Source organism: Candidatus Villigracilis sp. (genome assembly GCF_057083605.1).
Genome location: NZ_JBXMTI010000114.1, coordinates 57672 through 103899, shown reverse-complemented (window position 1 = coordinate 103899; position 46228 = coordinate 57672). Strand labels below are relative to the sequence as shown.

44 protein-coding genes (1 of these 44 running past the window's edge) are annotated in these 46228 nt (G+C 49.0%); 19 read left to right on the top strand and 25 right to left on the bottom strand.

What is annotated here, in order from left to right; genetic code table 11:
• The first annotated feature begins 180 nt into the window (after positions 1-180).
• The 7 genes from AC14M5_RS17085 (at position 181) to AC14M5_RS17055 (ending at position 8783) form a co-directional block, all read left to right on the top strand.
• Complete coding sequence (locus AC14M5_RS17085; RefSeq protein WP_484030904.1) at positions 181-816, top strand: hypothetical protein; 636 nt, start codon at positions 181-183, stop codon at positions 814-816.
• Positions 817-955: 139 nt separating this feature from the next.
• Positions 956-2059, top strand: a complete 1104-nt coding sequence (locus tag AC14M5_RS17080) for a hypothetical protein (protein ID WP_484030903.1) — start codon at positions 956-958, stop codon at positions 2057-2059.
• A gap of 15 nt (positions 2060-2074) precedes the next feature.
• Positions 2075-3910: an APC family permease gene (locus AC14M5_RS17075; protein ID WP_484030902.1), complete on the top strand. Its 1836-nt coding sequence runs from the start codon at positions 2075-2077 to the stop codon at positions 3908-3910.
• A gap of 150 nt (positions 3911-4060) precedes the next feature.
• Positions 4061-6886 carry a cation-translocating P-type ATPase gene (locus tag AC14M5_RS17070; protein ID WP_484030901.1) on the top strand — a complete coding sequence of 942 codons (2826 nt, stop codon included), beginning with the start codon at positions 4061-4063 and terminating at the stop codon, positions 6884-6886.
• Positions 6883-7539 (top strand): potassium channel family protein, encoded by a 657-nt coding sequence (locus AC14M5_RS17065; RefSeq protein WP_484030900.1) that lies wholly within the window; start codon positions 6883-6885, stop codon positions 7537-7539. The genes AC14M5_RS17070 and AC14M5_RS17065 overlap by 4 nt, the downstream gene beginning before the upstream one ends.
• A 2-nt stretch (positions 7540-7541) precedes the next feature.
• Entirely contained in the window at positions 7542-8213 is a 672-nt protein-coding gene (locus AC14M5_RS17060; protein ID WP_484030899.1) for a potassium channel family protein, read from the top strand.
• Positions 8214-8345: 132 nt separating this feature from the next.
• A complete protein-coding gene (locus AC14M5_RS17055) occupies positions 8346-8783 on the top strand; it encodes a CBS domain-containing protein (protein ID WP_484030898.1) in 438 nt (145 codons plus the stop codon).
• A 217-nt stretch (positions 8784-9000) separates the two neighbouring features.
• On the opposite strand, the gene AC14M5_RS17050 is transcribed toward AC14M5_RS17055, so the two are convergent.
• From AC14M5_RS17050 to AC14M5_RS17030, 5 genes are all read right to left on the bottom strand, one after another.
• Complete coding sequence (locus tag AC14M5_RS17050; RefSeq protein WP_484030897.1) at positions 9001-9948, bottom strand: pyridoxal-phosphate dependent enzyme; 948 nt, start codon at positions 9946-9948, stop codon at positions 9001-9003.
• A gap of 10 nt (positions 9949-9958) precedes the next feature.
• Positions 9959-11254, bottom strand: coding sequence for an MFS transporter (locus AC14M5_RS17045; protein ID WP_484030896.1), 1296 nt, complete (start codon positions 11252-11254; stop codon positions 9959-9961).
• Positions 11255-11379: 125 nt separating this feature from the next.
• Positions 11380-12306, bottom strand: coding sequence for a D-2-hydroxyacid dehydrogenase (locus AC14M5_RS17040; protein WP_484030895.1), 927 nt, complete (start codon positions 12304-12306; stop codon positions 11380-11382).
• Positions 12307-12390: 84 nt separating this feature from the next.
• Positions 12391-13833, bottom strand: coding sequence for an aspartate aminotransferase family protein (locus AC14M5_RS17035; protein ID WP_484030894.1), 1443 nt, complete (start codon positions 13831-13833; stop codon positions 12391-12393).
• A gap of 90 nt (positions 13834-13923) precedes the next feature.
• On the bottom strand, positions 13924-14592 hold the full coding sequence (locus AC14M5_RS17030) for a class II aldolase/adducin family protein (RefSeq protein ID WP_484030893.1): 669 nt from the start codon (positions 14590-14592) through the stop codon (positions 13924-13926).
• Between the two features lie 246 nt (positions 14593-14838).
• Between AC14M5_RS17030 and AC14M5_RS17025 the strand changes: the two genes are divergently transcribed.
• From AC14M5_RS17025 to AC14M5_RS17005, 5 genes are all read left to right on the top strand, one after another.
• Positions 14839-15444, top strand: a complete 606-nt coding sequence (locus AC14M5_RS17025) for a TetR/AcrR family transcriptional regulator (RefSeq protein WP_484030892.1) — start codon at positions 14839-14841, stop codon at positions 15442-15444.
• Positions 15445-15685: 241 nt separating this feature from the next.
• Positions 15686-16531, top strand: a complete 846-nt coding sequence (locus AC14M5_RS17020) for a hypothetical protein (RefSeq protein WP_484030891.1) — start codon at positions 15686-15688, stop codon at positions 16529-16531.
• 161 nt (positions 16532-16692) lie between these two features.
• Complete coding sequence (gene fahA, locus AC14M5_RS17015) at positions 16693-17937, top strand: fumarylacetoacetase (protein WP_484030890.1); 1245 nt, start codon at positions 16693-16695, stop codon at positions 17935-17937.
• A 137-nt stretch (positions 17938-18074) separates the two neighbouring features.
• A complete protein-coding gene (locus AC14M5_RS17010; protein WP_484030889.1) occupies positions 18075-18758 on the top strand; it encodes a response regulator transcription factor in 684 nt (227 codons plus the stop codon).
• Positions 18755-19894: a sensor histidine kinase gene (locus tag AC14M5_RS17005; protein ID WP_484030888.1), complete on the top strand. Its 1140-nt coding sequence runs from the start codon at positions 18755-18757 to the stop codon at positions 19892-19894. The genes AC14M5_RS17010 and AC14M5_RS17005 overlap by 4 nt, the downstream gene beginning before the upstream one ends.
• 197 nt (positions 19895-20091) lie before the next feature.
• Here AC14M5_RS17005 and AC14M5_RS17000 read toward each other — a convergent pair whose 3' ends face one another.
• From AC14M5_RS17000 to AC14M5_RS16980, 5 genes are all read right to left on the bottom strand, one after another.
• A complete protein-coding gene (locus tag AC14M5_RS17000) occupies positions 20092-20358 on the bottom strand; it encodes a GlsB/YeaQ/YmgE family stress response membrane protein (RefSeq protein ID WP_484030887.1) in 267 nt (88 codons plus the stop codon).
• A gap of 155 nt (positions 20359-20513) precedes the next feature.
• Positions 20514-20813 (bottom strand): BrnT family toxin, encoded by a 300-nt coding sequence (locus AC14M5_RS16995; protein ID WP_484030886.1) that lies wholly within the window; start codon positions 20811-20813, stop codon positions 20514-20516.
• A 14-nt stretch (positions 20814-20827) separates the two neighbouring features.
• A complete protein-coding gene (locus AC14M5_RS16990) occupies positions 20828-21181 on the bottom strand; it encodes a DUF5615 family PIN-like protein (RefSeq protein WP_484030885.1) in 354 nt (117 codons plus the stop codon).
• 3 nt (positions 21182-21184) lie between these two features.
• On the bottom strand, positions 21185-21517 hold the full coding sequence (locus tag AC14M5_RS16985) for a DUF433 domain-containing protein (RefSeq protein WP_484030884.1): 333 nt from the start codon (positions 21515-21517) through the stop codon (positions 21185-21187).
• Positions 21518-21540: 23 nt separating this feature from the next.
• Positions 21541-22806, bottom strand: a complete 1266-nt coding sequence (locus tag AC14M5_RS16980; RefSeq protein ID WP_484030883.1) for an adenylosuccinate synthase — start codon at positions 22804-22806, stop codon at positions 21541-21543.
• A gap of 178 nt (positions 22807-22984) precedes the next feature.
• On the opposite strand from AC14M5_RS16980, the gene guaB reads away from it, so the two are divergent.
• The 4 genes from guaB to AC14M5_RS16960 all read left to right on the top strand — a co-directional run bounded on the left by guaB (position 22985) and on the right by AC14M5_RS16960 (position 28345).
• Complete coding sequence (gene guaB / locus AC14M5_RS16975) at positions 22985-24424, top strand: IMP dehydrogenase (protein WP_484030882.1); 1440 nt, start codon at positions 22985-22987, stop codon at positions 24422-24424.
• 67 nt (positions 24425-24491) lie between these two features.
• On the top strand, positions 24492-25823 hold the full coding sequence (locus AC14M5_RS16970; protein WP_484030881.1) for an aminotransferase family protein: 1332 nt from the start codon (positions 24492-24494) through the stop codon (positions 25821-25823).
• 153 nt (positions 25824-25976) lie between these two features.
• Positions 25977-27980, top strand: a complete 2004-nt coding sequence (locus tag AC14M5_RS16965; protein ID WP_484030880.1) for a molybdopterin biosynthesis protein — start codon at positions 25977-25979, stop codon at positions 27978-27980.
• Entirely contained in the window at positions 27977-28345 is a 369-nt protein-coding gene (locus tag AC14M5_RS16960; protein WP_484030879.1) for a response regulator, read from the top strand. The genes AC14M5_RS16965 and AC14M5_RS16960 overlap by 4 nt, the downstream gene beginning before the upstream one ends.
• Positions 28346-28549: 204 nt before the next feature.
• Here AC14M5_RS16960 and AC14M5_RS16955 read toward each other — a convergent pair whose 3' ends face one another.
• Complete coding sequence (locus AC14M5_RS16955; RefSeq protein ID WP_484030878.1) at positions 28550-29302, bottom strand: hypothetical protein; 753 nt, start codon at positions 29300-29302, stop codon at positions 28550-28552.
• A complete protein-coding gene (locus tag AC14M5_RS16950; RefSeq protein ID WP_484030877.1) occupies positions 29299-30336 on the bottom strand; it encodes a histone deacetylase family protein in 1038 nt (345 codons plus the stop codon). The genes AC14M5_RS16955 and AC14M5_RS16950 overlap by 4 nt, the downstream gene beginning before the upstream one ends.
• A gap of 46 nt (positions 30337-30382) precedes the next feature.
• Between AC14M5_RS16950 and AC14M5_RS16945 the strand changes: the two genes are divergently transcribed.
• Complete coding sequence (locus AC14M5_RS16945; RefSeq protein ID WP_484030876.1) at positions 30383-30940, top strand: nitroreductase family protein; 558 nt, start codon at positions 30383-30385, stop codon at positions 30938-30940.
• A 61-nt stretch (positions 30941-31001) separates the two neighbouring features.
• Here AC14M5_RS16945 and AC14M5_RS16940 read toward each other — a convergent pair whose 3' ends face one another.
• Positions 31002-31817: a DUF1684 domain-containing protein gene (locus AC14M5_RS16940; protein WP_484030875.1), complete on the bottom strand. Its 816-nt coding sequence runs from the start codon at positions 31815-31817 to the stop codon at positions 31002-31004.
• Between the two features lie 4 nt (positions 31818-31821).
• Positions 31822-32700, bottom strand: a complete 879-nt coding sequence (locus tag AC14M5_RS16935) for a glycerophosphodiester phosphodiesterase family protein (RefSeq protein WP_484030874.1) — start codon at positions 32698-32700, stop codon at positions 31822-31824.
• Positions 32701-32986: 286 nt separating this feature from the next.
• Between AC14M5_RS16935 and AC14M5_RS16930 the strand changes: the two genes are divergently transcribed.
• Positions 32987-33391 (top strand): c-type cytochrome, encoded by a 405-nt coding sequence (locus AC14M5_RS16930; RefSeq protein WP_484030873.1) that lies wholly within the window; start codon positions 32987-32989, stop codon positions 33389-33391.
• A 102-nt stretch (positions 33392-33493) separates the two neighbouring features.
• Here AC14M5_RS16930 and AC14M5_RS16925 read toward each other — a convergent pair whose 3' ends face one another.
• From AC14M5_RS16925 to AC14M5_RS16890, 8 genes are all read right to left on the bottom strand, one after another.
• A complete protein-coding gene (locus AC14M5_RS16925) occupies positions 33494-33856 on the bottom strand; it encodes a response regulator (protein ID WP_484030872.1) in 363 nt (120 codons plus the stop codon).
• A gap of 110 nt (positions 33857-33966) precedes the next feature.
• Positions 33967-34332, bottom strand: coding sequence for a response regulator (locus tag AC14M5_RS16920; protein WP_484030871.1), 366 nt, complete (start codon positions 34330-34332; stop codon positions 33967-33969).
• 72 nt (positions 34333-34404) lie between these two features.
• Positions 34405-34770 carry a response regulator gene (locus AC14M5_RS16915; RefSeq protein ID WP_484030870.1) on the bottom strand — a complete coding sequence of 122 codons (366 nt, stop codon included), beginning with the start codon at positions 34768-34770 and terminating at the stop codon, positions 34405-34407.
• Between the two features lie 126 nt (positions 34771-34896).
• The gene (locus AC14M5_RS16910) at positions 34897-35973 is read right to left on the bottom strand and encodes a DUF2652 domain-containing protein (protein ID WP_484030869.1); all 1077 of its coding nucleotides are present in this window, start codon (positions 35971-35973) and stop codon (positions 34897-34899) included.
• 131 nt (positions 35974-36104) lie between these two features.
• Positions 36105-37481, bottom strand: coding sequence for a vWA domain-containing protein (locus tag AC14M5_RS16905; protein ID WP_484030868.1), 1377 nt, complete (start codon positions 37479-37481; stop codon positions 36105-36107).
• Between the two features lie 63 nt (positions 37482-37544).
• Entirely contained in the window at positions 37545-38441 is an 897-nt protein-coding gene (locus AC14M5_RS16900) for a sulfotransferase domain-containing protein (RefSeq protein WP_484030867.1), read from the bottom strand.
• 40 nt (positions 38442-38481) lie between these two features.
• Positions 38482-39447, bottom strand: coding sequence for an AAA family ATPase (locus tag AC14M5_RS16895; protein ID WP_484030866.1), 966 nt, complete (start codon positions 39445-39447; stop codon positions 38482-38484).
• 43 nt (positions 39448-39490) lie between these two features.
• Positions 39491-40693 carry a glycosyltransferase family 4 protein gene (locus AC14M5_RS16890; RefSeq protein WP_484030865.1) on the bottom strand — a complete coding sequence of 401 codons (1203 nt, stop codon included), beginning with the start codon at positions 40691-40693 and terminating at the stop codon, positions 39491-39493.
• A gap of 11 nt (positions 40694-40704) precedes the next feature.
• Between AC14M5_RS16890 and AC14M5_RS16885 the strand changes: the two genes are divergently transcribed.
• The gene (locus AC14M5_RS16885) at positions 40705-40995 is read left to right on the top strand and encodes a hypothetical protein (protein ID WP_484030864.1); all 291 of its coding nucleotides are present in this window, start codon (positions 40705-40707) and stop codon (positions 40993-40995) included.
• A 106-nt stretch (positions 40996-41101) separates the two neighbouring features.
• Here AC14M5_RS16885 and AC14M5_RS16880 read toward each other — a convergent pair whose 3' ends face one another.
• The 3 genes from AC14M5_RS16880 to AC14M5_RS16870 all read right to left on the bottom strand — a co-directional run.
• Entirely contained in the window at positions 41102-42166 is a 1065-nt protein-coding gene (locus AC14M5_RS16880; RefSeq protein ID WP_484030863.1) for a radical SAM/SPASM domain-containing protein, read from the bottom strand.
• 110 nt (positions 42167-42276) lie between these two features.
• Positions 42277-43086, bottom strand: coding sequence for an SMODS-associated NUDIX domain-containing protein (locus tag AC14M5_RS16875; protein ID WP_484030862.1), 810 nt, complete (start codon positions 43084-43086; stop codon positions 42277-42279).
• A protein-coding gene (locus AC14M5_RS16870) for an ATP-binding protein (protein WP_484030861.1) crosses the window boundary here: on the bottom strand, positions 43076-46228 show its 3' portion. The gene runs 288 nt beyond the window's last position; the window shows 3153 of its 3441 coding nt (coding positions 289-3441); its start codon lies beyond the right edge, outside the window; its stop codon occupies positions 43076-43078. The genes AC14M5_RS16875 and AC14M5_RS16870 overlap by 11 nt, the downstream gene beginning before the upstream one ends.

The following is a 46228-nucleotide window of genomic DNA, read 5'->3' as shown; positions in this document are numbered from 1 at the left end:
GCTCTTCCGATCTAAGTCTGGAGACTTTGGACTCCATAATATAAGTCACTGAATCATCAGTGACATTTTTCTTAATCGCCTCAACATGAGGCGATTTTTATTTGTCCTTTATACGATTGCCAAATTTTTTTGTCGCCGTTTTATGCGGAGTGATTAGGATTTCTCTATCTGTGAGGTGACATGAACAAACTTGACTCAAAACCCCCTTCTATGACTTTCTCCATCGCTTCTCATTTGGACCCTGAACCTGCCCGCCGTTTAATTGTCCTTGTGCCCGAATCCGAGGCGGATACTGCGGAAGCCGCGCGAAAAATCTGGGAGTTGGCGAATGCTCTCGTAAGCCGTGTCCAGTTCCTCGGTCTATGTAAAGATGCGGCGCGCGAACCCAGCCTGCGCAGACAGATCGTCACCCTATCCGCATTGGTGCGAGATGACAAAGTTTCCGTTGAATCCAAAATCGAATTTGGGAGCAATTGGTTGAAGGTTGTTAAGTCCAACTGGCGCGAAGGAGATGTGATCGTATGTTTTGAGGAACAACAAACAGGCTTTGCGCGCAGGCCGTTGAACCAGATTCTGGAATCAAATTTGAACGCCACAGTTTATATGCTTTCGGGAGTTCAGCAGCCAAAACGTTCACATTCAAACTGGCCGCTCAATGCGATGGCATGGGCAGGCTCCATCGGGATTATCGCAGGCTTTTTCCTGGCACAGGTGAAACTCGTTCAATTGCCCCAGGATTGGGCACACACTTCATTGCTGTATCTTTCCCTCATTGCTGAAGCTGGATTGATATGGACGTGGAATTCCTTGTTTTAGTAAATGACCTTACGTAGTGTCATTCTGAGCGGAGCGAAGAATCTCGGAAATTATCGTAGAGACCCTTCGCTGACGCTCAGGGAATCACAATTGAGTGCGTAAGGCGAGTCAATAATCATTATCTTCAAAAAGGTTAAGAATGTCAGAAACAAACCCAAAATTTTTATCGGAACGACAGGCAGAGGAATATGAACGCCAGCAGGCTTTATTTTCCGCACAGCCTGCCATTGTCCAGCGCTTTCTCGAAACACAGGGAAAGCAGATCGCACAAGCCATCGTTGACGGCGATTCACAGGTCAACTTTACCCTCCCGGATCGCGTAGCTTACACATTGGAAAATGGGGATCAGCCTGCGCTGGTGACCATTCCGCAAAATCAACGCGCCCGTTCTGCTGGAAGTTTCATGAACCGCTTCCGCAAAGTGGAACTGTATAAGGAAATGCGGCATGTGTTCACCGAACTGGAGCAATCTCCTGATCGGGCTGTGTCTGTTGCTGGGGGATTGTTGCGACATGCCACTGTGATGCACATGATCTATCAAATGCTCCCTGCGGGGCGGAGTGTCACTTACAAACCCGCAGAAGCAGATGAAACCATTCCCTCCGTCCCTGAAACCGATGGGATGGAACCCGAGTCCGCGATCACTGCATCAACCGATGCGATTGCGGAAGAAGGCAAAACTGAAGAAGGACGCGGCGAATTGCTCGTGCCTTTCGTGCCCTATGCACGCAAGTTTTTCCTGCCGCAGTGGGTGGCCTTTGACGAAGACGGGGAAATGCTGGTCAAGTCTGTGGATGAGGCGGACGCTCATGTCAAATCGATGCAGAGGTTCATGGAAGTTTTGTTCCTGGCAGTTGCGCTGGCTCCGTATATTTCCGCAGATAAAGAATATGCCCAAAAAAGATATGGCATGTTGGGGCAGCTTGTCAATCAGGGACGCGCACTGGCAATCTATCAGGCGAAGGAAATCATCGCCCGCATCAAGCAGCGCGCTGAAGCGGGGAGCTTGAACCGAGGGCTTCGTCTCAGCCTGCCTTATTTCGACGATCAGGAATTGAAGATCGATGTCTCCAATTTTGAGATCATTCCGTCAGGACGAATCATGTTCGTGCCTGCCTTTGTTGTGCGCGCTGTGCGTCAGGAGGAAGTGAAAGTCAGCCAGGATACGCGCCTCAGCCCATCCACCCGCAAACATTTGCTTCATTTGCTTGAGTTACTCGAACAAGCATTTGAGACTGCATAACACAAGGCTGCCACTATGTTTTTCTCTATTGCACTATTAATTGTTGTTGTAGTTATTTCCCTGCGCGCCGCGCCGAAAGAGAGCCAGGAAGATGCTCACATTCACGGCGCTGGGCAAATCGGCGTACTCGCGGCGATTGCCTTGTTTGGTGTGGACTATTTCACATCATACTACTATGCCACTGGTGAAATGATGAGCGCTCTGCATCCATATGGTTTGCAGGGAAAGTTCGCTTACTTTGCAGTTGCGATCATTGCATTTGCCAATTTTACTTTTGGCCTGCTTTATATGTACTCGCTTGGCCCTTTCAACGAAGGCGGCGGGTCGTACACTGCCTCGATGCGTTATCTCAAACCCACCTTGAGTCTGATCGTGGCTGTTACGTTGATCCAGGATTATGTACTAACGATTGTTGTTTCAGCACTATCTGGTGGAGATCAACTCCTTTCCATTATCAATGCCTATGATGCAAATTGGATCTGGCATTTTGCGCTGGGAGCGGTGCTCGCGGCAGTAACCTGGTATCTCACCATCCGCGGACGCGGCGAGTCGGCGCGCGTGGTGTTCACGATGATCAGCGTGTTTGTGTTTTTGACGATCACCATGGGCATCGGCCTGCTGATCGCGCATTTGAAAGGCATTGCCCCCGAACCTTCTGAGGTGACCACCGCATCTGTCTCGCTCGGGCAGGCTTTGCTCCATCTACTGACAGCATCCATGAAAGGCATGGTCGCGCTGACGGGGTTGGAAGCTGTATCCAATGGCGTTCAATTTTTCATCGATGAAGATACTAAATTTGTCAAATGGGGCAAGCAACATATGCCGCGCCTTCAAGGCCTATGGAATTTCTATAGTGGAAAATCAGGAGTTGGCCGCTTTGTGCAAACTTCCTTCCTGTTCTACGGCGGTCTAACCACCCTTTTCCTGACCTTCTTTTCTTTGCGATTCAATGTCTTTGACGGGACCTTTGGCCGCACACTGATCGGTAACCTGGCTTTCATTGGCTTTTCCGAAATTCCTGGCGGCGTTATTCTATTCTGGGCATACCAAATATTGGCCGTCCTCATGCTGGCTGCCGCTTCCATGACTGCTTTCCAGGATGCGCAGGCTACCGAATGGCGCGATGTAGCGATTGGTGAAATTCCAGAAGCCATTGTGTATCGCGATCCGCGTGGGACGTTTACACGCTCCGTTACTATTACCTTTGGGCTTTCGGTGATCATCATGTTCCTGGTACGCGGGCAGACCACCGTTGCGATCCCATTTTATGGTGTGGGTGTATTCATGCCCATCATGGTCATGGGCCTTGCTGTTCGCAAACATATTCTTGAGCATTCTACGGGCCGCGCGCGCAAGTGGGGGGCTACTGCCGCAGCATTTGCATCTATTCTTGCGTTTGCAGTATTCCTCGGTCAGTTGATTGGGAAGTGGCACGAGGGAGGCTGGGTTGCCTTAGTTTCATTCACGATTTTAGGCATTGCCGCTCATCTCATGTTGATTTCTCCGCTTGGCTATCGCGAACCAACACAGATCCATCGAATTGTGCGTGAGAAAGCACGCGTTCAAGGTGCAATGGCATCCATCGTTGAGTGGCAGTCACTTAGGATGCAGGAGTACCGCCATTCATTGCGCGGACAGATTTTGATCGGAATAACTCGCTTCTTTGAGTTGTTCGGAGTCCGCCGTCCAATCCGCTACGAACCGATCCCTGCCCCAGCTGGCGATTATGATCATGCACTGCATGTAGATCATCCTGAAGCACCATCTTTGTTGGAACAATATCTTAAGAAGTCCGAACCGAAACTTGGCGGCGCGCCGAAAGAAACTAAGCACGACGAAAAAGATTCGTAACGTCAAAATATGTCGTTGCGAGGGCGTTAGCTCGAAGCAACCCCGTTAACTGGAGATTGCTTCGCCGCCGAAATACAAGAGCGGCGGCTCGCAACGACATGAAATCTTTTATTCATCATTCATCCTTCCAAATTCATCCTTTGTATTCCCATGTCCACCCCAATTTACAGCCTGCGTGTTCCAGAAGTATGTGATTCGCTTGAGACCTCCGTCAACGGACTCTCGAATGCGGAGGCTGAATCACGCTTGTCGCTTTACGGGCACAACATCCTCTCGAAGCAAAAGAAGGAACCTGTTTGGGAAAAACTGCTTCAGGAGTTTGTGCATCCGCCTGCCTTGGTTTTGCTGATCGTTGGGCTGGCCGCATTGTTTCAACGCGATGTTGTGCTGGCCTTAATCATTTGGAGCATCGTCGTTGTAAATACGGCCTTTTCCTTTTGGCGTGAATATCGCGCTGAGCAAGCCACCGAGAAACTGCGCGAGATTTTGCCATCCTTTGCGCACATCATTCGCGATGGCGTTGAAAGTTACATTCCGTCCAGCGAGGTTGTCCCTGGCGATATTCTTGTGTTGGCGGAGGGGGATAACATTCCAGCCGACGCGCGCGTCATTGAAGAATATGGATTGCGCACAAACAATGCGACATTAACTGGCGAAGCGATTCCTGCACGTAAAACAGCCGACCCTTCGCATCAGACTGGAATCAGCGAACTTGATCAGCCCAACTTAATTTTCGCAGGGACGTCCATCGCTTCAGGTACTGGACGGGCAGTTGTTTCTGCTACTGGAATGTCCACTCAGTTTGGGCGGATCGCTCACCTGACCCAATCCATTACCGAAGAGCCGACTCCGTTTCAAAAGGAATTAAATTACTTAAGCAAGATCACCGCATGGATTGCTTTGGGTATTGGTGGGATTGTGATCGCGATTGGTTATTTCGATCTCAGGTTCCCTGTTAATGAAGTGACTCTGCTGGCGCTTGGCATCGTGGTCGCGGTGATCCCTGAAGGACTCGTAGCCACGTTAACACTCTCTTTAGCAGTAGCAGTTCAACGGCTGGCGCAAAGAGGCGTGCTGGCGAAGAAACTATCCACAGTGGAAAAACTCGGTCAGGTGTCTATTATCTGCACCGACAAGAGTGGCACGTTGACTCAAAATCAAATGACGGTGCGTGACATCTGGGTCGCGCATCGACGTATTAAAGTTTCAGGTGTTGGGTATGAGCCAGAGGGAAAGTTTTCACCAAACCCAAATGGACAAATTTGGGAGAAAGACTTGTTGAGTTTGCTGGAGGTTGCCTCATGTTGCAACAATGCGCGCATCAACGCGCCATCGATGGAACATCCAGGATGGACAAGCTTGGGCGACCAAACTGAAGCGGCATTGAAAGTGGCGGCCATGAAAGCGGGAATTTTGGAAGAGGCAGTCAATCGAATCCTGCCGCGTGTGCACGAAATTCCATTCGACGCACGCCGTAAGCGGATGACGACCATTCATCGCGAAGTGAACCGCGAGATCGCTTTCGCCAAAGGCGCGCCGCGTGAGGTGTTGCAGCTTTGCACAAAAATATTGGTCAACGATGAGATCGTCCCTCTTACAAATCAACTGCGCGCTGAAATTTTGAGCGTCAACGATGATTATGCGCGCGGCGCATTGCGTGTGTTGGCTTTGGCGCGGCGTGACTTGCCTTTGCGCACAGGTGCTTATACAGCCGAAAACGTCGAACAGGATTTAACTTTCCTGGGCTTGATGGCTATGATGGACCCGCCCAGACCACAGGTTGAAAAGGCAGTTCAAACTTGCCGTGAAGCCAAAATTCGTATCGTGATGATCACCGGGGATTATGGTCTCACCGCTGAATCGCTGGCGCGGCGTGTGGGCATGTTGACCACAAAGAACTCGATCATTTTGACAGGGGCAGAGTTGGATGAGTTATCGGACGTTGCATTACAGGAATTGCTCAACAAAGAAGTGCTCTTTGCCCGCATGGCCCCCGAGCATAAAATGAGACTCGTATCTGCCTTTCAGCAGCGCGGCGAAGTAGTAGCCGTCACTGGTGATGGTGTGAACGACGCGCCTGCTCTCCGCAAGGCGGATGTTGGCATTTCGATGGGAATTGTCGGCACGGATGTGGCGAAAGAAGCCGCCGACATCATTTTGACTCAGGATGACTTCGGCGCGATTACCGCAGCCATTGAAGAAGGGCGCGGCGTGTACGATAATATCCGCAAGTTCATCACTTATATTTTTTCTAGCAACATCCCTGAGTTAATGCCATTCATCGTCAAAGCGAATTTCCCGTTGATACCGCTGGCTTTGAGTGTGCGCCAAATCCTTGCCATTGATCTCGGCACAGATATGTTCCCTGCGCTCGCGCTTGGCATGGAGAAACCCGAACCCGATGTGATGAAACGCCCGCCGCGCCCGCGTAACCAGCCATTGCTTGATCGCGGTCTGTTATCCCGCGCGCTGTGGCTGGGCATGATTGAATCAACTTTATGCTTTGCAGGATTCCTGTCTATCTTTGTTTTCTCAGGTCATACGGCTGAAATCGGGTTGCCCTTTCTCGCACCCCTGGCAGGACTTGTAGATTTCAGGTTGTCTTTATCGTTTGAGCAGGCAATGATCCTGGCTGCTACGGTTTATCATGCAGGCGTGGTCACGTCACAAGTCGGCAACGCCCTGGCTTGCAGGTCAGACCGTATGCGCAGCACATCACTGGGGTGGCTCAGTAATAAATATTTATGGATTGGTATTCTGATCGAGTTATTGGGAATTATAGGTATCGTATATATCCCGTCCCTTGCTAATATCTTCAACCACACTCCCTTGCCTGCCTGGATGTGGATCGGGTTGGGGCTGAATGCGGTTGTGTTATATTCGATTGAGTGGATCCGCAAAGCCATCATGCGCGGTATAAAAAAGATGCGCAATGGAAAGGCTTCTACTCTCTCCCTTCAGGAGGTTAGCCGATGAAAATCATCATTATGGGTTGTGGGCGGGTTGGCTCACAGGTCAGCTTGTTGCTGGTCCGTCATGGACATGAAGTGATTGTGATTGACCATGACGACAATGCCCTTGCTCGTCTTGGCTCGGAATTCAAAGGCAAGATCGTACGCGGACTTGGCTTTGACCGAAACGTTTTGATCGAAGCTGGAATTGAAACCGCCGAAGGTTTTGTGGCGGCCAGCTCCTCAGACAACGCCAATATCGTGGCCGCACGGATTGCGCGTAATATCTTCCGTGTGCCGCGAGTGGTGGCGCGCCTCTATGACCCTGTGCGCGCGGAAGTCTATCAGCGGCTGGGGCTGACAACGATATCAAGCACAGCCTGGGGCGCGGAAAGAATCGTGGAAGTTGTCACTCATGCCGACTTGGATGTGCTGCATGTTTTCCGTGACGGTGGAACGACCATGGTGCGTGTCGAAGCTCCTGCACGGTTGAATGGGCATAGCGTCTCTCAAATGAATATTCCAGGTGAAGTATCAGTCACCGCAATTACCCGCAATGATCACACCTTCATTCCTGTTTCAGGCACAGAATTTTTGGAGGGCGATATTATTTATCTGGCAGTGATTCCCTCCGCCATGCTCAGGCTGGAAGAGTTGCTTGGGATCGAGAGGAGATAGCCATGTTTGTAATTGTTGTTGGCGGCGGGAACACAGGCTCGCAATTGGCAAAATTTTTAATTGATGCAGGCCATACCGTCCGTGTGATCGACGAACGCCCTGCTGTGCTTGAAAAATTGGCAAAGGAAATCCCAGCAGACACCATTATCAATGGCGATGGAAGTTCACCTGCTGTTCTTGAAAAGGCTGGGATTCAAAAGGCCCAGGTTTTGGCGGCGGTAACGGGTTCGGATGAAACTAATCTCGTCATCACCTCACTTGGACGTTTTGAATTCAATGTGAAGCGTGTCATTGCCAGGATCAATAATTCAAAAAACGCCTGGCTCTTCACGCCTGAAATGGGCGTGGATGTTTCGCTCAATCAGGCAGAAATTCTTGCGCGGCTGACAGCGGAGGAAATGTCCCTTGGCGATATGATGACGATGTTAAAAATCCGCCGCGGAAAATATTCTCTCGTGGAAGAAAAAATCGATTCCGACGCTCCCGCAATTGGTCTGGCGTTAAAAGATTTGCCGCTCCCGAATAATTGCGTGATTTCAGGCATCATCCGCCATGGTGATATGGTCTTGCCGAGAGGCACAACCATCCTTGAAGAAGGAGATGAGATTCTCGCCCTGGTAGACGACCCTGCCCGCGAACAGCTTGCAAAACTTTTGAGCAAACCCGTAGTTTAGATTTCATAAAAAGTATTAGAGCAATAAAGACTCCCGTAAGGGAGTCTTTTGTCATCGAAGTGGAAATAAATGCGCTTGTCATTATTCCATTTATTGTTATACTTTGAAAAAACCCAAACCAGGAGACAGCCCATGCCCACAGTGCGCGATATGATCCGTAAGAAGGGGAGTGAAATTTTTTCAATCCTGCCTGATGCAACCGTTTTTGAAGCCCTAACCATAATGGATAAACACAATACAGGCGCATTGATGGTCGTGAGAGGCAATAAGGTGGAAGGTATTCTCTCTGAGAGGGATTGCATCCGCAAGCTGGATATTGCAGGCAGGACTGCCAAAAATACAAAAGTCAGCGAGATCATGACCTCAAAAGTGATCTATGTGGAGGCGGGCCAGCAGCTTGAAGAGTGTATGGCCTTGATGATCGACAAGAACATCCGTCACCTGCCGGTATTCGAGGGCAAGGAATTGCTGGGCTTGATATCCGTTCGTGATGTCTTGAAGGAAGTGGTGGATGTGCAGAAATTCATGATCTCCCAACTGGAACATTACATCACAGGCGGCGGACGTTAGCTTGATTCAGTTTCTTGAAAAATCGCCAGCAACCGCTGGCGATTTTTTTATTTGTGTATTTTTAAGGTGAATAATGAATAAAAAAAATAGGCCGTTGTGTCACCCTGAAGGAGCGCTTTCCAGCGACTGAAGGGTCTCGAAAGTAAGTCGCGAGATGCTTCGCGCCTGAAAAGCGGCGCTCAGCATGACACAATCCCTTATCCACTATTGACGTTTTTTATAATTGCCATGGCAGTTTTTCCAAATCTACGTTTCCGCCGCTGATGATAACCCCAACCTTGAGTCCGTTCAAATCAATTTTCTTTTCCCACAACACGCCAATCGCCACAGCAGATGATGGCTCGATGATGATCTTCGCGCGTTCCCAAACAAATTTCATCGAAGCGACGATGCCCGCTTCGTTTACGGTCACAATTTGCTCAACGCGTTGTTGAATGATCGGGAAGGTGAGTGTTCCAAGTGAAGTCAGCAAGCCATCTGCGATTGTTTTTGGATTCACAGAAGGAATGATCTTGCCAGCTTTCATCGAACGAAACGCGTCATCCGCCATTTCAGGCTCGCCCGCGATCACGCGGATTCCCTTTTTGGTTTCCGTTGCCGCAATAGACGTCCCGCTCAACAACCCGCCGCCGCCAACGGGAGCAATGATCACATCCAACTCTGGGATGTGATCCAGCAGTTCCAATGCCGCCGTGCCTTGACCTGCAATCACGCGCTCATCATTATAAGGATGGACAACGTTCGCACCCGTATCGAGCCTGATCCTCTCCAATGTGCTTTCCCTTGCCTCAAGCGTTGGCTCACAAAATGTGATCTGACCACCATACCCCGCAACAGCATTTTTCTTCACCGAAGGTGCATTGTTCGGCATGACTATATAAGCAGGGATACCGCGCATACGCGCCGCAAGCGCCAACGCCTGAGCATGATTGCCAGATGAATGTGTGCAGACTCCGCGGGCGGCTTCTTCATCAGTTAATGAGTAAACCGCGTTGCATGCTCCACGAAACTTGAATGCACCTACTTTTTGCAGGTTCTCGCATTTGAGAAACACCTGCGCGCCCACTTTTTGATTTAGGCTTTCATTTGTCAAAACGGGTGTGCGGTGTGCGAATGGTTTTATTCTCTTCGCAACTTCTCGAATATCATTCAAGGTTACGGACATGTCGTGGCCTTTATTTTCTTCCCGAACTCGTGGATTTTTTTGTACCTTTAATTGTACTTTTCTTTTTCTCTGGTTCCAGCGCTTTGGCGGGAGCCGCTTCTAATTTAAGCTCAATTGGATCTTTCATTTGTGTCAAGAAAAATAAACTGATTACTAAAAGCCCAACCGCGAGCAGGAGCGCAGGGGTGAAAGAACCATCTGCACTTTTCAATGCTTCCATGATGAAGACGAAGACTACCGCGGCCTGACCAAATAGTTGGATCAAACCATTGGATGTGCCTTCAGGTGTGGGGTGTGTCACCTCGGCGGCATATTGCATGGCGACGGGCATGGCACTTGTCAGGAAGAATCCCAAAACGAAAGCAGAAGTAAATAACAGTGTGGGGGTTGAAGCGTATGTCAAGCCGATAAGGCCCGGGATTGCGCCAATAAACGACACATACAGAAACAATTGTCGCTTGCGTTGTTTGTCAGATAAAGCGGGGATAACTACTGCGCCGATCACGCCGCCAACGATCATCAACGCCCCGAGTGTGCCTGCATCTGTAGGCGTGAATCCGCGCGGACGGATGATACTTTCGATCCATGTTGTGATGCCATTGAAGATACCCAGGCCAATGAATGCAACCAGTAAAGTGAACCACATCGCTTTGACAGTAAGCGCGTGTTTGAGCCCATCCAGCATCAAGGCGCGGACTTCCATTCCGGGAGGGCAGGGCGGAGTAGGTGGGTTTTCGCGGGAGAAGATAATAAATAATATAGCTGAAAATGCCGCGATGCCCCCATAGATCAATTGCACAGTTGGAATGGACATGGTCTCGGTCAGAAGGGGAGTGACCACCATGCCGAGTGCTGTGCCAACCAGGCTGCCAAGCGTCACAATGCCAACTGCGGTGGCACGTTCTTCAATCGCAAACCAATTGGCTGGCACTTTCGTCCACGTGTTAAGCAGGAAGGGTTGGGAAGCTGCGATGCCGATGGTGCTCCACAAAACAAGCGAGTAATTGTCGCCGGCCAGTCCTCGCAGGATGCCGAAGACGCCCATCATGATTACACCAATGGTGACGGTGATCTTGAATCCGTAGGTATCAATTGCCCATGAGACGGGGATGGACAGAGGGATAAATGCGATCATGAACGACATGGACAGAAACCCAATCTGCAGATCGGTGACGCCGTAGAAGCGCGCGGCAGGCCCAGTGACGGGAGCGTACGAGATCCACAGGGTTTGAATGGTGATGTTGACCAGCATAAAAACTGCCAGCACCACCCAGCGATATGGATATAGTTTGTATTGTGTTGTCATGATTGCTCCTTTGGTGTTTTCGCGCTGAGCGGAGTGAATGTACTTTGTGAACGTAGTCGAAGCGCCTGCTAATTTGCCCTTCGACTACGCCGCTACGAACACGCGGCTCCGCTCAGGGCGAAGGATTAGTACCCTCTTTCAAAATCCACTTGATACTTCAATGGCTTGCCTTCATTGAATAGCATGTAATTCTCGATAAATAATTTCGCAATATCTTCTGGCAAACTCGGTGCGGATGTGTGGAAGGTCAATAATAGATTCGGTGTTGTCCAAAATGGATGCTCTTTGTGAAGCGGCTCTTGTTCAAAGACATCCAACACCGCACCTGCGATTTTGTTCTGGTTGAGCGCTTCGATCAAAGCGGTTTCATCCACCGCGGAGCCGCGGCCTACGTTGATGAAAATGGCGTGGGGAGGTAGGGCAGCTAGAAGATTTGTATCTACGATTTTGCGAGTCTCTTTTGTGTTGGGGAGGATGGAGACAAGATAATCGAGTCCATTTGTGAAACCCGACAGCAAGCTGTCGGAGTCCAGAGGGTGATAATACTTGTCTACGTGTTTACTTGTCTCACTACTCCACGTGTATCCTCGAACGTTCATCTCGAAAAATTTTGCAGTTCTTGCAATCTCCGCGCCGATAGAGCCGACGCCGAGCAGGCCGATGGACTTTCCATGTAGTGTGCCTGTAAGAGAGTTGTCCCATTGTTTTGCTTGTTGTGCTTGTAAGCGTTGAAATATTTTTCTTTCGTATGCAAGCAGATAACCAAAGACATATTCAGACATGAGTCTGCCAAAGACTCCGCGAGCATTGGTGAGGACATAATCGTGTCGGGTGGCAGGATCAAGCAAAGGCTCAACTCCAGCCCAATTGGCTTGCACCCAAATCAAGGCGGGGAGAGAAGCGAGTGCGTCTCTGATTAAGTTGGGTTCACCGAAAACAACGTCAATGTCTGAGGTTAGAGTCGATTCAATAATGAGATCAGGCAGACGCGCTTTCTCGATCAAAGAACGATATTGGCTTTCGTGTTTGGACAAAATTAAAAGTTTATGCATGGCATTCTTTTACACAGTGTCGCATAATTTACTAAACCAGAGTTGTGATATTTACTCGCAATTTTTACCAAAAAGTTTACTTATTTATGAGACAAGCGATAAAACATTTTCAAAACGATTGAGTGCATCATCAATCACTTCATCAGTGTCGGCCATTGAAGTATACATGCGCGAGCCTGCGAGGGTGATCAATCCATTTGCCATATACGCCGCGCCCATCTCTTCCATCATATGCTTGCGCAGCTTGAGCTCTTTCAACAATCGAATGGGATGCTTAAGATCAAGCAGCATTGTGCCAGCCGTTTCGAGATGAACGATGGAGCCCTGATTGTAAGCGACGAAAGGCAATGAATATTTTTCGATGATGCTTTGCAAACCTTTTGTGAGTCTGTCACCTGCCTTGCCCGCGATCACCGCCGCATTTGTTTTTTCCATTTCGAGCAGTGCATAATAACCCGCCACACACGAAAGCGGATTCGCGGAAAGCGTGCCGCCGATATACGCGCGTTCGCCTATGCCGCCGATGCCCGCAGCAAACGACATGATCACATCGCGCCGCCCGCCAACTCCGCCCGCCATGGGGTACCCGCCTGTGATGCATTTTCCAAACACAGTGAGATCAGGTTTTACATTGAAGTAACCTTGCGCGCCGCCCAGCCCCAAACGAAAACCTGTGACAACTTCATCGAAGATGAGCAGCGTGCCGAACTCATCACATAACTCGCGGACTTTTTGATTGAAATCTTTTGGAAGGGGGCGCGTGCCGCTTTCAGGGCCGACTGGCTCAACAATCACCGCTGCTGTTCCGCCCCGAAATCTGTTTAAAAAGAGCTGACGTCTTAACACCCCTAAAGCATTTGGATAAAACTCGCGCGTCTTGCTTGTTGCGCCGCGCGGAATACCTGTTGACTCCAACCGCCCCGTGCCTGGGATGTGAAGCCCGTAAACCATTTGGTCGCTCCAGCCGTGATATGCTCCACCGACCTTAATAACATATTTCTTTTTAGTATATGCCCTCGCCGCACGGATCGCCGCCATGACTCCTTCTGTTCCCGACCCTAACATGCGGAACATTTCAATGGATGGCATGAACTTTGAAACCAATTGTGCGAGCTTGAGCTCATATTCATGGAAGAGACCCGTGACAGGGCCGCAGGATTGCAACATCTCCATTACTTTTTCGCGTACTGGAGCATAATTGCTTCCCAGAATGGTTGGCCCGCCTGCTTGGAGAAAGTCAATATATTTATTTCCATCCGCATCCCAGAGATAAGCGCCATCCGCTTTTTCAATGGCAATGGGGAAGGGATAGTTGAAAGCAAGGTTATGCTGTACACCACCGGGGATGTATTTCTTGGCTTCGTCGGTCAATTCCTTCGAGCGTTTGCATTTGCATTCAAAGTAATCCAGATATTCCTTCATCTTCTCGCGATTAACGGGGCGAATGGGCTGGCTGATGAGGTTTTCTAGTTTTGCGTAGACTTCGTCCACGTTTGGGTATTCAGAGATGGCGTATTGCTGTGTCATTTTGTTTTCCATATTATTGTAGGGGCACAGCGAGTACATGAAGAAGCTTCGTCATTTTTCGTCTCGCTGTGCTCGCTGTGCCCCTACGTGTTATTTTATTTCCGCAAATTTCTTTTCATCTGCGCGCAACTTGGCGAATGTAATCTCGCGAATAGGCAAGGGAATCTTTGATACTTTCTTCTCAGTCATGATCGCAAGCAGATAGGTTAGCGCGCACTTCTCAAGCAAAGCCATATTATGGATGGCTTGTTCCATCGTCACACCGAAGACGAGTACGCCATGATTTTGTAGAATGAAAGCGTTGTTATTGTTCTTCACTCTGGATTTGACCGCGTTCTTGAGAAAGCCAGTCCCTGATGGGGCATAGGGGATGATATCCACACTGCGGCCCAAAAAGCGGACTTGCTCATCGAACAGGGCGGGGATTGGCATTTTGATCAGCGCCAGTGCGCTGGCGTAGGGCTGGTGCGTATGGATGATGCAATGCACATCCGCGCGATTCTGATAGACCCCCGCATGCATTCCACTTTCAATGGATGGTTTCATTTTCCCCTCAATGGATTTAGTCTCGTAATCGAGAATGCAAATATCGTCTGCCTGCATTTTGGCGTAGTCGTAATTGGATGGGGTGATCGCAAAAGCGTTTCCGCCTTTGATACGTGCTGAGATATTACCCTCGGTAGCTTTGAGGTATCCGCGGTTGAGGAGGGTGTGGCAGGTGTCTACGACTTCCTGTTTGTAGGGCTGGTATTCGGGCATGGGAAAATCCTTTTTTTGAACCGCTAAGACCGCAAAGTTCGCAAAGAAAACCAAAAAGAATCTTCGCGCCCTTGGCGTGCTTCGCGGTTAATTTCTTGACAACTAATTAATTATTATCTATAATCTTTACAGTGTCAAGATTACGATGATGAACTTTGGTGACATCGTACCCGAATGGGTAAGGGTCTCTCGTATAAAGTGAAGGAGACTCTTCGCTGCCGCTTAGAGTGACACGGAAATAAGAAAATGCCTAATAAGAAGAAAACCTACCATCATGGTGACTTGAAGAATGCTCTTATCAAAGCAGGAGTTGAGATTCTTGCGAAAGATGGCGTGAGTGGATTGTCCCTACGCAAGGTCGCGATGAAGGCAGGGGTGAGCCATACTGCACCATATTCGCATTTCGTGGATAAGCAGGCTTTGATCGCAGCGATCTCAACCGAAGGCTTTCGTCAACTGCATGAGCGGGTGAGCGCGGTGGTCGAACAATACAAAGAGCAACCATCCAGGCAATTGGTTGAAGCTGCGTGGGCATATGTCCAATTTGCGATGGATGATCCTGACAGATTCAAGGTCATGTTTTCGGGGGTGTTGGAAAAAGAAAAGGAATATCCTGAGTTCGTGGTGGAGTCACAGAGAAATTTTCAGTTGGTGAAAAAGATCGTTGAAGCGAATCAGGCATCGGGGGTATTGAGAAGCGGACCGTCAGACTTGGCGGCATTGTCAGCCTGGGGAATTGTCCATGGGTTTATCATGTTGCTGCTCGAAGGTCAAATATCCCATACGGTATTGGAGCAAAAGAGTCTGCGCGAGTTGGTGGAATTTCAATTGAAGCAGATCATGTTGGTTTGAGCTCAACAGTCTTATACAAAGTTGGTGGTTGAGTAGCCTTGAGCGACACTGCACCGCACTGCGTTTGTTGCAGTGCAGGTGTAGCGAAAGGCGTACCGAAACCACCAGTTGACCGAAATTTTTCAGACTATAATTATCTTATATGCTGAATAGCCTGAAAATATTTTTATCCCAGATCGTTGATTATGCGGGGCTGTACCCGCCTGCGAGTTTGCCGCTTGAGGAGGCGATTCGCAATTTTGTGAAATATCAGAAAGATGCCGAAGCATGGATGCTCTCGCGTTTTATCATCCCTGCGAAACGGCTGGCTGAATTATCTCAACTTGCGGAACAAGTTTTTCCACGTGAAGGTGTGTTGGCTTTTTCTGCTTTAGGACGCAGCGGGAAGGATGCAGATGAATTTCTTGAAAACCTGAAACTGGATATTGAAGACATTAATGTGTTTCGCGAATTACATGGTGCTCGTGTCTTGGTTGATATGTTTGAAGTTGTAATGCCTTCGTCTGCGCTGGGTCACAATCCCAGTGCTCATAATTTGGTCAATAAGGCGGCAGATGTTCTCAATAAAAACGGCTTGACAGTTTTCTTTGAGGCGCCATGGGGTGAAGGCTGGCAGGAACGTGCTGAAAAACTAATTCGCGCACTCCGAAAGATCAAAGATAAACATGTTGGTTTCAAACTGCGGACAGGCGGCGTGACGACGGATGCCTTTCCGTCTACTGAACAGGTGGCCTGGGCCATTGCTTCCGCAAGAGATGCGGGTGTTCCAATAAAAGCCACAGCGGGGCTTCATCATCCAGTGCGGCATTACAATGAAAGCGTGCAGGCGAAAATGCACGGTTTTCTCAATGTGTTTGGCGCAGGCGTATTGGCCGTGATAAATAATTTATCAGTTGAACAAATTCGATCCATCCTTGAAGATGAAGAGCCGAAGAACTTTGTGTTCGATGAAACAGGTTTTGCGTGGAAGGATTTACACGTAGCTACTTCTGAAATAATGCAAGCACGTCATCAAGTTGTTTCATTTGGTAGTTGCAGCTTTGACGAGCCGCGCGAAGATTTGCGATTGTTGGGGTTGTTGAAGTGAAAGTGTCATGTCGTTGCGAGGGCGTTAGCCCGAAGCAATCTCCTGTTGCGAAGAAAATCTCATCGAGTGGTATCCACTATTTAATCGGAGATTGCTTCGTCGGGAAGAACACCCTCCTCGCAACGACATAGTTCCTTTTAGATATTTGCACAGGAAAACACATGCCTCTCAAATCATTCATCGATGTACATCCAGAATCAGACTTTCCAATTCAGAACCTGCCATATGGTGTGTTCTCAACCGCCTCAAACCCACAGCCGAGGATTGGTACACGGATTGGTGATTGGGTTGTTGACCTTTCCATTCTTGATGAAGAAAAATTATTTGATAAACAATATGGATTCTTTTCTAACATAACCCTCAATCGTTTCATGTCCACAGGGCGTGACACATGGCGGGAAGTGCGTCAGAGTTTGATTCGCTTGTTGAGTGATGACAACTCTCCGTTAGAAAATGAAGCGTTGCAATCGCGTGCTCTCGTTTCAGTTGAAGAAGCCCAAATGCATTTGCCCGTTGCCATTGGCGATTACACGGATTTTTATGCCTCGCGCGAGCATGCCACAAATGTCGGCATTATGTTTCGCGGCAAGGAAAATGCGCTGATGCCTAATTGGCTGCATTTGCCCGTCGGTTATCATGGGCGCGCAAGTTCAGTAGTCGTCTCTGGCACGGACGTGATTCGTCCGCGCGGGCAGGTGGCTCCAAAGGGCGCGCCCCCTGAATTCGTAGCTTCACGTTCGTTGGATTTTGAATTGGAGATGGGGGTTTTTATCGGCACGGGCAATAACCTGGGTGAACCGATTTCAATTAAGAACGCGCACGAACATATATTTGGCATGGTGCTGCTCAACGATTGGAGCGCGCGCGATATTCAGGCGTGGGAGTATCAACCGCTGGGACCATTCCTCGCGAAAAATTTTGCGACCTCGATCTCACCCTGGGTGGTGACCATGGATGCACTCGAACCGTTCCGCGTGGATGGGCCCAAGCAAGAGCCAACGCCTCTTCCGTATCTGCAAACTGATTCAACAAATGGATATGACATCCAACTGGAAGTGACTCTACAAAGCGCAAACATGGATGTGCCGCAAACCATCAGCCGCTCGAATATGAAACACTTGTATTGGAGTATGGATCAAATGCTCGCGCATCACACTGTCACAGGCTGCAACATGCGGATGGGCGACCTATGCGGCACAGGCACGATCAGCGGCCCAACGGAAGATAGCTACGGCTCGATGCTTGAGTTGACCTGGCGCGGCGAAAAACCGATTACGTTACCGAACGGTGAAACGAGAAAGTTCTTACAAGATGGCGATACGGTTGTGATGAAGGGCTATTGTCAGAGCGATGGATATCGGGTTGGCTTTGGCGAAGTGACTGGCAAGATACTCCCAGCGAAATAGAAAAACCAAAGTCCCTGCTATTGGGCAGGGACTTTTTGTTGATGGTGTCCATTTTAAATCTTTATCAAATCTTCATAAATGCTTCATTCTCCGTTCACGGCGTATGACTATCATTCTAAAAAAGGTACAATTTACCCATGACTAAAATCCTCGTGATCGATGACGAACCCTCCATTGTGAATCTAGTGCAGGCTTATCTCAAGCCCGAAGGCTATGAAGTGTTTACAGCCACTGATGGCCCTTCAGGTCTCAAAGCGGCGCACGCTTTCAAGCCAGACCTGATCATCCTGGATGTGATGCTGCCTGGCATGGATGGTTTGGAACTGCTCTCGAAATTACGCCGTGATTCTGATGTTTATGTCATCATGCTCACGGCTCGCACGGAAGAAACAGATAAGATCGTGGGGCTTTCCGTTGGTGCGGATGATTATGTGACCAAACCATTTAGTCCGCGTGAGTTGGTGGCGAGAGTCAAGGCGGCGTTGAGGCGTCTTCAAACAGGAGCAGGAATGGGTGGCGAGGGAGGCGTGTTGGCTTTTCGTCATGTGCGGATCGATATTGGCGCGCGTCAAGTCACAGTGGATGATCAACCCATCGAATTGACAGCCATCGAGTTTGATCTTCTGCGCGCGCTGGCTGAAAATCGCGGACGGGTTTTATCACGTGAGCAGTTGCTTGAAAAAGTTTGGGGCGGAGAGTATTTTGGCGAGATGCGTGTGGTGGATGTTCACCTTGGGCACGTGCGTACAAAATTAGGCAACCCCGATACCATTGCCACCGTGCGCGGTGTTGGCTATCGTTTTGATGATGAGGCGTTATGAAATATATTCAATCACACTTGGGCATGAAACTTTTTGTGTCTTACATTTTGGTCATCATCATTGGAATGGCGGTTATTTGGGTGACCACAATTTTTACGACTCCGCGTGCATATGCACATCATTTACAATTCATGGAGCAAAGCTGGGGTGCTGGAAATGGAATGATGATGGGTCAGGGACCAGGGCAACAGGGCGGAATGATGATGGATTTTTATCAAAACTTTCGCGCATCATTTAATGAGTCTTTGATCTTCGCTGTTATTGCGGCTTCACTGGTGGCGTTGGTTGTAAGTTTTATTTTGAGCAGAAGTGTGATCGCGCCTGTGCATGTGATGACAAATGCCAGCCAGAGAATTTCAGAGGGCCATTATGAAGAACGTGTGCAATTACAAAGCACTGATGAATTAAGTTTGCTTGCAATAAGCTTCAATCAAATGGCCGAAAAACTTGAACAGGTTGAAACCATGCGCCGCCAATTGATCGGCGATGTGGCACATGAACTTCGCACGCCGCTCACCGCCATCAAAGGTTCCGCTGAGGGGTTGATGGATGGCGTGCTTCCCGCCACCGATGAAACATATCAGCAGATCCATGCTGAAGCCGAACGCCTCAATCACCTGGTGAACGACTTGCAGGAACTTAGCCGCGTTGAATCAAAGTCAACTCATTTGGATATTCACTCCGTTGACTCTGCTCGCCTAATCGCAACAGTGACCAAGCGTATGCAATTTCAATTCGATGAAAAGCGCGTCATGCTGACCTCGAGCCTGCCTCTTCACCCAGTCCTTACCCTGGCTGACGAAGATCGTACACTGCAAGTGTTGACCAATCTGCTCGGTAATGCCCTGCATTACACTCCCGCAGACGGAACCGTGAAGATTTCAATCGAGCGAGATAAAAGTATGGCACGCATTGCTATACGTGATTCTGGAATTGGCATTCCTCCCGAGCACCTCGCCCATATCTTCGACCGCTTCTACCGAGTGGATAAATCCCGCTCGCGTGCGCATGGTGGTTCAGGCATCGGCCTGACGATTGCAAAACATCTGGTTGAAGCGCAAGGTGGAAAAATTTGGGCCGAGAGCGAAGGCGAAAATAAAGGAAGTGTCTTTGTGTTTACTTTGCCTTTGGCGTAGAAGAGACTTCGTCATTGCGAGCTGCGTTCGCTGCGGCGACACCGTACCCGAATGGGTAAGCAATCTCTGAAATATTGGGCTATACAAACTATATCGGAGATTGCTTTGTCGGGCTATGGCCCTCCTCGCAATGACGAAAAGAGAGCCGCGCATTTTATGGCGCGGCTCTCTTTTCTTGAATATTCCGAATTACCTTATTATCTCCTACGTCGACCGCGGCCACCGAATAGACCTACAATGAAGAGCAAAACCACGGCGCCACCGATTGCCACAAGCAGGCTGGGGAGGTTGAAGCCAGTGACAGCGGGCCCGCCCAACAGCGGCACGAGGTAGCTGCCAAGGAAGGCACCGATGATTCCGACAATGATGTTAGCGAGCGCTCCCATCTGCTTGTTGGTGCCCATGATGATGCTTGCGATCCAGCCGGCCAGCGCGCCAAAGATGATCCATACCAGAATGTTCATTTCTACCTCCATTCGAGATTCATTGAAAGTTCAGACAATTTAATTATAATTCGCGTGTACTGGGGTCAATATGAAGATGGGATTAGAAAGCTAGGAGAGGAGATGAGTGTTTGCTAAAAAGTTACTGTCCTATCACCCCACGAACGTGGTTTTGTCTAGCCCACGACTTCCGCGTTCTCGTCGTAGTTTTGCCTCTCCCTGTGCGTCGAGGTTCGCGCGCTGATAATGCGGACGGTGCCTTCAGTTCTAACGATGAAACAAGTCAGCAGCCTTTCGCGAGCAGTTGATCTTCCGATCACAAATTCCCGCTTTTCTTTTTGCGAATGTTCAAGGTCATCAAAATAAAGCGCAAGCGGATCATTGAATATGGATGCCGCTTCGTCGAAACTGACATCGTATTTGGCGACATTCTTTTCTGCCTTGGCAGAGTCCCATTCAAATTTTATTTTTGGCATGTGATAAGTGTACCCTACTGCAATGGGATATAGATGATCTGGCCTTCCCATTCACCAAGCTCGCTGCATTCCACCACCAATAGAATATCATTAATGGCCTGCCCAATAGGCAGATCATCATCCACTTCTATTACTCCGTGCATGAGCTTTCCAGCCCGTACACGCTCGTAAGCAAAATTGGTAATGGTAGTGACATCGTGTGTTACCAGTACGCGGCCTTCCTGCGCCGCCCACTCCAAAATAACACGATCATCCTCATTGGACAACCCAATATCTTGAACACGCACAATATCCAGGTCTGGTTTGCGGCGGAGCATCCCGCGTACAATGTCGTTATTGAAATTTTCGTCAGCGATGAGGATGAGCATGGTTTATTTGTTTTTTCGAGCCAACAGCCGTTCGCGTATGCCATGCGGGTCAAGCCGTTTTTCGTTTTCTCTTTTGACGGCTTGAGCCTGTTTTTTTCTTTTATCCAAATACTTATCCACTTCCTTGCGGTTTTGCAGGTAATAACTGATTGTTGAATAAATATCTGAAAGTGATATGGAGGGATATTGCTGGGCAATTTCTTCCGCTGTTGCACCCCTGATGAAGGCTTTTAGCACTGTATCCAGCGTTACACGTGTTCCGCCTACTTTGACAACCCCGTTTTTGTCAACAACGAGCGGCAAAGGAATAGGTTGGATTTGAAGAGTAGTAGCCATGGCTTTATTTTACACCATGACCATTATCTCCGAATCGTCGCTTCCCTCTCAGGGCCAACCCCAATCCACTTGACAGGGGCTCCTGCGGCATCCTCGATCATCTTCACATAGTTTTGCGCATTGATGGGCAGTTCTTCAAACGACCTTGCCTTGCTGATGTCTTCCTTCCAACCTGGCATGGTTTGATAAACGAGCTCCACCTTATCGAGTCCATACGCGTCAACGTCCGCATAGCGGACGGTTTCTCCGTTCAACTTATAGCCCACACAGACTTGAACTTCCTTCAAGTTGCTCAACACATCCAGCTTGGTCAGGCATAACTCAGTCACGCCGCTGAGTTGAACAGCCGTCTTCACGATTTCCAGATCCAACCAGCCGACTCGGCGAATGCGGCCAGTGGTGGCAGCCACTTCGCCAAACTGTTCATACACATCGCTTCTGGTATCTGTGATCTCTGTGGGCAAGGGCCCAGCGCCGACTCTTGTAGTGTAGGCCTTGGTCACGCCGACAACATTCGTAATGTATCTTGGCGGGATTCCAAGTCCTGCAGAAGCAGCAGATGGGATCGTAGTGGATGCGGTCACGAATGGGTAGGTTCCCCAATCTGTATCCAGAAATGTTCCCATGGCTTGCTCAAGCAAAAAATTCTTACCTGCTTTCAAACCATCCTGCACCAGTGAAAATAATTCCTTGATGTACGGTTTCAATTTTAGATAATATCCGCGATACTCATCGCGCACTGCTTCATACTTCAACCCATCACCGCCCAACGCTACGATGATCTTATTCTTCAACTCCAATTGCATCTGCAAGCGCTGTTCGAACATATCACTCGTAAAATCCGTCCAGCGGATGCCGTTGTAGCTGACCTTGTCTGCAAATACGGGCCCGATGCCGCGACGGGTTGTGCCTGTTGCGCCAGCGCCCTTGGCTTCCTCATAAAGCCCATCTAGAATTTTATGATATGGCATGATCAAATGCGAGCGCGGAGAAACCCATAACCGGCCATCAATGTCAACGCCAGCCCTGTTGAGCATTTCGATTTCATCGATCAGCACTTTGGGGTCAATGACTACGCCTCCGCCGATCAGCCCGGTTGTATTCTTTGCAAAAATCCCCGAAGGCACCAGGTGAATTTTGAATGTTCCAAACTCATTGATCACGGTATGCCCCGCATTATTCCCGCCGTTGAAGCGTGCCACATAGTCTGCACGTTCCGCGAGAAAATCCACGACCTTGCCCTTGCCCTCGTCGCCCCATTGTGAACCGATCACTGCTGTAACTGTCATAAGACCTCCGTTATTCGATATTCGTAATTTAGGAATTGGACATCGGGAATTGGGTATCGCGAATCGGAAAACCGAATCCCGATTTCCGAGTATCGAATAACGATTCCCGAATCTGGCAAAAGACTCATCGTCAAGCATTATAATTCGGGCGGTTCGATTTTGGCGAAGAGGAGTTCCGATGAAGATTTTACAGGATACTGCGTTGACTTATGATGATGTGCTGTTGGTGCCTCAATATTCAAATGTGGATTCGAGGCGCATGCTTTCAACAAAGAGCTGGCTGACGAAGAAGATCGCTTTATATGCACCAATCGTCTCTGCCAACATGGATGTGGTGACCGAGAGTGAGATGGCAATCGCGATTGCGCGCGAGGGCGGTATTGGCATGATCCATCGTTTCATGACGATTGCCGAACAGGCGAGTCAGATCAAGCGCGTCAAGAAGGCCGAGTCATTTATTGTAGATAAACCCATCACGATGACGGATACACATACTGTCGGTGATGTGAAGCGTGTAGTGAGCGAAACAGGCACGGGCGGAATTTTGATCGTGGATAAAAATGAAAAACTGATCGGTATTGTGACAACCCGCGATCTGTTATTTGAAGATGATGATGCCAAGTTGTTAACCAGGATTATGACGAAGGAAGTTATTTCCGCTTTGCATGAGACGAGTTTGAAGGATGCTGAAAAACTATTGCATGATCATCGTATTGAAAAACTGCCATTGGTGGATAAGAATGACAAGGTTACGGGTTTGGTGACCTTGAAGGATATTATGAAGATCACTCAATTCCCGAAAGCCACCAAGGATTCAAAGGGACGTTTGGCAGTTGGCGCGGCAGTTGGTGTGCGGGATATGGAAATGCGCCGGGTTGAAGCGGCTTTGGAGGCGGGCGCGGATTGCGTTGTGGTGGATATTGCTCATGGCGATTCACATATGGAAATTGAGATGATAAAAAATATCCGCAAGCATTTTCCAGAGGCGCAGATCATCGGTGGGAATGTTGCTACAAGTGATGGCACAAAACGATTAATTGATGCAGGCGCTGATTCTGTGAAAGTAGGTGTAGGGCCCGGCTCGATCTGTATCACGCGCATCGTGGCTGGTTCAGGAGTGCCTCAGCTTTCTGCGATCATCGAATGTGCAGAAGCGGCACGCCCGTATGGAATCCCGATCATTGCAGATGGCGGGATTCGCCAACCTGGGGATGTAGCAAAGGCCATTGCGGCAGGTGCTCAAAGCGTAATGATCGGAAGTCTGTTTGCAGGTACCGATGAAAGCCCAGGCTTGGTGATGACTCGGCGAGGTCATCGTTATAAAGCCTCGCGCGGGATGGCTTCACGTGAGGCAAATATTGACCGCAATAAGCGCGAAGGCAATGACCTAACTCAAGAAGAGATCGAAGATTACGTTGCTGAAGGCGTGGAAGCAGCTGTACCGTATCGCGGTAAAGCGCGCGAGGTGTTGACTCAACTAGTCGGCGGCCTTCAATCAGGTATGAGTTATAGCGGCGCAAGTTCCATTGAAGAGTTTCAACAAAAAGCGATCTTTGTGCGCATGACGGGGGCGGGGCTGAAGGAGTCAGGGCCGCATGATGTAGAGGTGTTAGGGTGACGTTCAACGTTTGAACGTTCAAACGTTGAACGTAGAAGAATGATACATTGCATATCTGGAGATTACGATGAAACAAAACACCACAGCATGGATCGAAAAAGATAAAAAACAGCTTCACCCAACCTATCATCCCAAATCACACGCCAACCCTTTGGTGATCGAGCGAGGCGAGGGTATCTGGCTTTACACCACAGACGGACAAAAAATTCTGGATGGCATGGCTGGATTATGGAATGTCAACGTGGGTTATGGACGTGAAGAACTCGCCAAAACCGCTTATGACCAGATGAAGGAGCTTGCCTTCACTTCCAATTTTTCAGGCATGACGAATCTTCCTTCCATTCAATTGGCAGATAAGCTCGCTAGTTTTGCCTACGATGGATTGAACACTACTTTCTTTGCCTCGGGCGGCTCGGAGGCCAACGATTCTGCTTTCAAGACCGCGCGCTATTTTTGGAAGCGCAAAGGCAAGCCAGGTAAGTACAAAGTCATTGCCCGTAAAGGTTCGTATCATGGCATAACTCTTGCCACGACATTTGCAACGGGCCTGGAAAAATATCACACCATGTTCGGTCCCGCGATGGATGGGTTTATTCACATCCCTGCGCCGAATCCATATCGTTATGAGGGCCAGTTGAAGGCTGGTGAGACGATCGGTCAGGCTGCGGCCCGTGAACTAGAAGAAGCGATTCTGCGCGAGGGAAAGGATACCGTTGCGGCGTTCATTGCTGAACCTGTGATGGGTGTGGGCGGCGTGATCGTTCCTCCCGCTGACTATTTCCCACTCATTCGCCAGATCTGCGACAAATATGAGATCCTGTTCATTGCTGATGAAGTCATCACTGGCTTTGGCCGCACGGGCGAGTGGTTCGCGCTCAAACATTGGAATGTAAAGCCCGATATTCTCTCCTTCGCGAAAGCCATTACCAGCGGATATGCTCAACTGGGCGGCATGCAAATCTCGGACGAAATTCGTGAGACGATGGAATCCGCTGCGGAGAGCGAAGCTTATATGCATGGCTATACTTATTCGGGTCATGCAATGGCGTGTGCGGTTGGTTTGAAAAACCTTGAGATCATGGAGAAAGAGAATTTTCCCAAACGAGCGCGTGACTTAGGCAAACGCCTTTTGGAAGGCTTGCAAACCCTCAAAGAATTTCCCTTTGTCGGTGATGTGCGTGGACTTGGCTTGGTCTGCGGTGTGGAAATTGTTTCAAATAAGGAAGTCAAAACCGCCGACGTCGCCACAACCATGAAAATTTTCAAAGCTGCGCAGGAGCGCGGACTTCGCACTCGTCCGCTGGGAAATACATTGGCGTTCTCGCCTCCGCTTTCGATCAATGAAGAAGAAGTGGATGAGATCATCAAACGCCTCGGCGCCACAATGGATGGGATTTAGTAAAAACTCTGGTGGTTGAGTAAGGCGAGTGCTTTTCTCGCCTGTATCGAAACCACCAATGTATGGAATTCTTAAAATAGGTGGTTTCGATACGCCCCACAAAGTGCGTGAGGCTACTCAACCACCAATCGTAAATCCAAAGTCGTAAATCAAATGTCTGTCTACCTTCACGATATTCCCCTCTCGCAAGCCCAAGCGCGACTCAGAGAAGCATTGCAGGATGCAAACCTCTGGCGCGTACTTGGTGTTGAAACGATTCCTCTGGATGAAAATGCCCTGGGTCGTGTCACTGCCGAGCCGATTTGGGCAGAGATTTCATCCCCGCATTATCACGCCTCCGCGATGGATGGGTTTGCCATCCGAGCCGAGGATACGAATGGGGCACAGCCGTCGTCACCGATTCAGTTATCAGTAATTAGTAATTCAGCGGTTCAAGCGCAGTATCTCGATACAGGCGATCCTTTACCCGAATGGGCGAATGCTGTTATTCCAATTGAAAATACTGAGTCATTGGATGAAAACGGACAGATCACATCTGCCGTGCGTGGGCCATCTTCGATTCGCATTCGCGCTGCTGTCGCACCATGGAGTCATGTCCGCCCGCTGGGGGAGGATATTGTTGCTACTCAACTTGTTTTGCCGTCTGGTCACATCCTCCGCTCCGTGGATTTGGGAGCCATCGCCGCCTCTGGACATCAAACCATTCGCGTCGCGCGCAAGCCCAAAGTTGCCATCCTACCAACGGGCACGGAACTTGTCCCGATCGGCTCCAAACTAAAAGCAGGCGACATTCTCGAATACAACTCGCTCGTGCTAGCGGCGCAAGTTAAGTCCATGGGCGGTGAACCGACAAGATTTCCCATCATAAAAGATGATTTCGATTTGATTTGCGAACGCGTGGAACAAGCCGCACAAACGCATGACCTGATCCTATTAAATGCAGGCTCCTCCGCAGGTGCAGAAGATTTTTCATCAAAGGTGGTTGAAAAACTGGGGACGCTTTTGGTTCACGGTGTTGCCGTCCGCCCGGGCCATCCCGTAATCTTGGGCTTAATCAATCGTCAATCGTTAATCGAAAATCGTAAATCGTCAATTCCCATTATCGGCGTTCCAGGCTACCCAGTATCAGCCGCATTAACCATTGATATCTTCGTCGAGTCACTGATTGCCAAATGGCTTGGGCGCAGACCGAACGAACTTCCTACTGAAACCGCAACGCTCACGCGCAAAATTGTTTCACCTGCGGGGGATGATGACTTTGTCCGCGTGGCCGTAGGGAAGGTGGGGGGGAAGCTTCTGGCTGCGCCATTATCACGCGGCGCGGGAGTCATCACATCTCTTGTGCAGGCAGATGGACTTGCCTTGATTCCCAGCGGCACGCAAGGCATGGATGCGGGCGAGCAAGTACAGGTGCGTCTTTATCGAAGTAAAGCTGAAATTGAAAAAACAATTTTTTGTATCGGCTCACATGATCTTACATTAGACCTGCTTGCTCAATTCCTCGCTGAACATGATCGCAGGCTCGCTTCGGCTAATGTCGGTTCGCAGGGCGGGCTGGTTGCATTGCGGCGCGGTGAGGCGCATCTTGCAGGTTCGCATTTGCTTGATACGCAAACAGGCGAATATAATATTTCATATATCCGCCAGTACATGCCGAATATTTCTGTAAAGGTGGTTGCGTTGGTGAAGCGCGATCAGGGCTTGATTGTTAAGAAGGGAAACCCAAAGGGAATCAAAAATTTGGGAGACCTCGCAGGCACAGGTCAGGGTGGAGGCGTGCAATTTGTCAATCGTCAACGTGGGGCGGGCACGCGAGTCTTGTTGGATTATCATTTGAATTTGATAACAATTTCCCCAGAGTCCATTGTCGGCTATTCTCAGGAAGAGTATACTCACCTCGGTGTTGCAACCGCAGTTGCATCGGGTCGTGCAGATTGTGGGCTTGGAATTGCCGCCGCCGCACAGGCTTTGGATCTCGATTTCATCCCTCTGTTTCAAGAACGTTACGACCTGGTGATACCAGAACAATTTGCGGATGACAACCTGCTCGCGCCTCTCTTCGACCTGTTAGCTGATTCGCGTTTTCGAGAGGCAGTATCTCAACTGAAAGGTTACGACGTGTCTGTGATGGGCACAGTTATTTTGGAGGATGAATGACCGAAGGATTAATTATTGACGATAACCGTCAGACCGCAGATGCTTTACAACAAATGTTAGGGTTATTGGATTTGCCCGCACGTGTTGCTTATGGCTCAAGCCCAGCCATGGCCGTGTTGGGAAGTTTTATCCCGCGCTTTGTATGCCTTGATATCAACATGCCAGGCGTGGATGGAACCGAAGTGCTGGCCTATATCCGCCGTGAGCCGCGTCTGATGAAAGTGCCCGTTATCGTCATCACATCTGATGACCAGCCTGAAACGCGCCAACATGTTTTACGCGGAGGCGCACAAGCCATGCTGATAAAACCAGCCACAATCGATGCACTGGAAGGCGCTTTGAAAAAAGCGGGAATATTGACATAAGCAAAAAGCGGACGCAAGCAGCGTTCGCTTTTTTATCTAAAGTGTTGAGAGTGCGTTGCCCCCTACACGGTGTCATTCTGAGCGAAGCGAAGAATCTCTGGTTTCAGGAGTAGAGACCCTTCGCTCCGCTCAGGGAATCACGGCTAGATGCGACGCACTCTTATTTCTTCGCGATCTTTGCGATCTTTGCGGTTCATTTCTTAACTATGGCGCAGGCCACGGAATATCCACTGGGTTCGAGTATCCATGTTTTTCAACCGTATATAATTTTCCATAAGATGGCGCGGCACAGCCTGCTTCATCTTTGACAGAGAAAGTAGTTATTGTTTGTTCGGGAAAGTCTTGCGTCCACCACAGATAGTTGCCGTTCTGACAAACAAATGCTTCAATAAAGTAGCCGCGATCATCGTCGTTTGTCATATCCACTTGATCCCAGGTAATGTTGACTTCCTCTTCAAAGCGAGTCGCCTGCACATTGGATGGCGGGCCGTAGCGGTTGCTTCCAATCGATAAAAGATTTGGCTCCACCTTTTTGATATTGCTGATGTCGCCGACCACATCCACAACGGAGGGTGCAACCCAGCAGAAATAATTTAACTTGTCGAATTTTATGTAAAGCCAACTGCTGTAAAGCGCTCTTCCGCGCACACTGCCAGCATCATCTACGAACAAATCAGCGGCGTGAAGGTAGGCGACCCCGGGACCGTACCTGCAATGTGCTTGTTTGTTGACAGTGACTGTTGGAAATGCAAATGTCGGTGTGGCTGTGATCGTGGGGGTGAGCGTGATGGTTGGGGTAAGTGTTATTGTTGGCGTAAACGTTGCAGTTGGGCTAGGCGTGAAGCTGGGCGTTTGTGTCCACGAGGCGGCGGTCAGTGTGGCCTGTTCTTCAGGTGAAGGTCCGCAGGCGGATACTGCAAATAGAAATAGCAGTAAAACAGGGAAAGCTTTTCTCATTTGAAATTCTCCAGTAATTTGACAATATTAGCACCAAGCGCATCGTTGGCGTAACCGCCTTCCATGATGATGGCAGTTGGTAAATTCATTGCGGCAATCCTTTTCCCTATTTCGCCAATGCACTCGTGTGTAATTTTGAATGTACCGAGCGGATCGCCATCAAAAATATCCACGCCTGTAGAGAGAACAAGGTATTTCGGCGCGAAGGTTTTGATCATGTTCAAGGCTTCATCTAATGCAGATAAATAGTCAACGTCACCTGTGTTTCTGGGAAGCGGGAAATTTTTGTGGAAGCCAAGCCCTGCCTCCGAGCCAATTTCATCTGCAAAGCCTATGTAGTGTGGATATTCAAACTCGGGGTCGCCGTGAATGGAGATGGTTAACACATCATTTCGTTCGTAGAAAATATCCTGTGTGCCGTTGCCTGCATGATAATCAATATCAAGGATGGCAACTTTTCCTTTTGAAGAAAGCCAGTTTCCCGCAACGGACGCGTTGTTGATGAAACAATATCCGCTGGCATAATCTCTGCCTGCGTGATGCCCGGGAGGGCGGCACAATGCAAAGACCGATAGCTGTTCACTGATAACTAATTCCGCCGCACTCAGTGCACAGTTAGCCGAAGCCAATGATGCCATGTATGTCCCCTCAACGATGCACGCGGATAAATCCATAATGTAGTAGCCGCCTTTGCCAAGCAATGTGGTCGGTATGCGAGGTTGGCGTCTCAATGCAAATGTGGCTGGCAGGAAGGCATTCTGCTCAGGCGCAGCCGCAACCTCAGGGTCAGAGGCCAGCCACTCGGTCCAGGCGGAGGCGAGGAAGTTGATGTAATTCTTATCATGCACAGATAAGATCGGGTCGAGTCCAAAATCTTTTGGTTCAGCGAAATCAGCCCAATCTGTTTTTTGGAGCGCAGATAGAATCCGATCCATGCGATCTGGACTCTCGTAATATGGAACACGTTTGCCACCATCAAAAACCTCAAAGGGCGGATAATGTTTGCGATGTGCTTTGGAAAAAAATATGTTCATGGTAAGACAATTTTACCCGTAAGCGTCTGTGATGAACGGAGGAACGATGGATGTAATCGAAGCAATACATGGAAGACAAACGATCAAACAGGTAAAGCAGGATGCTGTTCCGCGTGATGTGATCGAAACACTTTTAAGCGCCGCGGTACAAGCTCCCAACCATCATAAAGTGCGGCCCTGGCGTTTTGTTGTTTTGACTGGGGATGGGCGAAAAAAATTGGGTGATGTGATGGCCGCCTCTTTTCTGGACCGTAACCCTGCTACTCCACCCGAAGGTTTGGACAAGACCCGCGCCTTGCCGCTCCGCGCTCCTGTGCTCATTGCCATTGGTGTGGATAAACCAACAGAACCAAAGATCATCGAAATCGAGAATGTCTCTGCCGCATCTGCTGCTGCACAGAATATTTTATTAGCGGCTCATGCTTTGGGACTCGGCACGATCTGGCGCACAGGCGAATGGGCGCGGGATGCAAAGGTAAAGGAATTTTTGGGCTTTGCTGCCGATCAAACTATTGTTGGTTTTATTTATGTGGGGTATCCCGAATTTTGGCCTGAACTGCGTGTGAGACCGAGGTTTGAAGATAGAGCGAAATGGATGGAATAAATTCGTAAAACGTGATGCGTGAAGCGTAACAAGCCGTGAAATTTTCCTCCACGGCTTGTTTTTATTCATGATATTTCAGTTCGCCTGCTTCAATTTTTATGGGCAGACGATTTTCTTTGGGCGGGATGGGGCAGGTTGCGAAGGGTGTATAAGCGCAGGGCCAATTTTCAGTCAGATTGAAATCGAGAATGATTTCATCAACCTCTGGTTTCGGCAGATAGAATTTTCTTCCGCCGCCGTATGTGGTGTCTTTGTTTGTTCCATCGGTGAAATTGAAAAGCAATTTTTCACCGCTTTTTTCGGCTTCAAGAGTGCAATCCACACCGTTGAGCGTGAATTGAGCCTGTCCTAATAACGCGCTGTCGATTTCTGTGCCAATTATTTCAACTACCCTAATTGGTTTGGGTGGGTCATAGCGGATGTATTTTGCGGTGACGCGGTATTCTGGCTTAACAGGGTAGTAATGAAAGCCTGTGAAATTCTTTTGGGCGGGTGATTCTCTATCCCAAACTCTTACTAAGGGAGCCCCTCCACGGATAATGATCTTCATGGTGAGTGAGCCGATATTGATCAGGTCAGGTTCTTTGTCGCGATCGGTGTGTAAGGGGCGGGCTTCCGGGGCTGCTCCGTTGAGGTTGATGCTAGCGCCTTTAGTGGACCGAAGCGTGACCAAGCCATCTTTTAGTTCAAATATTCCGCAGTGCGCGAGCGGAAAAGCAGGCAAGCTGATCTTGTTGCCTTCGTCACTCCCAAAGGTATTTTCGCCTTCTTCCAGCCAGAATAAACCTGCCAGATTAAGCCAATGTAATGGGTCGGAGGCTGTATTTTTGTCTCTCTTTTTACGGAGATCGTTGATACTGGTTTCGTAGGATGTCATAGATTTATCTTCCTAAAACTTCAAGCATAATGTCTGGTCTGTCTGTAATGATACCGCCCACGCCCCATTCGATGAAGAGGCGCATGGTCTCGGCGTCGTTGATCGTCCAGGGTTCCACAGCCAGGTTACGTTCATGCGCCGCGCGGATGAAGGCTTCGGTCATCACCGTGATGCCGCCTGATTCTTCGGGGACTTGCAGTGAGAAAAACTTCGGCGAATAAAAACTACCCAGGAAGGGTTTGGTAAGTAAAACAAAAACGGTGGTTTCGTTTTTGGCGCTGGAGGTGGCAACCTCGGGACATTCCGCGCGAAACTCTTTCATCTTGTCATCATAGAAGGTGGCGACCAGAACTTTTTCCTGCATCTTATATTCGCGGATCAGGCTGCAGAAGGGCTTAATCATCGAAGCGTTTGATTTCTTGATTTCGATGGTCATGCGCATGTTCGAAAATTCCTGAAAGATTTCCTCCAATGTCGGGACAGTAATTCCCTGCCCACGAAATGGAAAGGTGGCACCTGCATCTGGAGACCAGTCGTAGCCCGCATCCAGTTGCTTGAGTTCTGCAAGGGTCATGGATTCGATCTCGCCAGTGCCGTCTGTGGTTCTATCCACGGCTTCATCGTGCATGAGTACCAGCACGCCATCTTCGGTGATGTGAATATCCATTTCCAATACATCCACACCCAAAGCCGTTGCGTTTTTGTAAGCGAATAAGGTATCGCCGGGCCAGAGTCCGTCGCCGCCTTGATGCGCAATCACAAGAGGATATTTCAAGTCGTTGGCGTAGTAGGGGTGTTCAGGCGCGGGTTTGGAGGCAATACGAAGAATAGCAAGGATTGCGAACAGAATAATGACGATCTTTTGCCAGGTTCTTAATTTCATTGAGCATGCTCCGAAGAATAGTTGGTCAATTTTACCCTTCAAATAGATGCTGCGTAAGTCGGATTGAAAATTTGGCTTACATGTGAGTCTACTTTTCACGGGCGCTCATTGTCAGATGATGAGTCGGCTTGAGAAAACAGGATCAAGATGAAGCGCGGCATGAAGCGAAGCGGTCACAAAGAGGAATGAATTGAAGGATATATCAAAATTAAATGAAACTGTACATGATTTCACATAACACCTATAATAGCAACCGCTATTTGATACATATAACACTCGGAGGCATATGATGAAGAAAATCCTGTTTGTTGTTTTAGTTTTCACCGCTCTTGTCCTCGCTGCATGTGGCGGTGGCGGTGCGGATGCAGTTGCCACCCTGGCTCCTGTCCCTGCTGAATACGCTGGTAAGACCAATCCGCTTGGCGCGGATGCCGCTGCGGCTGGCGCTCTCGTATTCAAGACCAACTGTGAAGCCTGCCACGGCCCCGAGGGACATGGTGACGGTCCTGCTGGTGCGGCGCTTGATCCTGCTCCGAAGAATCTTGCCGAACTCCAAGCTACGGTTGGCGACGATTATTTGTTCTGGCGTATTTCCACTGGTAAGGAAGGCACCTCCATGGTTGCATGGAAGGGCATTCTGACCGACGAGCAGATCTGGCAGGCTGTTTCTTTTATTCGCACGCTTAAGTAAAAGCGAAGCAAGTTTGCAAAAGGCACATCTCGTTGAAAGGATGTGCCTTTTAATTTTACTTTTTTTACAACCAACCTGAATATTCCTCGAGATGTAATTAATTTATTCCAGCATTTCTTTAATTCTTGCGGTGAGAGCATCCGGGTGGAATGGTTTGGTGATGTAATCATTTGCGCCTGCGCCGAAGGCAACGGCCCGGCTGTCGCTATCATCCAAAGCGGTGATAATGATGATGGGGGTATCAGCGAATTCAGGTTCCTGGCGCAGCATTCTGCATAACTTAAAGCCATCGGGCTGCGGCATCATCAGATCTAAAAGGATGAGATCGGGTTTTACGTCCATTGCCGCCGCAAGTGCTGTTGAGCTTTCATTAATGGCTACCGTTTCGTAGCCTTCTATGGAAAGTAATTTTTCCAAGAGTGATGTTACAAGTTTGTCATCGTCCACTACCATGATCTTTGCCATAAGTTTTTCCGATCCATAAGAATGAATTCTTGAGAATTACGCAATCATACAGTCAAAAATTATATATGGCAAGACGATGGGTTTGATGGAATCCGGGCTTCGTGTGGGTATTATTCACCCAGGGCAGATTTTATTCTTTGCGCAAGCTCATGTTTATGGATCGGTTTTGTGATGAAATCCAGCGCTCCAGCATTGAATGAGTCCCTTTTGCTGCCTTCGTCGCTGAGGGCCGAAACCATAATGACTGGAATCTCGTTAAGCTCCGGGTCTGCCTTGATGAATTTGCATAAATCGATTCCGTTAATTTCTGCCATCATGATGTCCAGCAGGGCGAGCGATGGTTTTTCGGCTTTTGCAGTAGTGAGAGCGTGCCAACTTTGATTGACCGAGATCGGTTCGTGCCCCATGGATTTAACGATGGCTGATAACAGAGTTGTGGTTTCTGCGTCGTCGTCCACGATTAATATTTTTGCCATGATCATTCTCCATATAAAAATCTAATGTAATGTATAGAATGAGTTTTGTTGGAGCAGATTGGTTTACAAGGCTTATGTTTTTTTATCGAGCAACGCATCTATTCTTATCGAGAGTTCATCCAGGTTGAATGGCTTTGAGAGATAGTCATTTGCGCCGAAAGTAGTTGCCTTGCTATTGGTGTTATCAAGGGCGGTGATGATCAGGATGGGGGTCTTTGAAAATTTAGGGTCGTCGCGCAGCAGCCTGCAGAGCGTGAAGCCATCGGGGTGCGGCATCATAATATCTAAGATAAAGAGATCGGGGATGATCGTGTTCGCAGTCTGAATGGCTTTCGAACTATGATTGATCGTGGTGACCTGATAGCCCATCGATGAAAGAAATCGCTTCAACAAAGTTGTAACTTTTTCGTCGTCATCCACGATCAGGATTTTTGCCATAATTGTTCTCCGAAAGAGCTGCCATTATGCATGCAACCTTCGTTAATCATACAATTAAAGATGGGTTGATGCAAGAAATTATCCCCAATATACAGTCTGAACAACATTGCTATTCGATCACATTTTCTATTGCGTCGATATTTTCCCACTTTCATGATCTGCCTGCATGGTGGGAGCCAGCCGCTCATATCCCTGCCTGGCGGCCATCTCCAGAAAATCACGAAAGCCTTCGGGAGCTTCTTTATCAGGCTTACTGACGTAAAGACCAAATTTTGTTATAGTTCCATCATATTGCATTTGAATAGTCCGATAATATTCGATGTCACCTATGACGTTTTGCTGAACGGTGTAATAGTCAAAGGGTTTCCAATCCACAACCTTATTGAAAAAATCACCACTGGAATATGCACAGTGGAATTTTGAGCCAGGCCGGGTGCGGCCACCCAATTCGTCGGTGCGCTTGACGGATTCCAAACCGAGGATTGGCGCTTCAAGTGCTGGTGTTGTGATGTAATCCCAGATCAGCGAAGGCGGGAAGGGAATATCCAGCTCGATTTTGATCCACGCAGTTTCAGGGTCGACGAAGATGCGTTTTTGGTTCAGATAATTTTTCCAGGCTGCTTGCAAATTGTGGATTTGCATATCCACCTGGCCGATGTGTTCGTAAGCCTCGCTGTGACCAAGAAGCGGCTCGCATAAGGAATCCAGCTTGAGTTCTTTGGCAGCGGCATCCGAAAACAAGGCATAGGCTTTGACCCCCGTTTTTTCAGTGACATTATTTTTTAGCATACGGTGTGGGACGATGACATCCGCGCCGAGCAGTTCTTCGCGGTCACCCAGTTTTTGGATGAGATACTCGCCGAAGTGAATGCACATTTTCAGATCCAGCAGGTTCATGTTTTTGCAGGCGCGGCAGGTGCAAGTAGTATTCAACCGCATCTGCTGCAGGGTCTCTGAAAAAACAATATATTGATTTTCAAGTGTTTCCAAAAAACTTTGCGGATTGATGAACTCGATCTCGGGTACGTACATGAAGATCGCATCCCCGCGGAAACCTGAAATATGCAGTGGAAATTTTATGTGCGCGAGCTGTGCATCGAACAGGCTTTGTAAAGTCTCATTGGCGTGGTCGAGTTCGGAACGGGTGAGGTATTCCGTGTAGCCTGAAATATCGGTAATAATAAAGTAGCCTTTGGTTGCCATATGCACCTGTAAGATTTAAGTATGCACCCAAGTTTACTCTATAAAGACCTGAGAAAATAAAAAAACTTCCGAAGCGTGAATCCTTCGGAAGTTTTCGTTGTTAAACCTTTGTGTCCTTCATGTTAAGAACATCATCTCGTCAACAAATCATCCACAGCCGCTGCCAACTCTCTCAAATTGCTGACCTTCAATACATCACTGCAAAGCGGCGCGTACTTTGGCATGTCGCTGTCACCGTGCCAAAGGTATGGGGGTTCGGGATTCAGCCAGATAGTCCGCGCGGCGCGGCGGCTCATCACAGAGAAAATATCCAAACGCGGGTCATAGTAATTATTGCGTCCATCACCGACGATGATCAGAGTCGTTTGCCCATTGAGTGTATCCATGTATTCGTTGTTGAAATCGTTGAGCGACCAGCCGAGATCGGTGTTGTAATGTCCGCTGGGCATCCGCCAAAGAACAGAAGCAATCGCTTCGTCCGCGTTTGAGCCGCTGAAATCCTCCGAGATCGATTCAAGATGGTCGATGAACGCAAAGGCGTGTGTCTTACGGACTTGTCCCTGCAAGGCGAAAAGAAAACTCAACATCAACTCCGAGCAAAATCGCATCGAAGTGCTGATATCGCAAATGACCACGATCTTCGGTTTGCGGACGCGGTCTTTATGTTTGATCTCCATCGGTACACCGTGATATTTGAGATTCGCTCGTATGGTTGCCTTCGGGTCGAGCTGTCCGCTTTTGGCATGTTTTTGTCGCAATGCAATTCGAGTACGCAGCGCGGCTGCGAGCCGCTTCACTTCATTCTGTAAAAGTTTTTTGTCCGCATCCGAAAGCGCGTGGAAGGGGCGGTTCATCAAGTTATCAATATTTTCCCCGCGCGGGCGCTCGCTTAAATTCTCGGCAATACGTTCGCCCGCAAATCGATTGATCTGTTCCTGCATACCCTGCATATTCTGCTGGATCATATTTCGGATCTGCTCGATACGCTCACGGCTCATGCCCATCTGCGCCAGTTGCTCCATCAACTTCCTCAACGCCTCGCGCACTTCGGGGAAGGCTAAAGCGCGCATCATACGCTCCGCCATCCATTTTTGATATTCGGGATTATCCACCTGATTCAATCCGACGAGTTGACCCAGCGCCTCCAACTCTGACCGAGATAGCTGCTCGCCATTCATCAGCCTTTCCATCCGCTGACGGAGTGACTCAGCAAACTGGCGCATCGCCTCCGCCCACATCTGGGCTTCCTCAGGGGTCATATCATCGGTAGGATTTCCGCCCATCATTGGCGGTTGACCAGTGCCAAAGAAGAGCGGAAATAATTTATCGAAGGTGGGAATATCTTTCAAGTCTTTGATCAAAGTGGCACGCAGAGACAAACGAAATTCCTCGCGGTCTTGAATCCCCATAATATCCACCGCCGAAAATGCCTCTGCGGATTCCGCAAGAGATACGCGCACCCCGCTCGCGCGTAATGCTGTAATTAATTGTAAGATACGAGATTCCATAATCTATATCCTCGTAGGGGCGAGGCTGCGTAGCGTCTCGCCTTAGGCGGGGAGACCCCGCCCCTACATAACCATCAATTCTTTTCTCAAATCCTCGTACGAACTCAAGCCGATTTTGGGTGTGATTTCATTCTGCCAGAGAATATCCATTTCCTGCTTAATATCCTCAGGCAGCGATAATTTTGCACCACCAACCTGCCCATTGCGCACTTTGGATAATTGACCGTCCATGGGTAGCCTCATTGCGACACTGCGTGCTTTGCGAATGATGTGATCTTCAAATTGCTCTTCGTGCGCCTGCATAAATTTGATATCTGACTGCCTCAAGACGATTTCTCGCAACTCACCATCAAGCGGAATGCCGATAAATTCTGCCACCCGTTCAATGGTCTGAGGCAGGTCCGCTTTCATGTTTTCATAGCACATTGGCAAAATGTTTTGATCCTTGCGCTGGTTCCAAAGTATTGTGATGTGTTTGTAGATGTCACTACGGGGTATGTAATGTTCTCTCGCAAAAGTTTCGATATCTATCGAGCCTTTCTCGAAGAAAAAATTTTCAAAAAAATGATAATGGGAAAGTAACGCATCCTTGGGGTCGCGCAGGATAACGATATATTTGCCGCCTTTTGGTACTTCATCCAGGGTGCTGTGTGTTTTGAAGGCGCGCGGATGGGCAACTTGCGGCGCGTAGATGTCGATGCCCGTATCGTGCGCCATGTTGATCCATGGAACGACGCGCGTAATTTCGTCAAAATCCATTGAACCGCGTGTTCGCAATCCATGTACGATCTGTTGCATCCAGGTTGTGCCGCATTTCGGAGGGGTGACGATGAATACGTCAGTGGGATCGGGTTTGTAATCAAGCCCGCGCTGCCATCCTTCAGGCGTAGCAAAGTTTGTCATGCGTTCCTGCATTTCCTGAATGGTAGTTGGGCGTGTGTAATATTCCTGTTTGTTCATCTTTGATTACCTCTAAAGTGTTTCATCAAGATGTTTGTTTTTAATTTCCAGAGAACCTTCCAAACTCATCATTGCTTCTTGGCTTCGGTGGTTGCGGAGGGGGAGCCATGATCTGTCGTTTCGCCTTTTGCAGATCGGCTTCGTGTTTGAGCAATACCGATAATGTATCTTCCAAAACATCCTTATCTAAATTGGATGCATTCAAGGCAACGAGTGCATTTGCCCAATCCAAAGTCTCGCTGATGGAGGGAGATTTGCGCATGTCCGCTTTGCGGAGCTTTTGCACAAACTCCACTGCTTGCTGGGCCAGTTTCGGATTCAAATCGGGTACTTTCAATCTCACTACTGCAAGTTCTTCACTTAAGGATGGATAGTCAATGAACAAATACAAACAGCGCCGCTTCAACGCTTCCGAAAGTTCGCGTGTGTTATTGGATGTCAGGATGACGAAGGGAATGTGTTTGGCAGACATTGTCCCTAACTCAGGTACGGATACCTGAAAGTCACTTAGCACTTCCAGCAGAAAAGCCTCGAACTCAGCATCCGCCCGGTCAATTTCATCGATTAACAATACGGTGGGCTGTTCGCTTAAGATTGCTTTCAACAATGGGCGCTGCAATAGGAAGCGTGATGAGAAGAAAACATCTTCTTCTTTGGCTAATTTGTCCGCCGCCTCTGAAAGTGAACCTGCCTGGCCTAAAGTGTCATTCAACTTGTCACGCAATAGTTGTGTATATAGCAATTGCTTTGAATACTCCCATTCATACAATGCCTTGGACTCGTCCAACCCCTCGTAACACTGCAAGCGGATCAACTCGCGTCCCGTTGCACCGGCAATGGCCTTGGCCAGTTCCGTCTTACCTACGCCTGCAGGACCTTCTGCCAGCAGCGGTTTGCCCAATTTCTGAGAGAGATAGACAATGGTCGAAATCTCATCCGATGCAATATATTTTTGTTTGGATAATTCTGATTTTACATTTTTGGTTGAGTCGAAGAGAGTTGTCATTATTAATATTTATCCTCTGGTGGTCCCGACGCCGGGCTCCAAGCTACTCGACCACCGACTTAATCTGCAATCCAAGCGTTTGATACACTTCCAAATTTGCCGTCAATTCCTTCTCCGGCGTGAACTGCTCCATGATCGTTTGACGTGCCGATCGGCCCAAATTCTTTCTTAAAACATCATCTGTGAATAATGTTTCGATCGCGGCGCTCAGCGCATCTACATTGTTTACGGGAATTATCATCCCATTATGGCGATCTTCAACCACATCTACAATCCCGCCAACGGGGGTGACGATGACCGGTTTTTCACATGCCATTGCCTCGAGAACCGCATTGGGCATCCCATCGCGCAACGAGGGATGGACAAAAAAATCAACGAGAGAATAATAAGCAGATGTGTCTTTATGTGAAATTATTCCAGTGACGATAATTTGGGGGTCAGGATTCGAGAGTTGGAATTCGTCGAAGGTTGCTTTATCTTCTCCAGAGCGCACTTCGCCAATTATTAGAAGGGTGGTGGGTCGTTTCTTGTTGACCTGCGCGTAGGCATTTAAGAGAGTTTTTAATCCCTTCTTCTCTCTCAACTCACCTGCGAAGCCAATCACAGCTTTCCTCTGGAGTCCGACAGCTTGCTGTCGGTTATCGAGGAGCAAGCTGTCGGACTCCAGAGAAATACCTAAAGCCTCCGCTAGTCCTGCATTCTTCGGCTTTGGTTTGAAGCAATTCACATCGATCCCATTTGGAATCAAAATAATTTCACGATCTACAAATGCTTTTGCTTTCTTCACCAACTCGCTTGCGTTGGTTGTCACAGCACTTGCATTTTGTAACGCATACATCACATGCGAAAATTTGGATGGGTCAAATGCAGCGCGTTCGACATCGTTGCCGCGGATGGAAACAACACTGGGGATGTTCAAATATTTTCCTGCGTAAGTAGCAACAAACCCTGCTTGTGGAAGAAAGTAGGCGTGAAGCACATCGAATGGGTCGCGCTTGTGTTCTTCAATGATGAGTTCAAACCAATCGACCAATGTATCGTCCACACGTTTGTGCGCGCCGAAGCGGGTGATGCTGATTCTGCCCAAGGGTAGAGTCCGCTTTTCGGAGGGTGGCAGGTTCGAGGTCGGGGCAAAGAGGCGGACTTCATGTCCAGCCGATGCAAGCAGGTGACCCAATCGTCCTGTTGAGATTGCAAGTCCGCCGATGTCTGGTGTATACTTTTCGGAAATTAATGCAATTTTCATGAGGTGGCTCAATGGCTGAAAAATGTGAAATGATTATTGGTTATCTTATTCCGCATCAGTGTGAGAATCCGTCGCTTGGCAAATGTATAAAGTGCGGGCGCGGATTTTGCGATGAACACACAACTGCAACGCCCTCGGGCCGCATGTGTTTGGCTTGCCAGCAGGGGCTGGATATGCCCGTGGCTTTGCCGATTGCCGCGGCGTTGTTCACGCCTTCTGATCTTGATTCTTTTGGCCGCTCAAGCAGGTTCAACGATAATGATGCTGACGACAGCGGCGATATGTTTTCTGATTTGAGTTAATTACTTGTCGTCATTGCGAGGAGGGTGTTCTTCCCGACGAAGCAATCCCCGCCACAATATTTGAGATTGCTTCAGGCGAAAAGCATCGCCCTCGCAATGACGAATGCTAATACGGACCAATCGTTTCCCAGATCTTTTTGTTCTCAACAATAAAATCGTCGCAGCGCTGACAGGGCTTTAGTGAAGGTGGATGCATTTTTAGGCGCACGGCCTGGTACGCACCGCCTTCCCAAATTTCCTTGAACGATTGTTTACGAATATCACCAAGCGGGGCGATCTGTTCGCGCGTCATGCAGCACACATATACAAGCCCATTGAAATCGATCAGGCTGTGCGTCCACGGGGCGAAGCAGGGATGCTTGCTATAGTAGCCGAATGCGTATCGGCCAGCGCGCCCCAGGCGGACCTCATTCTCATCTCTGCCAAATGGAAATGCATCTTCATCTGCGATATTCACGCCCAATTCCAGCGCGCGCTTCTCAATATGCGGTGCGATCTCTTCGTTGAACAGAGCGATGTCTTTTTTGCGCATCGAGAGATGTTCGCCACAATGGTCATCGACTGGGATTAAGTTGATTCCGTCCGCGCCGAGTTCGTGAGCCAGGTCAGGTAGCGTGGCGAGGCTGAAATAATTATTGCGGCTGACAACGGTGTTGATGCGGACGGTCAGCTTGCCTTTATGTGAATACTTGTTGAATAGCTCAACTGCTTTGGTGGTTAACTTGAACGAGCCTTCCACTCCGCGGATCTTCTCATGTGTCTTGCGGATGGGTGAATCAATCGAAACATTCACGCCGCGTAGACCTGCTTCAACCAATCGCTTGGCTTTGGCTTTATCAATTAATGTGCCGTTGGTTGTAAGTGTGACGCGCATACCTAACTGCGAAGCATGTTCAACCAGCTCGGGCAAGCGCGGCCTGAGCATTGGCTCCCCGCCCGAGAAATGGATTTTCTTGCAGCCGAGTTCGGCCAACTCCGAAATGGTCTCTTTGAATCGATCCATTGAAATGGGCGCTTCACGTGTCTCGCGCCAGTGCTTGCACATCTCGCATTTGAGATTGCATCCATAATTAACTTTGATCTTTACGTAAATGGGTTTATAGGCGCGGGCGTTCAACACAGCCTGACGCATTTCGTCTTTTTCTAATTCTATTTGTTCAAGGTTATACATGGCTAAAGTGTTTGTCTCGTAAAAGAATAATTAGAATTTAATCCAATTGTATCACTTGCGACCAGGCACAAAAGAAACCGCAAAGCCCTACAGTACCTATTTTGATTGCGCTATAGTCTTTGATATTTCGGCACAGAAATATCCACCAGTACAGCCGCCACAGTTTCATCCAGTAGATTCTCCTCAAACAAAATGGGGGCATTGCGTTCTTTAAGCGCAGTGGCAATATAGGCCTCGCTGATCTGTTTCAACGGCAAAGCCAAAATAGCGTTTGCCCTTCCCTTGCCGCCCTTTTGAGCGTCCTCCAAGGCAAGCGTACATATAGCCTGATGCGATAGACTCTCGCTGTTTGTCAACATGTGCTGTGCCAGAGCTGAGTCTGAAATGGTTGCCTCGAAAATTCGATAAACCCTGACTGTGTGAATTCCCTTCGCGTGGATATTTTCTGTTGGCGCTGCTTCATTCTCGACGACAGTTGCTATTGGCATGTGGATGTATTGCTCTGGCTTCAAGTTAACCTTTAGTGCGTCGGCGAATTCCTCGGCCAATTCGCGCGAAGGGTTGGTTTCGAGAATGGGATCGTCAACACGATTAAGATGTTCAACGCAAAAATCTCGAACTGCTGACCAGCTTGAAGGTCGAATAAAGATGCGGAAATCCTGTTCGGAGCGTGAGCGCTCGCTGTCAAAACGAAAATCCCCGATCTGGTCACGCAGCGCGGTCATGTCGAGAATGCGTATCGCTCCGCCGAAGGGCTGAGACTTTACTTCAATCTTAGCGTTACGCAGAGTTGCCTGGCGTTCCAGTGCCAGCATCAACTCGCCGTTTGTCGGATGATTGAAAACGACTCGCACCAGTGTAGCCACACTGACGCGCAAGCTTAGGTCTGGAGTCGCGCCAATGCCTGGGTTATGCTTCATTGGAGGCAAAGGCGATAGCTTGATCGATATTCATTGCCACGCCGGTCTTCTGTGCCTTTGCAAATTCATCAACCCCGAGTGCGGATTTCATCATCTCACGGTTGCGTTCCACTTCCACGCGGTCGGCGGGCCACCAGGCGCCGCCCGTGACTTTCAACAGCGACTCCGCCGCGCTGAGCAAGGTGGCGCCCCATACCGTTAGTCCCTGTTGCGCTTTCAAACCAGCCAGCCCAGCCAGGCATTCCGCAATGCCGCGTCGATTACCCAACTGTCTGAACATCGTCAGACTTTTTCTGAATTGGGATTCAGCCCGTTCGAAATCTTCTTCATGCTGGGCGATGTATCCCAAATTATGAACGAAGCGTGCTACATCACCGCGGTCGCCCATGGCGCGCAATAGTGACTCACATTCCTCATAGTATTTCCGTGCCAGGTCAAATTGACCTTGTGTGCGCGCCACCTCACCGAGATTGTTAAGCGCGAAGGAGATCAACCAGTTTTCGTTAATTACACGAGCTTTGGCAAGAGCTTCTTCATGATAAGCACGCGCCTGTTCTGGATTTCTCAAGCCAAGTTCGGCGTTGCCCAAGTGCACAAGTGTAAGCGCATGGAAATAAGGCTGATCAGTTTTCTTGAGAAATTGACTGGCTTGCTCCAACAATGGTTGCGCGTCGCCGTCCCTGCCCATGTTGATGAAAGCAATTCCATTTGACAGTTTTGTCATTGCCACCATACGGTCATCTTCCAGCGTTTGCACGATGGAGAGCATCTCCTGTAGCTTTGATAAAGCCATATCCTGCTTGCCCTGCCATAGCGCCATCATGCCGCTTGATCCAAGCGCTAATGCGCGGAGTGGAGGCGTATTTTGAACGTCCGGAACTGCCAGATATTTATCCGCCCATTCGAGGCCTTCCATGAAGTACCCGCGCCGATACCAAAACCAGAATAGCACAAAGACGAGACCCGTGCCAAGTTGAATGCCCTGCGGCGAAGATAGCCCCCAGCTTAAGGTTGCCCGAATATTATCGAGTTCCTGTTCGAACCAATTCAGCCAATGCGAAGAATTCGACGAGTAGATTTGAAGCCCTGCCTGATCGAGAATGATACTGCCGTAATATTGCGCATGTCCTGCATGTAAGGCATCCATTTCACCGCTCTCTGTAAGACGCTCAAGCGCGTAGGTGCGGATGGTTTCGAGCATTCCAAAGCGCGATTCGCCATCGGCTGTATCTTCCTGACGCAGCAAACTGTTGTTTATCAGAGATGTGAGACCTTCGAGGATATCGAGCTTGCCATCTGGATTGCATACCGCTTCGGCGGCTTCGAGTGTGAATCCGCCCACGAATACACTGAGGCGGGCATATAAAATTTTCTCATCCTCATGTAAAAGGTCATAACTCCATTCAAGTGTGTTGCGGAGCGTCTGATGACGCGTTGGCAGATCCCGCGCGCCGCCGGTCAGTAGTTTGAGTTTGTCATCCAAACGCGCCAGTATCGCTTGCGGCTGGAGGAGTTTGATGCGGGCGGCAGAGAGTTCAAGGGCAAGTGGCAGCCCATCGAGACGGCGGCAGATTTCGGCGACGGCGGAAGCGTTGTCATCCGTCAATGCGAAATCAGGATGGACTGCCTGTGCGCGTTCAACGAATAGGATGACGCATTCGTTCTCTGCCAGATTTTCTTTCGTCAACATATTTTCTGTTTGAGGCATATCCAATGGTGGGACTGGGAATCCGTGCTCGCCCTGTATGTTGAGCGCGATGCGGCTGCTGGTGATGATCTTCAACTGCGAGGCCGCCGCGAGGAGATCGGCCACGACTGGCGCGGTGGAGACCAGTTGCTCAAAGTTATCTAATACCAATAATAGGCGTTTGTCGCGCAGATAGTCTTTAACATTCTCGAGCAGGGGACGGCCACCTTCGCGAACTTCGAGCTGTTGGGCAACTCGGGAGATGAACTGATTGGCGTCTGTATCGTCAGCCAATGGGACAAAATAGACGCCATTGGGAAATTGGTCAAGCAATTCCTGTGCTACTTGCAAGCTTAGGCGTGTCTTGCCAGTGCCGCCAGGTCCTATAAGGGTAACCAGGCGAGTGTCTGCGAGTAGCAACAAATTTTTGATCGATGCGATTTGTGTTGTGCGCCCAATGAACGGAGTCGGTTGTGTGGGAAGGTTATGTTTTAGCTTCCGGACCTTTGAGGCGCCGGGCGACCCTGCACCTGATTGGTTCTCATCGTAGAGCAACTCCACGGTGCTTGGGAGCGGCAGCTTGAAAGTTGCGGCATAGCGTTTGAGATTGGCCGCAGCAAAGATCAACCCAGCCATTCGTTGTTCATCCGATAGACCAGGCTTATGACAATAACCCAACCCGGCGGCAACCCCAGCCAGCCAATATTGTCCCCATAGATCGTCATGCAGACTCGGATGATTCGCTTGAACCCATTCTGCAAATGCGCTTCGAGCGGACCCGATCACTGCACTCACACCCGACATCTCGATAGGCATCTTGTGCGGATCCGGGACATCTGCGACGGCCAGCAAGGTGAGAAAATTGATGCACTTCGCAAAAGATACTTGCGACATGGCATGCATTAAATAGGACATTTCCAAATAGCGCTGGTCATATAACAGAGGCATGTTCTCTTTGAACAGCGCAAAGTCGATCAGGTAATAGCCTTCAAGAGATTCTTTATCATCTGCAAATTTGACCAAAATGTTATTGGTATTCAGATCTCCGTGGATGAAACCTGTGGCAACATCCATGGCGCGGACCTTGCCCCACGGTTCAGGCCTGCGCGCATGGAGTAGTGGATTTGGAAAAACATGTCCGCTAATGAGGAAGCCCGCCACATCAGGGTTGACCCCGCAGGTCTCTTGCAGGAAGCGTTGCACGTTGCCGCCTTCATCCAGCCGAAAACCGAGCCATTTTTTCAATACCGTTTGGGGGTGAACGGCTTGTTCAAAAGTCGCATTGCCATTCCATTCATTCAGCAAAACAGTATTTGTTTCTGTAAAAAGGATTTTGAGTTGACTTTGCCGTTCATATTTTGATAAGGGCAGATATTTGAGCAGCGACTGACCGGCAATCCGATAAAAGATCGCGATAGCGCCTTCATGTTCGACGCGGTCAAAAACCAATTCAGC

What these genes read in the sequence shown, in the direction of transcription:
- AC14M5_RS17040 (WP_484030895.1), bottom strand. Translation starts at nt 12,306, where the DNA reads ATGCATAAACTTTTAATTTTGTCCAAACACGAAAGCCAATATCGTTCT.
- AC14M5_RS16905 (WP_484030868.1), bottom strand. Translation starts at nt 37,481, where the DNA reads ATGGAATCTCGTATCTTACAATTAATTACAGCATTACGCGCGAGCGGG.
- AC14M5_RS16880 (WP_484030863.1), bottom strand. Translation starts at nt 42,166, where the DNA reads ATGTATAACCTTGAACAAATAGAATTAGAAAAAGACGAAATGCGTCAG.
- AC14M5_RS17045 (WP_484030896.1), bottom strand. Translation starts at nt 11,254, where the DNA reads ATGACAACACAATACAAACTATATCCATATCGCTGGGTGGTGCTGGCA.
- AC14M5_RS16920 (WP_484030871.1), bottom strand. Translation starts at nt 34,332, where the DNA reads ATGGCAAAAATATTAATCGTGGACGACGACGCAGAAACCACAACTCTG.
- AC14M5_RS17010 (WP_484030889.1), top strand. Translation starts at nt 18,075, where the DNA reads ATGACTAAAATCCTCGTGATCGATGACGAACCCTCCATTGTGAATCTA.
- AC14M5_RS17070 (WP_484030901.1), top strand. Translation starts at nt 4,061, where the DNA reads ATGTCCACCCCAATTTACAGCCTGCGTGTTCCAGAAGTATGTGATTCG.
- AC14M5_RS17085 (WP_484030904.1), top strand. Translation starts at nt 181, where the DNA reads ATGAACAAACTTGACTCAAAACCCCCTTCTATGACTTTCTCCATCGCT.
- AC14M5_RS16890 (WP_484030865.1), bottom strand. Translation starts at nt 40,693, where the DNA reads ATGAAAATTGCATTAATTTCCGAAAAGTATACACCAGACATCGGCGGA.
- AC14M5_RS17055 (WP_484030898.1), top strand. Translation starts at nt 8,346, where the DNA reads ATGCCCACAGTGCGCGATATGATCCGTAAGAAGGGGAGTGAAATTTTT.
- AC14M5_RS16945 (WP_484030876.1), top strand. Translation starts at nt 30,383, where the DNA reads ATGGATGTAATCGAAGCAATACATGGAAGACAAACGATCAAACAGGTA.
- AC14M5_RS16980 (WP_484030883.1), bottom strand. Translation starts at nt 22,806, where the DNA reads ATGACAGTTACAGCAGTGATCGGTTCACAATGGGGCGACGAGGGCAAG.
- AC14M5_RS16995 (WP_484030886.1), bottom strand. Translation starts at nt 20,813, where the DNA reads ATGCCAAAAATAAAATTTGAATGGGACTCTGCCAAGGCAGAAAAGAAT.
- AC14M5_RS16895 (WP_484030866.1), bottom strand. Translation starts at nt 39,447, where the DNA reads ATGACAACTCTCTTCGACTCAACCAAAAATGTAAAATCAGAATTATCC.
- AC14M5_RS16955 (WP_484030878.1), bottom strand. Translation starts at nt 29,302, where the DNA reads ATGAGAAAAGCTTTCCCTGTTTTACTGCTATTTCTATTTGCAGTATCC.
- AC14M5_RS17075 (WP_484030902.1), top strand. Translation starts at nt 2,075, where the DNA reads ATGTTTTTCTCTATTGCACTATTAATTGTTGTTGTAGTTATTTCCCTG.
- AC14M5_RS16900 (WP_484030867.1), bottom strand. Translation starts at nt 38,441, where the DNA reads ATGAACAAACAGGAATATTACACACGCCCAACTACCATTCAGGAAATG.
- AC14M5_RS16925 (WP_484030872.1), bottom strand. Translation starts at nt 33,856, where the DNA reads ATGGCAAAGATCATGGTAGTGGACGATGACAAACTTGTAACATCACTC.
- AC14M5_RS17005 (WP_484030888.1), top strand. Translation starts at nt 18,755, where the DNA reads ATGAAATATATTCAATCACACTTGGGCATGAAACTTTTTGTGTCTTAC.
- AC14M5_RS16990 (WP_484030885.1), bottom strand. Translation starts at nt 21,181, where the DNA reads ATGCTCATCCTCATCGCTGACGAAAATTTCAATAACGACATTGTACGC.
- AC14M5_RS17000 (WP_484030887.1), bottom strand. Translation starts at nt 20,358, where the DNA reads ATGAACATTCTGGTATGGATCATCTTTGGCGCGCTGGCCGGCTGGATC.
- AC14M5_RS17060 (WP_484030899.1), top strand. Translation starts at nt 7,542, where the DNA reads ATGTTTGTAATTGTTGTTGGCGGCGGGAACACAGGCTCGCAATTGGCA.
- AC14M5_RS16915 (WP_484030870.1), bottom strand. Translation starts at nt 34,770, where the DNA reads ATGGCAAAAATCCTGATCGTGGATGACGACGAAAAAGTTACAACTTTG.
- fahA (WP_484030890.1), top strand. Translation starts at nt 16,693, where the DNA reads ATGCCTCTCAAATCATTCATCGATGTACATCCAGAATCAGACTTTCCA.
- AC14M5_RS16910 (WP_484030869.1), bottom strand. Translation starts at nt 35,973, where the DNA reads ATGGCAACCAAAGGCTACTTTATTATTACCGATATTTCAGGCTACACG.
- AC14M5_RS17035 (WP_484030894.1), bottom strand. Translation starts at nt 13,833, where the DNA reads ATGACACAGCAATACGCCATCTCTGAATACCCAAACGTGGACGAAGTC.
- AC14M5_RS16965 (WP_484030880.1), top strand. Translation starts at nt 25,977, where the DNA reads ATGTCTGTCTACCTTCACGATATTCCCCTCTCGCAAGCCCAAGCGCGA.
- AC14M5_RS16960 (WP_484030879.1), top strand. Translation starts at nt 27,977, where the DNA reads ATGACCGAAGGATTAATTATTGACGATAACCGTCAGACCGCAGATGCT.
- AC14M5_RS17050 (WP_484030897.1), bottom strand. Translation starts at nt 9,948, where the DNA reads ATGTCCGTAACCTTGAATGATATTCGAGAAGTTGCGAAGAGAATAAAA.
- AC14M5_RS16935 (WP_484030874.1), bottom strand. Translation starts at nt 32,700, where the DNA reads ATGAAATTAAGAACCTGGCAAAAGATCGTCATTATTCTGTTCGCAATC.
- AC14M5_RS16875 (WP_484030862.1), bottom strand. Translation starts at nt 43,086, where the DNA reads ATGAAGCATAACCCAGGCATTGGCGCGACTCCAGACCTAAGCTTGCGC.
- AC14M5_RS16885 (WP_484030864.1), top strand. Translation starts at nt 40,705, where the DNA reads ATGGCTGAAAAATGTGAAATGATTATTGGTTATCTTATTCCGCATCAG.
- AC14M5_RS16950 (WP_484030877.1), bottom strand. Translation starts at nt 30,336, where the DNA reads ATGAACATATTTTTTTCCAAAGCACATCGCAAACATTATCCGCCCTTT.
- AC14M5_RS16970 (WP_484030881.1), top strand. Translation starts at nt 24,492, where the DNA reads ATGAAACAAAACACCACAGCATGGATCGAAAAAGATAAAAAACAGCTT.
- AC14M5_RS17080 (WP_484030903.1), top strand. Translation starts at nt 956, where the DNA reads ATGTCAGAAACAAACCCAAAATTTTTATCGGAACGACAGGCAGAGGAA.
- AC14M5_RS16930 (WP_484030873.1), top strand. Translation starts at nt 32,987, where the DNA reads ATGATGAAGAAAATCCTGTTTGTTGTTTTAGTTTTCACCGCTCTTGTC.
- AC14M5_RS16940 (WP_484030875.1), bottom strand. Translation starts at nt 31,817, where the DNA reads ATGACATCCTACGAAACCAGTATCAACGATCTCCGTAAAAAGAGAGAC.
- AC14M5_RS17065 (WP_484030900.1), top strand. Translation starts at nt 6,883, where the DNA reads ATGAAAATCATCATTATGGGTTGTGGGCGGGTTGGCTCACAGGTCAGC.
- AC14M5_RS17025 (WP_484030892.1), top strand. Translation starts at nt 14,839, where the DNA reads ATGCCTAATAAGAAGAAAACCTACCATCATGGTGACTTGAAGAATGCT.
- guaB (WP_484030882.1), top strand. Translation starts at nt 22,985, where the DNA reads ATGAAGATTTTACAGGATACTGCGTTGACTTATGATGATGTGCTGTTG.
- AC14M5_RS17030 (WP_484030893.1), bottom strand. Translation starts at nt 14,592, where the DNA reads ATGCCCGAATACCAGCCCTACAAACAGGAAGTCGTAGACACCTGCCAC.
- AC14M5_RS16985 (WP_484030884.1), bottom strand. Translation starts at nt 21,517, where the DNA reads ATGGCTACTACTCTTCAAATCCAACCTATTCCTTTGCCGCTCGTTGTT.